The organism is Chimaeribacter californicus, assembly GCF_002858675.1.
GTDB classification, from domain to species: Bacteria; Pseudomonadota; Gammaproteobacteria; order Enterobacterales; family Enterobacteriaceae; genus Chimaeribacter; species Chimaeribacter californicus.
This window is the reverse complement of the sequence record NZ_PJZF01000001.1, coordinates 569,967-626,854: the sequence shown is the minus strand read 5'-3', so window position 1 is coordinate 626,854 and position 56,888 is coordinate 569,967. Positions and strand designations below refer to the sequence as shown.

The window sequence follows — 56,888 nt, the reverse complement described above, 5'->3', positions numbered from 1 at the left end:
GTCCCCGCTGTAGCTGAGGCCGCCGACCCAGTCGACCACCTCAAAGCCCAGCGGCGTGGTGCCGATGTCCGCGTTCCAGCGGTCATTACGCCAGCCCGCCGCAATACTCGCCCCGCTGGCGGTCTGGCTCTTGTCACTGGTACAGGCGACGCTGGAACAGGTGCCGAAATCTTCGCTGTAGCTGCCGTTGGTGGTCCCGAAGGTGCCCGCGTCGATGTGCACATAATCACTGCGTAAAAAAGCGTGGCCGCCGTAGAGCGGCATATCAGCCTGCGCCATGGTGGTGTTGGCGCTGAGGTCGGAATACCCGGGCGTGCCGCTGGAGGTGGAGTTGTCGTGGTCAACCGTGATCGTGACGTCCTGCTGGCGGTACGCATCCGCCGCATCGGCGCGGATACCGCGTTTCAGCCAGTCATCGCTGGGTTGGTTGCGTGTCAGCCGGGTGTAACTGTCATTGTCTTGCGGCACCGCCGGCGTTATCCCGCCCGCGACCATCGCCAGCCCGTAATCCTCCCGCGCCAGCGCATACTGCCCCTGCTGCTGCTCAATGCGCGCGATGTCCCGGAAGATCAGCGCCGGGGTCAGCCCCGGTTGTGCCTGGCGGGCGGCCGGTTTAAGCGTAGTCAGTATCCGGGCAGCCCGTTGCGGGTCACCCACCGCTTGCCAGGCCGTGGCCATGCGCCGCTGCTGGTTGAGGGTGAGCGTGGTCGCCGGGCGGCTCTCCAGTTGCTGTAGCTGGTTACGCGCCGTGACGTTGTCACCTTGCGCAACCGCCACATCCGTCAACCCCAGTTGCGCATCCAGATTCGCGGGGTCAGCGGTAAGCACCGCCTGATACCCCTGGCGGGCGGCCGCGTAGTCAGCATCTTCCAGTGCCCAGTCTGCCAGCGTCAGATCGATACCGGTCTGGCGCGGCTGGCTGCGTAACAGCGCCGTGGCTTCCGCCCGGTTGCCTGCGGCACGCAACGCCAGCGCACGATCCAGCGTCTGTTGCTGTTGCAGCCGCTGTTCCAGCTCCTTCATGTTCTGCGACCACTGGGGGCGCGGCAGACGGTTGAGGGTCGCCAGCGCCTGCGCATCCTGATCCTGGCCGGAGAGGTAGAGCGCATAGGCGTAGTTTTGCTGTTCGCCGGGCGGATGGGTGGCCATAAAATCACGGAACAGCCGATCCGCCTCCGCGCCCTGCCCGATCTGCCGCAGCGCCCCGGCCTGCCGGTATGCCAGCCAGGCGTCATCCGGCGCGTAACGCCGGGCTTCGCCATAGGCGTCGGCCGCCTCGCGCCACTGCTGTTGCCGGCTGAACTGGTCAGCCCTGGCGCTCAGCACATCCCCCTGCAACCGGTTGAGGGTCCCGGCCAGGGGCTTGCGCTGTGCCGCCGACAAGCCGTTGATAAACGCCAGCGCCTTCTCCGGTGACTGTTGCAGGTAAACGTTGGTCAGCCCGCGCACCGCGCCCTCGTTAGTGGGATCAATGCGCTGCGCCTGCTGGTAATAGCGTTCGGCGGCAGCCGGGTCGTTGCGGGCCAGCGCAACGTCGCCCAGCCCCAGCGTGGCATAGGGGTCATCCTTCTCCAGCGGTACCGCCTGCTGGTAGGCGCGCTCCGCCCCGGCGAACTCTTTCGCCTGCAGCGCCTTGTCGCCCTGCTCAATCAGCAGCCAGTAACGGTTGGAGGTGATCAGGCTGACCCACTTGTCGCCTTCGAACCCGTCGGTATCCACTTTTTGCGCCTGCTCAAACAGCGTGATGGCCCGTGCCCGGTCACCGGATCGCGCATAAGCCATGCCGAGTGCCCCCAATAATGCCGGATCGTTGGGTGCGGCACGCAGCGCCTGCTCCAGTGGCGCAATCGCCTCCTTGCCGCCGCCGCTCTCGATCTGTGCCAGCCCGCGCAACCGTGCCTGATAGTTGGGATCAGCCAGCATCGCCTGTTGCCGCGCCCGCTCCTGCCGCCCGGCCTCGGCAGGCGGGCCGCTGTCAAATACCGTGAGGTAGCGATCCAGCGCCGCCAGGCTCTGCGGCGTCACCGTCAGCTGTTTCACCCGCGTCAGCCACATCTCCCCGGCGGCATCGCGCCCGGCGGCATCCTGTGCCGCCTTCTGCAACATGGCATAACCTTCGGCTTCACGATCCTGGCTGAACAGCAGCTGTGCCAGTGCCAGGCGTAGCTGGCTGTTGCCGGGCACCTGTTGGTCCAGCGCCTGTAGCTCACGGATCGCCACCGGTGCCTGCTGCGGCAGCCGGGCGACCAGCCGCCAGTACTCCACCGCCAGATCCGTGCCCGGCGGCGGGCCGTTGAAGGCCGCGTCATAGGCGGCGCGCGCCTCCGCCAGCCGGCCTGCGGTCGCCAGCAACCGCGCCTGTTGCAGTTGCTGGCGCCCTGCCGGCTGCGTCAGCGCCACCAGTGTTGCGGACTGCCGGGTAATCACCGCATCCGGGGCGATCTGCTGCAATTTTGTGAGCTGCTGTTGCGCCTGCGGGACGTTGCCCTGGCGCAATGCCAGCCGCAAACGCGCCGCGAGCACCTGCGGGTTATTGGGGCTCATCAACTCCAGCCGGTGCAGGGACTGCTGCACCAGCGCGTCCTGATAGGTCGCCTCGCCCAGCCGCACCTGCTCCAGCAGCCAGGTCTCCGGGGAGACGGCCCGGGGCGCAGACGGCGCAACCGCCTGCTCTACCGCTTCTGCCAGCGGCATCAGCGTCAGGCCCAGGGCCAGCGGCAAATACGTCCGCAGAAAAGAAGTCGGCATGGTTAATCCTCAGAGATCACGCGGCGGCGGCTCAGCAGGCGCAGCGCACGCCACAACAGCAATGCCACCAGCACCACCAGCACTGCGGCCATCACTGCCAGCCAGCCCGGATGGGTCGCCAGCATGTTCCAGGCCTGTTCCCACCACGGCAGATGCCCGACGAAGTACACATCCCCCACCCGCAGGCTGTTCACCCCCGAGGCACGCACCACCGCTACCGAGCCGCTAATCGCCGCGCGTTTGCCGCTGTCCTGCAGGGCGTCATTCATCAGGCTCTGCCCGGCGGTGGAATCCGCCAGGATCGCCACAATGCTGCGCTGCTCGTGGTAAGGCGACTGCACGCCCACCAGCGCCGCCAGCGGATCGGTCGCGCTGATGGTGGTACGGCTGTCTGGCTGGGCATCAGTAGCCGGGGCGTTGCTGTCCGGCAGCGGCTGTTGCCGTTTCGGCTGCGTCACCGAGCCCTGGGTGGCGTCCATCAGCAGGTTCATCGACTTATCGCCCCGCAGGTCGGCCGGCAGCGTACCAATCATCAGAATATCGGCATCGGCCTGTTTCGCTTTCGCCCAGTCATCGCTGATGGTCACCCCCAGCGCCGGGTAGCCGGTCTGTGAGCCGATGCGCCCCAGGGTATCAAGCAGCGCCGTGAGCTGCACCGGCTGTGGTTGCGGCGTGACCAGCACCAGCGTCTGCGAGAGGTCAGCCAGCCGGCTGAACGGGAACCCGGCATTGATAAAGGCGCGCAGATCCGGCATGGCCATAAAGTGGCGGTAGCCGGAGAAATCGATGGTTGAGCTGTCGTCGATCACCACATGGTTATTGACGGTGGTAAAGGTTTCACAGCGGTCGGTACGGCTGCTGGAAATCAGCGAGGCGTATTCGAAGTCAAAGCGCATCTGGTTAAGTGCGCCGAGCTTCAGCGCCGGGACTGACAGCTTCTGCCCCTCCTCTGAGAGGCCAAGCAGCGGCAGTCGCAGCAGTTGCGTACTGTCGCGGGTGCCCGGTTGCAGGCTGAAGGCGCGCACGAACTGGTTATTGAGATTGACGCTCAGCCGGGAGGTATTCGCCAGTTCCGGCGGCGTATAGCGGTATTTCAGCTGCATGGTGATGCCGGAACTGCGGATCAGGAACAGATCCGGCGGCAAATTGAGGCTGAGCGAGATCGGGTAAGGCTGGATACCGTCAGCCTGAAGCTGTTCCGGGTAGGTTTTCAGCTCGCCAAAGGTCATGGGCCGGTCGGTACGCACCCAGAGCGGCGCGTCATAGGGTTGGCGTGGGGCGAGCTGCTCTACTTTGGTTACCGCCACCTGTTGCCCGCGGAACAGGATATTGCCCTGGGCGATGCCGGTCACTGCCTGCGCCAGATCCTGATCGTTGCGCCCCATCACCACCAGCAGTTTCACGTAGGGGTTATCGGGGTGTGACATCATCTGTACCGTCGGCCCATTGACCGGCGGCAGCGTACGCAGGAAATCGGGGCGGTGATCGTTGGTGGCGAACACCACCGCATGGCTTTCCGGCAGCTGGTTATAGAGCACCGGGAAATGCTGGCCGCGCCATTGTGCGCGGGTACCAAACCAGGAGGCGAGTTTAGCGGCCGCCTGTTGCATCCCGAGGTCGGGCTGGGCGGCAAACACCATCGGCAGGGTCAGCGGCTGGTTATCCCGCGCATCGAAGAACGGTTCCGGGAAGTGCGAGAGGTCGTTCTCCACCGGCAGTTTCTGGTAACGCAGGTCGAGCGAGCTGCCTTTGCCGATGTCCACCCACAGGGTACTGTTGGCCGGGTTCTCACAGATGCGCTGATAATGGCCGATAAACACCAGCCGCAGCCGGTTGAAGTCAGTGATATAGCGCGGGTCAATCTGTAGCTGTGCCTGGTTGGGTTTGCCGAGCTGGTCTGCGCCAATGGCGACCACGCCCATCAACTGGTCATTCAGGTAGACCTTCAGCTGGGACTCCACCGGGATAAGCGACGGCGACGGCGTAAACTGGAGGTTCAGGGTGGCCTGTGTCACCACCTCGTCACTGCGTACCCCGAACTCAATCTGCCCTTCCGGGGCGATGCCGCGCAGCACAAAGGCACCGGGCGGCGGCGCGAGTTGAGGGAAAGCCAGATGCACATCACGCACCGGGGCCGACGGGCTGCCGGTTTGCGGGGCCACCGCCTCCGGGGGCACGGGCGGCGTCACCGGGAGCTGGGCCATGGCATTCAGGCTGAACAGGGTGGCGATAAAGCAGGTCAATAGTCTCATCATGGGTGTCATCATCTTGGTGAGTTCGCTGCCCGTTGCGCCCCATGCGCCACGGGAAGAGCCGATACGCCGCGGGGAGCCAGTGACAGCGCCCCGGCGAAAAGTGAAGTAAAGAGTTGCACCACCGGGCGGATAAACGCCGGCAGGTGTTCCGCCATCCGGAAATAGCCGCGGATGCCGAGCGCCATCACCTCCCGCAGGCTGGCCAGCGGCCGGTCCTCCGGGAAGCTGTCGCCCTGGATGACCCAGGTATCAGCGCGGGCAAAGGTGCATTGCACAAAATCGATCTGCTGCTGCACGGTAAGGTTATCGGTATGCATCCCCAGCCGGTTACCGAACTGGCGGGTAATGATGCACGGGAAGATAAACTCCTGGTCGCCGCGCCGCAGCAGCAGGTGGATGCTCTCCCCCCGGCGGAAGTGCTCGGCGGCATCCTCGACTTCTACCCCGACGCCGCCGTCGGAGTAGTCACGCAGCGTACAGGCGAACATGTGGCCGTCCGGGCGCATCAGGGCGGCCGGCAGGGTAATTTCGACGCGGTGCGCCTGCCGTACCTGTTTCGCCTCAAACGCCACCGCCGTCGCGCCGCCGAGGATAATCATGTTGTAGATAACCCAGGCCACGCTCACCAGCACGGTGAAGCGCTCATCCGGCAGCCCCCAGAAGAAACGCCAGATGGCAAAGCCCAGCCCGAGCAGGTTCAGCAGCATCAGCACCCGGTAAGGCTGGGAAATTTTCCAGTCCACGTAGGACTCCTCCACCAGCCCGCCCTTGGCGGTAACGTCAAATACCCCGCCATGCGGGCGGAACAGCGCCACCGTGGTGGGCCGGGCGATATACCAGGCCAGCACCGTCTCGTAGATCTCACTCCAGAACGAGTGGCGGAACTTGCCCTGGATGCGCGAGTTGGTGAGGCTGGCATGCACCATATGCGGGAACACATAGAGCACAATCGCCAGCGCCGGGGCGTAGATGATGTAGGCGTGGAACAGCAGGAACGCCAGGGGGGCCAGCAGGAAGATAAGCCTCGGCACCCCGGCGAGGAAGTGCATCATGGCGTTGACGTAGCAGAGCCGCTGCGAGAGCTTCAGCCCCTTGCCGAACAGCGGGTTATCGAGCCGGAAGATCTGCACCATGCCGCGCGCCCAGCGGATGCGCTGACGGATATGGGACGACAGGCTCTCGGTGGCCAGCCCCGCTGCCTGCGGGATGCGGATATAGGCGGAGGTGTAGCCGTGCCGGTGCATCCGCAGCGAGGTGTGCGCATCCTCGGTAACGGTCTCTACCGCGATGCCGCCAATCTCGTTGAGCACATCACGGCGGATCACCGCACAGGAGCCGCAGAAGAAGGTGGCGTCCCAGAGGTCGTTGCCGTCCTGTACCAGCCCATAGAACAGTGCGCCCTCATTGGGTGCCTGGCGGAAGCGGCCGAGGTTGCGCTCAAACGGGTCCGGCGAGAAGAAATAGTGCGGCGTCTGGACGATGCTGAGCTTCTTGTCTTTGAAGAACCAGCCCACGGTCATCTGCAGGAAGGAGCGCGTCGGGACGTGGTCACAGTCAAAGATCGCCACCAGCTCGCCTTTCGCTATCTTCAGGGCATTGTTGATGTTCCCCGCCTTGGCGTGCTCATGGGTCGGCCGGGCGACATAGCGCACGCCGATCTCCTCGGCAAAGGCACGGAACGCCGGGCGGTTGCCGTCATCCAGCAGCCAGACCTCCAGCTTGTCTTTGGGCCAGTCCATCCCCAGCGCGGCAAACAGGGTTGCCCTCACCACGCCGATATCTTCATTGTAGGTCGGCACCATCACATCCACGTGCGGCCAGGTGCTGATGTCTTCCGGCATCGGGGCCGGTTTACGGTTCAGCGGCCAGATGGTCTGGAAGTAGCCGAGCACCAGCACCACCCAGGCGTAGGTCTCTGCCACCAGCAGCGTCAGGCCGAAGATCAGGCTCAGGGAGTCCTCCCAGTTCAGCGTCTGGGTATAGCGCCACCAGAGGTAGCGGCAGGAGATGGTCAGTGACAGCACGATCAGCATCAGGGTCGGCAGGCGGCCGGGGATGTTACGCACCAGCATCGCGATGCCCCAGAGCAGCAGCACAAAGGTGAACTGGGCAAACAGGCCGAACGGCTGGGAGATGCAGAACCACGCCAGCACCAGCGCCAGCGCACAGGTGGTGATATAAAGCACCTGCCGTACCAGGGGGGGAAGCCGCCTGACCCGCCGTTGTGCCATCCTCCCCAGCCGCCCGGCCCCGACCTGCGCCGGCAATTGGGTAAGGCGGTCAATCATGCGTTGCCGCCAGCGGGTATAGATTGGCACGAAGCGCCTTTCACGCGGGGTACGCACCTGCCGCCCCGGCAGCGTCAGCAGCAGCCAGCCCGCCTGTAACAGGTAGCGCAGGCCATCCAGCAGTTGCGGCTTGTGCGGCGCAATGTGTGGGAACCAGTGGCGCGGGTGGGCGCGTACCGGCTGCCACACCGGGGATTCCAGCCTCAGCACCAGCCAGGCCAGCGCCACCCAGAGCGTCATCAGCGCACTGGCAGTGACCCCGGCACGGTGGCGGCGGTAATCCTGGTAGCGGGCGCGTAACGCCGCCATCACCGGCGGCATCAAAAACAGCCTTAACGGGTTCATACCGCGCCCCCCTTGAAGTTAATCAGGCACCAGTTGGCCAGTACCGTCATCTCTTTGGCCGCCAGGCTGTGCGAACGGTACTCGCCCACCGGCTGTTTGGCGGCCAGCGCCTCGTTGACGGCCTCATCCCGGTGCACCACAAACGGCAGCAGCCCCGGCAGGCTCTGCTGCCAGAGCAGCAGAATGTCCTGCTGGAGCTGGCTGGTGGGCGTGAATTGGTTGACCAGCAGCGCGCTGCCTGCCGGGGCGGGTTGCTGGTGCAGGCGGGCGTGGCAATTGGCATCGGCGGTCATGACCCGCAGCAGCCGGTCAGCCTGCGCCAGCGCCGGTAATGCCAGCGGGCTTGCCTGCCCGGCGGGCAGATCCAGCAGCACCCACTGGTAATGCCCGGCGCGGCAGAGCGCCGCCACGTCCGGCAGGCTTACCGGCTGACTTCCCGGTGCGCACTGGCCGAACGGCAGCAGATCGAGCGGCGTTGCCGGGCTTTGCGGGGCGTCACGCGGCGGCATCGCCTGTTGAGGTAAATAGCGCAGGGCCGCGTTCTGCCACGGCGTGCCGCTTTGCATCGCCTGCGCCCAGCCGCGGTCATCAGCAAACGGCATGTTGAAATGCAGGCGCAACAGGTTATCCGGCGAGAGGTCAACCATCAGCACCGATTCCGCCAGTTGGTTGAGCGCCCAGGCCAGCCCGGCGGTAACGGCACTGCCGCCCGCCCCGCCCCGTACGCCCTGAAGGGCAATCACCGGCATCTCAGGCGGACTCCCCATCACCGGCGTGTGGCGCGGCTGAGGTGACACTGGCCGGTTGCGCACTCAATTCCCCCAGCAGCGGCCAGCGGGCCAATAATGCCGGGATACGTGATGCACGGGAAATATCGATATAGCGGAATGCGGGGATCTCAAACGTCTTTCGCAGCACATAAAAGTCATCACTAATAGCCGGGGCTTCCGGCTGAAACGTAAGCTGATGTTTATTATCCATACCTGTTACCTTAAACGGGACAACGCGCCTGGGGCACTAAAAAAAACGGAAAACCACCGTGGGGCGGGGCTTGCCGGGTCATTATTTTTTAAGCGTAAAGTTGGTGATTACAAATGGCAATGTTAGACTGATTTATAGGTTTTTTCCGTTTTTACTTCAGCAAACTTTTCATTAAGCAGAAAAATTCATGGCGCTATCATTTCCCTTCGGTATTAAACAGCTTTGGGATGAATTATCGGTAATGCAGGTGCGCGGCCTTTACTGGGTAAATAGTGACACACAGGAAAATGCGCGCGGCCTATGCCGCCAGGTGGCAGAAAGCCAGCCCCAAGGCACTGATGTTGCTCTGATTTGCAGTGGTGAAACCCCACGGGATCTGCTTGGCACACTGCCCAATGCTGCGGTGGCCCGCCTGCCGTTATTTACCTTGCCGGCGCAGAAAGCCGCGTTACTTCGCTTGCCCCTGGAAGCCGGGCGGTTAATCAGGAAGCCGGGGGGGTTAATTATCTATTACGCCCCTGCCACCCTGTTTCTGGAATTGAACCCGGAGGCAATGGCGCAATGGCTTCAGGCGATGCGTCGCCTCATCAATAAGCTGGGTAGCACACTTTTGATTATTTGCCACAGTGCCGGGGTGAATAAAATAAAAAGCGCGTTAATATCACAACACCGGGTTTTGTCCGGATTTTCCTCTCTTACCACCGAGGTGGAAAATAATTATTATCAGGTGGCCTGGTGGGCAGCGGATAAAGGCATTGTGACCAACCAGCGCTTTAATTTGCGTACCCTGCCGGAAGGCGGGTTTGCCTTGCAGGACGACCAGCCCACCGGCGATTTCCGCGGCAGTGATGACAGCTGGTACCTGGCCGAGCGCAGCGTGCTGGAGGGCGCACCGCCGCTCTCAAGTAACTGGCAGCTGTTTGATGACAACGCCCAGCTGGCGCAACGCGGCGAGGCGCTGCATGCCGCCACGCTGATTTTCTCCCTGCACAGCAACCAGGCGATCCCGGCGCTGGCGCGGCAGATCCACCACGTGCGGCAGGCAGGCGGCAACGGCCTGAAGATTGCGGTGCGTGAGATGACCGTGAGCCTGCGCTATACCGATGAAAAACTGCTGCAGGCCTGCGGGGCCAATCTGGTGGTGCCACATGTGGCTTCGCTCTCGACCTTCCTGACGCTGCTGGACGGCATTCAGGGCAGCCGCTACAGCCGCCCCCTGCCGGACGACGTGGAACGGCTGATTACCGGGATGCGCCCGTTGCAGGTACGCGGCGTGCTGGCGCGCCCGGCCTTCTGTGACACCGTGCGTTCGCTGCTCGACAGCAGCCTGCTGGCGGAGGACACCAAAGGCATTCTGCTGTCGATGCGGCCGGTGCCGGGGCTGCTGCCGCGCCAGGCCTTGTCGCTCTGCACCCTGCGGCGCGACGGTGACCTGGTGACGGTGGATGCGCATCACCTGCATCTCTACCTCTCCAACTGCCGCCTGCCGGATCTGGAGATCGCCCTGGAGTCGGTATTTCAGCTGCCGGTCACCGATGCGTTCACCAGCCGCCGCGAATGGCATGAGGACACCGCCATCCTGGAGCAGCTGAGCCGCATCGGCCATGATGCGCCGGACACCGACGACGCCCCGCTGCCGCTTACGGCGGCCGCCTCCGCCCAACCGGCTGCGCCCGCCGCACCGCCGCGCCGCCTGCCGCAGCCGCTGAGTCTGCCGATGGTGGCCGATCAACCGGAGGGCGCACCATGAACATGTCCGATTTGATTCAGGTCTTCCTGATCGCCGCCGTGATCTTCTTTCTTCTGGGCTGGGCAGCACGGCGCACGCTGCCCCGCCTCTGGCAGGGCCTGCAAGCCCGGATCTTCCCTACCCGTTACCTGAAATCCGCCGGCGTCTGGGTGCGTGACGGCACGACTAAAGAGAAAACTTCACATCATGAGCGATAATACTGCCGCGCGGCATGCGCCTGCCGCCCAACCCGGCCTGTGGCGACACTGGCGCGGGCTGGGTGCCTGGAACTACTATTTTCTGCTGAAGTTCGCCCTGCTGTGGAACGGCTACCTGAACTTTGATTTGGTCAGCAACCTGATCTTCGTGGCCTTCCTGCTGTTCCCGCTGCCGTCACCCCGGCTGCACCGCTGGCGGCATATCATCGCCATTCCGGTGGGGCTGGGGCTGTTCTACCATGACACCTGGCTGCCGGGTTACCGCTCGATTTTGTCAGAGGGCACGCAGGTGGCGGGCTTCAGCCCGGCCTACCTGCTGGACCTCGCCGACCGCTTTATCAACTGGCAGTGGGTGGGCGTCGCCTTCGCCATGCTGGTGGCCTACCTGTTCATTTCGCAGTGGGTGCGGGTAACAACCTTGACCGTCGGCGTGCTGGCGTGGCTGGTGGCGGTACAGGTATTGCCGGAGCGCATGACCAGTGCCGCACCGGGGGCCACCGTGGTCACCACGGCCCCGGCAGGCGCGGCTGCCCCGGCCACGGCACCGGGGGGCGTCACCGTGGCCGCCGGGGCCGGCCCGGCGCAGACCCTGCCGCCCACCAATGCCAACCTGACCGCCTACCTCAACCAGTTTTACGATCAGGAGAAAGCGCGCGCCACCGCCTTCCCGGCCCAGCTGCCGGCTGATGCCCAGCCGTTCGACATTCTGGTGATCAACATCTGCTCACTGGCCTGGGCGGATATGCAGGCGGTCGGTCAGGACAGCTCCCCGTTCTGGTCGCGTTTTGACGTGAAATTTGACAACTTCAACTCCGCCACCGCCTACAGCGGCCCGGCCTCTATCCGACTGCTGCGTGCCAGCTGCGGCCAGCCGTCACACGCTGACCTCTATAAACCGGCGGGCCAACAGTGCTACCTGTTCGACAACCTCGCCAGACTCGGCTTCAGTTCCCAGCTGATGATGGACCACTCCGGGGTCTTTGGCGGTTACATTGACGACCTGCGCAAAGAGGCCAACATGCAGTCGCCGTTGATGTCGCAACAGGGCATCGGCCATGAGATGACCTCGTTTGACGGCGAGCCCATCTATAACGATCTGGAGATCCTGAACCGCTGGCTCGGCACCAAACAGGATTCGCCGCGCAGCGCTACCTTCTTTAACCTGATTGCGCTGCATGACGGCAACCGCTTTATCGGCTCGACCAAACCGGCGGACTACAAAACCCGCGCCACCACGCTGCTCAGCCAGCTCAACACCTTCTTTGACCAGCTGGAGAAATCGGGCCGTAAGGTGATGGTGGTGTTTGTGCCGGAACACGGGGCGGCGGTCACCGGCGACAAGATGCAGATGTCTGGTTTGCGTGACATCCCCAGCCCGAGCATTACCCACATCCCGGCCGGGATCCGCTTCTTCGGGATGCAGGCGCCGCACCAGAGCACGCCGCTGACCATCACCACCCCCAGCAGCTATCTGGCGGTGTCGGAGCTGGTGGCACGCTCGGTGGACGGCAAAATCTTCACCGCGCCGAGTGTGGACTGGTCAACCCTGACGCAGAACCTGCCGCAAACCCCGGTGGTGTCGGAGAATGCCAACGCCATTGTGATGCAGTACCAGGGTAAACCCTATATCCGGCTGAACGGCGGTGACTGGGTGCCGTACCCGCAATAAGCGCCACATGGCGTGTAAAGACAAAAAAGCCGGCATCCGCCGGCTTTTTTCATAGCAATACGCAACGCCTCAGACCGTCTGTGCGGCCAGCCGGTGTACCCGGTCAATCGCGGCCTGCAACATCGGCACATCCACCGGGAACGGCATATTGGCCATATCCGTTGAGCGGACGGCACGCTGCAAAACAGGCGCGCACTCCGCCGGTGTCAGGCCGGGGGCGATCTCCTCCAGGCTGACCGGGATGCCGCTGGCGCGGGCCAGCCCGATGGCGGATTTCAGCTCATGGTCATGGCGCTGCTCCAGCGCCAGCAAACAGAGGTTGCCGAACCCCACCAGCAGGCCGTGTGCCACATGCCGGGTGCGCGGGGAGCCGGTAAACCCCTCATACAGCGCATGGGCCGCGCCGGTGTGGCCGCCGTTGCTCATCACCGAGGTCAGCCCGGCGTAGAGGAACACCGCGTCCAGCACCTGCTCCAGCGCGGCATTGGCCTGCCCGGCCCGCACGGCGGCACAGGCGTCGGCGGCGTGCGCCGCAATCAGCGTGTGGCACAACTCGCTGTGGGCACGCACCACGCCCGCCAGCGATTGGTTAGCCTGCGCTGCACTCACGGCGCGGTACTCGTACCATTTCGCCAGCGTGTCCCCCAGCCCGGCGGCAAAGCCCGGCAACGGCGTGCGCGCCAGGATGTCCGCGTCAATCACCGCCGCCGCCGGGCCTGCCGGCAATGCCTGCATATCACGGAACTGGCCATCATCATGGTAACGGAACACCAGCGGCGTCATCGCCGCACAGGTGGAGGCCACGGTAGGCAGCGTCACCACCGGCACGTGGCACTGCACGGCGGCCGCTTTGGCGGTATCCAGCGCCCGCCCGCCCCCGGCGGCGATCACCACTTCCACCCCATGGCGTTCCAGCAGATCCGACAGCCGCAGGATCTGCGTTTCGCTGCACTCGCCGCCATACCACTCACTGCCGAGGTAACTGATGCCGCTCTCTTCCAGCTGGCGTACCACCAGCGGTTCGGCAAAGGCCAGCGCCCGTTTGCCGCCAATCAATAGCGCGCGCTGTCCCAGCCGCCCGCACATCCGCCCCAGATGGGCAATCGCCCCACGTCCGCGCAGCACGCTGCCCGGAAAAATCAGCCGGTGTGTATACATAGAATCTGCCCTGGTTGTTCAGCCTGATTAAGTATGGATGAAAAATGACCGGGCTGAAAAATAACCGGGTGCGCGGGCGGCTGGGGGGTGGCTACCGCAGGCAAGCCGAATCCCAGCCCGGTTGATTAATCTGGCGGAGCATGGGGATGGCGCGTGAAAAAGCCGCTTCACGCGGCTTATTGCAGGGGGAATAACATCAGCAACACTATTTAAAAATACGGAAACGCTCTTCGTCCGCCATATACCCTTTTTCACCCGGCGGTTGCAGGATGCTGCCGAACGGCATCTGGGCGCGCAGCCGCCAGTGGGCAGGCAGGTGCCACTGCTGCTGTACCGCCTCGTCAATCAGCGGGTTGTAATGTTGCAGCGACGCGCCGATTTTCACCTGCGCCAGCGCCGTCCAGACCGAGAACTGGGCGATGCCGGTGGAGTGTTCCGACCAGACCGGGAAATTGTCGGCATACAGCGCATATTGCTTTTGCAGGTCATCAATCACACGGGTGTCTTCAAAGAACAGTACCGTGCCCGCCCCGGCGGCAAACGAGCCGATCTTGTTTTCAGTGGTGAAAAACGCATCAGGCGGCACAATCTTTTTCAGTTCCTGTTTGACGATCTCCCACAGCTGGTGGTGCTGCTCATCAAACAGGATCACCACGCGGGAACTCTGGGAATTGAACGCGGAGGGGCTGAGTTTCACCGCCTCGGTAATCAGGCTGATCACTTCATATTCGGAACAGGGCAGTTCATTGCCCAGCGAGTAGATACTGCGGCGGGCGGTAATTGATTCGAGAAACGCATTACTCATTACTGGCTCCTGGCTGATAACGGTAAGGGGGGCGCGCCGTCGTGGGCGGCGCTTACCCAAGTATGGGAGGAAACGGGGTGATTGCAAAAAATCAGCGCTGTAACCGCAGGTTAGCGCGTGTTGAGCCGGGCGGGAACACCGCCGCCGGGCGCGCCTTCCTAAGGAAATTCCGATTCATCAGGGTAATTTATCAATACAATCAATGTGCCTTCTTCCTGAGGGGCTGCCTGTCTGTTATTTCCCCGGTATCCGGTTTACCTTACGCCAGAGGAGGCTAATTTTTACACAAAAATCCTCTCCCCCGGCGCGCTGGGGCCTCTCTCCCTACCGTGAGGTAAATATTATGGCTGATTACTCGTCTCTCGATTTTATCCGGGCCGAAATCGATTACCCCGGCCCGGTTGCCCTGAATACCCGATCCGGTGCGGTGAAACGTGTGCAGGAGTGGCTGACGTTCCACGGCCACGGCCTGGTGATTGACGGCGATTTCGGGCCGGCCACCCAACGGGCGCTGTCGGGGTTCCGGCAGGCGGCCGGGTTACAGGACAACGGGGCGCTAAACCCCGATGACTGGGCGCAGCTGGCGGCCCCGATGGTGCAGGTGTTAAAGCTGCCCGCCCCGTCCACCACCCTGCCGGCAACCTTACTGAAACTTGCCCGCCAGCATCTGGATGCCCATCCTGTTGAATTAGGCGGGGAGAACCGCGGCCCGTGGGTGCGGCTGTATTGCAATGGCCGGGAGGGCGAAGCGTTTCCGTGGTGCGCCGGGTTTGTGAGCTTTGTGGTGATGCAGGCCTGCGCCGTGCAGGAGATACCGCTGCCGCTGGCGTTATCGCTGAGTTGTGATGGGCTGGCGCAGAGCGCCAAAGAACAGGGGCGGTTTATCCCCGGGGTGCATATCGACAGCGGCAACACGCCGTGGAGCGATTTGGCCCAGGTCGGGCTGTTTCTGGTGAAACAGGGGCCGGATCACTGGCGCCATACCGGCCTCGCGTTTGACGGCGTGGATCACACCTTCCAGACCGTGGAGGGAAGTGCGGATAATCAGGGAACGCATAATGGGTATGAGGTCTGCACCCGTACCCTGTCAGTACAGCACTGTGATTTTGTGGTGCTGGCCTGATGGCGCAGGTTGCCGCCTTCCCGGCGGCAACCCCCATGTGCAGGCTTATTGCCGGGCGTCCTGCACCGGCGGCTTAATCACCAGCCGTTCAAATTTCCCGGCTACCACCAGATAGCCGAACATGCCCAGCAGGCCGTGTGCGCCGACAAACCACAGCGCCGTCTCAAAGGAGCCGGTAGTCGCCACCAGGTAACCAATCACCACCGGGGTGATGATCCCGGCGATGTTGCCCAGGCAGTTGAACACCCCGCCGCTCAGGCCGATCATCTGCTCCGGCGCGGTGTCAGACATCACCGCCCAGCCGATGGCCGACAGCCCCTTGCCGAAGAACGCCACCGCCATCAGCGCAATCACCGCGCTGTCTGAAGAGACCACGTTCGCCCACACCAGCATTGATGCCATAAACATGCCGAGCACAAACGGCGTCTTGCGCGCCGGTGACGGGTGCACACCGCGGCGGATCAGGAAGTCAGAGAACATGCCGCCCAGCACCCCGCCGCTGAATCCGCAGATGGCCGGCAGCGCGGCCACCCAGCCCGCCTCCATGATCGACATACCGCGCCCTTTGATCAGGTAAATCGGGAACCAGGTGATAAAGAAGTAGCTCAGCGCGGTAATGCAGTACTGGCCGATGTAGATGCCCCACAAGGTGCGGTTGGTAAAGAGTTGCCGCACCTCCTGCCAGGTGAAGCGGCGGCGGTCACGGCGGCGGTTCTGCTCCAGATCCACCAGCGCACCGTTGGCGCGGATGTGCTCCAGCTCCGCCTTGCCAATGTAGGGGCTGGTATGCGGCTCTTTATAAAACACAAACCAGCCGACGCCGATCGCCAGCCCGAGTGCGCCCATCCAGACAAATACATGTTCCCAGCCGAGCGCGTGGGTCAGCCAGGCCATCAGCGGGGTAAATACCACCACCGCCATATATTGCGCGGAGTTAAACAGTGAGGAGGCGGTACCGCGTTCATTGGTGGGGAACCAGCAGGCCACAATGCGTGAGTTGGCCGGGAACGCGGGCGCTTCCACCAGCCCGAGCATAAAGCGCATGGCAAACAGCACCATCGCGGCATACACCCCGGTCACACCAAACCAGCCCACGGTGCCCTGCATCATGGTAAACACTGACCAGAGCAGCAAACTGCACCCATAGACGCGGCGCGCGCCGTAGCGGTCCAGCAGCCAGCCGCCGGGGATCTGCCCTAGCGCGTAGGCCCAGGCAAAGGCAGAGAACACCAGCCCGAGCATCATCGGGTCGAGGCCCAGCACGCGTGAGACTTCCGTCCCGGCTATCGACATCGTTGCCCGGTCGGCATAGTTAATCACGGTGATCAGGAAAATCATCGCCAGCACCACATAACGGAAGTGGCCGGGCTGCGCCTGCTCAACCGGGACTGCCCGTGGGGAAGGTTGTTGTGCCGGCGAAGTGGCAGAGGTAGGGGTCGTCATCGTCGTCTCCACATCATCATGGTGAGTTTCATCCTTGATCGCGGCGTTATGCCTTAGATGCCGTCGCTGGCGGGTAGATTGTTCTATCGAAATTTTAAATAAACAGTTGTATTTCTTTATTTTTTATCACTGCATGCCGGCGTCCGGCCCTCACAGGCCCTCTGCCGGTTAAAACAATTGCCTATCATTCACTTAACATAATAGAAACATCATCGATATCGGTCTAAGTTAGAAACACTATCAACCGATACAAGAATTGAATCATGGAGCTTAGCCAGTTGCGTTGTTTTGTGGCGGTGGCCGAAGAGCTGCACTTTGGCCGTGCGGCCCGGCGGCTGTTTATGACCCAGCCGCCGCTGAGCCGCCAGATCCAGCTGCTGGAACATGCCCTGGGCGTCACGCTGCTGACCCGCAGCCACCGGCAGGTGCGCCTGACGGCCTCCGGCGAAAGTTTCTTGCGGGATGCGCGGCAGATCCTGGCGTTTACCCAGCAGGCGGAGATCTCGGCGCGGCGGGTGGCGGCCGGGGTCGCCGGGCGGCTGACGCTGGGCTTTACCGCCGTATGCGCGTACAGCCAGATCCCGGCGCTGATCGCCGAAGCCAGCCGGGTGCTGCCGGACGTGGAGATGATTTTAAAAGAGATGGTGTCGGCGGCGCAGTTGCAGGCGCTGGTGGCACGCACGCTGGACGTGGCGTTTGTGCGCCAGCCGCTGCCGCTGTTCCCGCTGGAGTACCTGCGGGTACTGCGTGAACCGCTGGTACTCGCCCTGCCCGCCGCTGATCCGCTGGCGGCTGACCCCGCCCCCGCCCTGACGGCGCTGCACCGCCAGCCGTTTATCATGTACTCGCCGAATGAGGGGAAATATTTCTATGACTGCATTGTGTCGCTGTTCAGCCAGGCCAACGTGCTGCCGCGCTATGTGCAGTTCCTGAGCCAGACCCACACCATTCTGGCGCTGGTCAAAGCCGGGCTGGGCATGGCGATCGTCCCGGCCTCGGCGCAGTCCCTGCGGATGGAGGGCGTTACCTTCCGCCCGCTGCCGCAGGCGGGCGCGGTGGCGGACGTCTACATGGCGTGGCGGCAGGATTGTGACAACCCGGCGCTGGCCGCGTTCCGTGGGCTGGTGGCGGCCGGGCTGGAACAGCAGGCGTAAAAAAGGGCGCCGTAGCGCCCTTTGGGAATGGTCTGTATGCAATCAGCTCATCGCGGTTACGGCTGCCAGCCGCCGCCGAGGGCTTTGTAGAGCGTGATGGTCTGGTTGAGCTGGCCGAGGCGGGTGGTGATCTCCGCCTGTTGCGCGGCGTACAGCGAACGCTGTGCCACCAGCACATTCAGGTAGTTGTCCACACCCTGCTTGTAACGCAGCTCCGAGGTGTCGTAGTTGCGCTGGTTGGCGGCGGTGTCCAGTTCGCGCGCTTTCAGCTCATCCTGGTAGGTCGCCTGACCGGCCAGGCCGTCAGAGACCTCTTCGAACCCTTGCTGAATCGCCTTCTCATAGCGGGCCACTTCAATCTTCTTCGACACTTCTGCAATGGTCAGATTGGCGCGGTTTACGCCGCCGTCAAAGATCGGCAGGTTCAGCGTCGGCATAAACGACCAGGAGCCGGTACCGCCGGAGAACAGGTCGCCGAGTTTGGCGCTGGTGGTGCCGCCCTGCCCGGTCAGCGTAATGCTCGGGAAGAAGGCCGCGCGCGCCGCGCCGATGTTGGCATTGGCCGCTTTCAGCGCATGCTCCGCCGCGACGATGTCCGGGCGGCGGGTCAGCAGGTCAGACGGCAACCCGGCCGGGATCGCCGGGAAGTGCCATTCACGCTTGAGCGTCGCGCCGTCAATCAGCGCCTGCGGCACGGTGGTGCCGGCCAGCAGGTTCAGGGCGTTGATGTCCTGACGCACCTGGCGGCTGTAGCTCGCCACGTCCGCCTGCGCGCTGCGCACCGTGGTCTCGGCCTGCGCCAGATCCTGGGTGGTGGCCACGCCCTGATCAAAGCTGGCTTTGGTCAGGTTGTAGGAGTCGGTCTGGCTCGCTACCGTCTGTTGCGCCAGCGTCAGCAGGTCACGGTCTGCGCACAGCGACAGGTAACCGGAGACGGTCTCCGCCACCAGGCTTATCTGCGTGGCGCGCTGGGTGGCGTCGGTCTGGAGGTAGGTCTCCAGCCCTTCGTCACGCAGGCTGCGCACCCGGCCAAACAGGTCCAGCTCGTAGGAGGTCACGCCGAGGTTGGCCTGGTACTGATGGTAAGTCACCGGGCCGGTGGTGCGGGTGTTGTACAGCCCGCCCGGCAGGTGCGCACCGGTGCCGCCGGCACCGAGGGCCACGGTCGGCAGCAGCGCGGCGCGGTCTACATCAAACTGCGCCTGGGCACTCTCCACGTTCAGCGCCGCTACCCGCAGGTCACGGTTGTTGGCCAGCGTCAGGCTGACCAGCTGTTGCAGCGCCGGATCGTTGAAGAAGGTTTTCCAGCCGATGTCCGCGCCGTTGGCAGCGGTGCCCTGCGCGGGCACGTTCCAGTTGGCGGGAACCGGCATCGCCGGCTGTTCATATTTCGGTTCAAGCGTACACCCGCTCAGGGTGGCGAGGGTCACCAGCGCCATCAAAGAGAGGCGGAGTGGCTTATTCATGGTCTGTTTTCTCAATAGCGTGGCCATTGGCGGTCACAGGTTTAGTCTTGTCTGCGCGGTTACGGGTAAACAGGCGTACCACCACCACATAGAACATCGGTACAAAGAAGATCGCCAGGAAGGTGGCGGTGATCATCCCGCCCACTACCGCAGTGCCGATGGAGTGCTGGCTGCCCGCCCCCGCGCCGTGGGAAATGGTCAGCGGCACTACGCCGAGGATGAACGCCATCGAGGTCATGATGATCGGGCGGATACGCAGTTTAGCCGCTTCTACTGCCGCCTCAACAATCCCTTTGCCCTCGCGCTCATGCAGCTCTTTGGCGAACTCCACAATCAATATGGCGTTTTTCGCCGCCAGCCCCACCGTGGTCAGCAGCCCCACCTGGAAGAAGACGTCATTCTGCAGGCCGCGCATCAGCACTGCCCCGATGGTCCCCAGTACGCCGAGCGGTACCACCAGCAGCACCGAGAACGGAATGCTCCAGCTCTCATACAGGGCGGCCAGGCAGAGGAACACCACCAGCACCGAGATGCCGTAAAGCGCCGGGGCCTGCGAGCCGGAGATCTGCTCCTCATAGGAGATGCCGTGCCACTGCACGCGGAACCCTTTCGGCAGTTTGGCGGCGATCTCCATCACTGCTTTGCTGGCGTCGCCGGAGCTGTAGCCGCTGGCCGGGGAGCCCATCAGTTCCACGGAGGAGACGCCGTTGAAGCGCTCAAAACGTGGCGAGCCGTAGCCCCATTTGCCGCTGCCGAAGGCGGAGTAAGGCACCATCTGGCCGCTGCTGTTGCGGAAATACCACTTGTCGAGGTCTTCCGGCGTCACGCGCGAGGCAGCGCGGCCCTGGATGTAGACCTTCTTCACGCGGTCCTGGTACATGAACTGGTTAACGTAGCTGGAACCCCAGGCGGCGGAGAGCGTGTCATTGATGTCTTCCAGGCTCAGGCCAAGGGCGCGGGCGCGTTCGTCATCAATCATCAGCTCATACTGCGGCTCGTCATCCATGCCGTTCGGGCGCACTGCCGTCAGGCGTTTGTCTTTCGCGGCCATACCCAGGAACTGGTTACGCGCGGCAATCAGCGCCTCATGCCCGGCGTTGTTGGTATCCTGCAGGAAGAAGTCAAAGCCGGTGGCGTTACCCAGCTCCATCACTGCCGGCGGGACCAGCGCGTAAATTTTGGCATCTTTCTGTTGCGAGAAGTGCGCCATGGAACGGCCGGCCAGCGCCTGCACCGTCTGGTCTGTGCCGCGCTCACTCCAGTCTTTCAGCAATACGAAGGCGATACCAACGTTGGTGCCGCGGCCGGAGAAGCTGAAGCCGTTGGCGGTGAACACCGATTTCACCGACGCGCCCTCTTTGTCCAGCAGGTAGCTGCGCATGGTGTCCAGCACTGCCTGGGTACGCTCTGAGGAGGCGTTCGGCGGCAGGGTCACCTGCACCAGCATTACGCCCTGGTCTTCATCCGGCAGGAAGGAGGTCGGCACGCGGGTGAACAGGAAACCGGTCACCAGCACGATGCCGAGGTAAATCACCAGGAACAGGTTACGGCGCGAGATCACGCCCTGCACGCTGCGGGTGTAATGCAGTGTGCCCGCGTCAAACATGCGGTTGAACCAGCCGGCAAAGCCGGTATGCGCTTTCTCCTCGTCATACTGCTTGAGGATGGTGGCACACAGCGCCGGAGTGAAGATCAGCGCCATCAGCACCGAGAGCGCCATCGCGGAGACGATGGTGATCGAGAACTGGCGGTAGATGATGCCGGTCGAGCCGCCGAAGAACGCCATCGGGATCAGTACCGCTGAGAGCACCAGCGCGATGCCGAACAGCGCGCCCTGGATCTGCTCCATCGATTTGATGGTGGCGGCTTTCGGGTCGAGTTTCTCCTCGTGCATCACACGTTCGACGTTCTCCACCACCACGATGGCGTCATCCACCAGCAGGCCGATCGCCAGCACCATCCCGAACATCGTCAGGGTGTTGATCGAGTAACCGAAGGCAGCAAGGATACCGAAAGTACCGAGCAGCACCACCGGCACCACCAGCGTGGTCACCAGGGTGGCGCGCAGGTTTTGCAGGAACAGCAGCATCACGCAGAACACCAGCACGATCGCTTCCAGCAGGGTTTTCACCACTTCCTCAATCGAGGCGCTGACCACCGGCGAGGTGTCATACGGGAACTTGATTTGCACGCCTTCCGGCAGCGAGGACTTCAGGCCATCCAGCGTTGCGCGTACCGCTTTGGCGGTGTCGAGGATGTTTGCCCCGCTCGCCAGACGCAGCGCAATACCGGTTGACGGCTTGCCGTTCAGGGTCGAGGCGATGCTGTAGTTCTCCGGCCCCAGATCGATGTTGGCCACATCGCTCAGGCGCACCTGTGAACCGTCCGGGTTAACCTTCAGCAACACATCCTTGAACTGCTGGGTGGTGGTGAAGCGGGTTTTGCCGATGATGGTGGCGCTGAGTTTGGTCTGTTTCACCGTCGGCAGGCCGCCGAGCTTACCGGACGACACCTGCACGTTCTGCTGGTTGATCGCCGCGGTCACATCACTTGGGATCAGCTGGTATTTGTAGAGTTTGGCCGGGTCGAGCCAGATGCGCATCGCGTATTCGGAGCCCATCATCAGGAAGTCGCCCACGCCTTTGGTACGGGTGATCGGGTCTTCCAGCTTGGTGACCAGCAGGTTGCTGAGGTCGGAGTTGGTCATCGAGCCGCTGTCGGCGATCAAACTGACCACCATCATAAAGTTCGACTGGTACTTCGCGACGCGCATCCCCTGGTTCACCACCTCGGTCGGCAGCTGGGATTCAGCCAGCGACACCTTGTTCTGCACCTGAACCTGGGCGATGTCCGGGTCGGTGCCCTGATCAAAGGTGGCGATGATGGTGGCGCTGCCGTCACTGTTACTTTGTGACTCGATGTAGCGCAGGTTATCCAGCCCGTTGAGCTGCTGTTCAATCACCTGTACCACGGTGTTCTGCACCGTCTGGGCAGAGGCACCCGGATAGGTGACGGTGACCGAGATCGCCGGCGGGGCGATGTTCGGGTACTGGTTAATCGGCAGGTGCATAATGGAGAGCGCACCGGCCAGCATCACGATAATTGCCACAACCCAGGCAAAGATCGGACGCTCGACGAAAAATTTAGACATGCGTTAACCTTACTGTGCGGACGGATCGGTCAGGGAAAGGTTCTTGGTGGAATCAGCGTCAGCCTGTTTCGCCTGCTCGGTCGCCGTTACCTTGACGCCGTTGCGCACGCTTTGCAGGCCGTTGGTGATCACCCGGTCGCCCTCTTTCAGGCCGCTGTTAACCAGCCAGTTGCCGCTGATCATTTCGCCGGTCTCGATGGAACGCTGCTCCACGGTGCTGTCTGCTTTCACCACGTAGACATACGGCTTGCCTTTCACGTCATGGCCAATCGCTTCCTGCGGCACCAGAATGCCCTGCTGCTGCACGCCCTGTTGCAGGGTGGCATGCACGAACATCCCCGGCAGCAGTTCGCCGTGCGGGTTCGGGAAGGAGGCGCGCATGGTCACGGAGCCGGTACCCTGGTCAACCGTCACTTCTGAGAACTCCAGGCGGCCCGGCAGGGAGTAGGCCGAGCCGTCTTCCAGCGTCAGCGTGGCTTTGGCCGCATTGGCCCCGGCCGATGCCAGCTGGCCGGAGGCCAGGGCGCGGCGCTGGCGCAGCAGATCCTGCGAGGATTCACTGACGTCAACATAGATCGGGTCAAGCTGCTGGATGGTGGTCAGGTAGTTGGTCTGGCCGTTGGTAACCAGTGCGCCTTCGGTGTAGAGGGTACGGCCGATGTGGCCGCTGATAGGCGCAGTGATGCGGGTGTAGTTCAGGTTAACGCGGGCGGACTCCACATCTGCCTCGGCTTCTTTCTGCGCCGCCACGGCATCTTCATACTGCTGGCTGCTTACGGCGTGCGCCTCAGCCAGCGGCTTGTAACGCTTCGCCAGCGCGGCCGCATTGCGCAGGGTCGCCTGGGCTTTGTCATAGGCGGCCTGATAGGTCGCCGGGTCGATCTGGTAAAGCGGCTGGCCGGCTTTGACCTCACTGCCCTGGGTGAAGTAACGTTTCTGGATGATGCCGCTGACCTGCGGGCGCACTTCGGCGGTACGCACGGCGCTGGTGCGCCCCGGCAGGTCGCTGGTCAGGCTTACAGGCTGGGCATGCAGCGTGACGACATCAACGGCCGGAGCCTGTGCCTGCGCAGACGCGCCGGCAGAGGAGGAAGCCGATTGGTCGCACGCAGAAAGAAGCATCACAATGCTCATGGAGAGAAGTTTGCGGCGCATAGTATTCACTCTGGTTGAAAAGCGAGAACAGTCGTTCTCAAATAAGAGGGACACTATACGAGAAGCGTTTTCTTAACTCATGTGAGAGTATTGTAAGGAAAAATAGCAAAATAATTCAAAGGGCTGCCCACAGACACACCCACCACGCGGAAACCCTCCGCATTTCTCGAATAAATCCATATTGATCTGTGTCACATTTCGAATAACTCAGAAGAGTATTTTAATCTTATTCTTATTTTCAGAGAAATATTCTTTACCATGGGTGATTATCACCCATGGTAACTCTGTCACATTTTGGCGTATCCATTTTGTGCTCTCACATCTCTTCACAATTACTTTTCATTTGCGGTTACCCACCGTTGAGGTGAACCGGGTATGCTTATCCGCGAGGAAGAGCAGTTCCTCCTTTGTTGCCGGTTGCAACCAAACCCACTGTCCGATGTGGGTTTTTTTTCGTCTGGAGATCGCCAGACTTCAGCGATGTTTAAGTTTAATGGGATTGAGGTTTGTTGCGCGTGTTGGCATCTGTGCAATGCCTTTTCTGGGATCGAGGTTTGTTGCGTTGGCATACGTCCGCACACCTTATGTGGCCCCGCTGCCGCCACCGCGCAAGGGGCGCGTAAGCGCCCGCCCCTTGCATCCCCGCGCTTTGGGTGATCTGGCTGAATCATTGCCCGCTCTCGCGGGTGGCCCTCACTCCGCCTCCGGGCTAATCGGGCCGCCGCAGACACGCTCCCAGCGTGGCTGCGACTCTCGCACACATCCGTGTGTGCTCGCCCGGCCCTGCGTCTCCATTCGGCAATGATTTTTACGCCCCCACCACCTCTGCAAATCTTTGGGTATGTAAGGAAATGGTAGGGGAGCTTCTTTGTGCGGGCTGTGCGGCTATCTTTTTAAATATTGCTGTACGCCCTCACACGGCAGGAATAAGATGGCGTGTACGGCAAAGTGCCGTACAAACTCAGTATCTCTTTATGACCGGAGAAGAAAATGTCATCCGTGGCTAAAAATGAGCGCCTTGAACTCCGGGTAAGCTCGGATATGAAGGCCGAAATCGAAACCGCAGCCCAGATAAGCCGCGTCAGCGTTTCACAATTCATTGCTGACTCTGCGCTGGCAAGGGCTGAAACTGTCATCAGCGAGCATAGCCGTATCAAACTGACAGAGGCTTCATGGAATGCTGTTATGGACGCGTTAGAGAATCCGCCGGCACCTAATGAACGCCTTCGCCGTGCGGCCGCCCGCAGTCGCGAGGAATCTACCTGGGAATGGAATCGGTAAAACTGAAAATTGTGAAGTTTTCGGCAGGTATGAATATCAACGTCGAAAACTTCTGCTGTGGCCGCCCTGAATTGGACGAGTTTCTGAAAAAGCATTTGGCTAAACAGCATGTCGGCAATGTTCTTAAAGCGTATTTGCTCATCACTGATGAACCGGCTCCCGAGGTAATGGGCTTTTATACGCTGTCCGGCGGAAGTTACGCCAAAGCCAGTATGACCAGCCAATATAAGAAGCATGTTCCCTATCGCGAAATCTCGTGTATCACGCTTGGGCGTCTCGCCGTTGATAAGCGCGTTGCCGGTAAAGGCTTTGGTACGCAACTGGTCCTTGATGCACTGCGCATTGCTTACTACGCCGCTGATGCCATCGGTATCTATTCCGTTATGGTGGAAGCGAAGGATGAACGCGCCGCTGAGTTTTATCGCAAGATGGGCTTTATACCGCTAAAAACCGATAAGGATGACTATAAGTTCTTTTTCCCGGTCGCCAGTATTGAATCTCTGCTTTAAGGTTGCCAATTTTCGGTATCGGTATCTACCAATCAAGAGATGATCAAGCAGCCCTTGCCATGGGGTTAAGGGCCGCTGCATTATCAGCCTTTAAACATGGTCGAGAGTTTATTTACCGCATAGGGTGAAAAGAGCGTCATGCCCATCACAAAGAATTGGTTGATATCATCGATGTTTTTTACCTCTTCCGGTAAATAGAATATAGCGAACAGCATGTAATAACCGGTGCCGAGGTACATCGCCGCCAGAATTATACCGCCGATCAGGGCGATTAAGCGGCTGGAGCTGGCGACCATCACCGGTTTAACCGGTGCCGCTGTGATGACCGCCGTAGCCTCCCCCGTGGGTTCGCCGGGGGCAATGGGTGCTACGGGCGAGCCCTCGGGTTCACTGATTGCTTCGCTCATCTTCCAGTTACTGTCTGCCAGGCTCCGGCGGATAATTTTCAGCGTCACTACCAGAAACAGTGTAACGAAGCCAATAATCAGCCAGAAAACCACATCTTTGATCACCAGAAAATCGGTAACGTGTTTGTCCATAGTGCCTCCCCGCCGTCTTCCCCGCCCCCGGCAGGAGAAACAGCCCTGACCCCAACGCCCGGCACACCGCCGGAAGCTCACCGTCCCGCTTCTCACCCGCGATTAAGCAAAAATTAGCAGCGACAAAATGGGTTACAAGCCTAAAACCCCTCATTTTTTTAGCCGCGCTAATATAAAAATCCTCAAAGAGACAGGTGAGAAAAAACGGGAAAAAATGAGCCGGCACTGATTAACGCTCCCCACCTACCATTTCCTTACATACCCAAAGATTTGCAGTCTGGTGGGGGCGTAAAAATCATTGACCAATAGAGCCGCTAGGCCGAGCGAGTATGCAGAAATCCCAAGGTGCCGCCCCTACGCTTTCCTTACATACCCAAAGATTTGCAATCTGGTGGGGGCGTAAAAATCATTGCCGAGTGGAGACGCAGGCAAAGAGTACATGCGCGCTCAGCAAAAAGAATCTCCCTCTACTCTTTCCTTACATACCCAAAGATATGCAGTCTGGTGGGGGCGTAAAAATCATTGCCGAGTGGAGCCGCAGGGCCGGGCGAACGGGCATGGATGCCCGTGAGAGTCGCAGCCACGCTGGGAGCGTGGCTGCGGCGGCCCGATCAGCCCGGAGGCGAAATGAGGGTCACCCGCGAGAGCGGGCAATGATTCAGCCGGGGCACCGAAAGCGCGCGGGTGCAGGGCCGGCGCGCCGGCAGGCCCTGCTCGGTTGAGGCATGGTGGCTCAGGAAGATTGCAATGCGGAACAACCGAAACGTTCCACTACACACTAACACCCGAAACATTCCCGCCCATCAGGCATCATTGCCTCTCCCATCCACCCCCCATCCCATGCCACAAATCAATCTGCGCCAGCAGCAGATTGGTCTTAAGCTGAATCACCGTCAGCTGGGTACTGTAGAGCGCCCGTTGGGCATCCAGCTCCTCCAGATAGGAGGCGTACCCGTTGGTATAACGGTTGTGCGCAATCCGCAGGGCATCGCCCAGCGCCTGCTGCTGCTGCTCGGCCTCGGTGAGCTGCTGCCCCAGCCGGGTGATGGCGTCGATGCTGTCATTCACCTGCACAAAAGCGTTACGCACCACGTACTCATACTGGTACAGCGCCTGGTTGCGCGCAGCCATCGAAATATCCACCTGCGCATTCAGCGCCTCGCGGTTGATAAGCGGGGCCAGCACGCTGCCGCCCAGCGACCAGAGCCGGAACGGGTTGGAGAGCACCTCTTCCAGCGTGCTCTCCTGCAAGGTGCCGCCGGCGGTAAGGTTGAGTGACGGCAACAGGTTGGCGCGTGAGGTGGCCAGTGTGGCATCCGCCGCCACCAGTAACCGCTCAGCCTGCACAATGTCCGGGCGGCGGTTAAGCAGCGTTGACGGCAAGCGCGACGGCAACGGCGGCGCGATAAGCTGGTCCAGCGCCGGGCCGCGTGCCACCGGGCCGGCATTTGCGCCAAGCAGCAGGTTCAGCGCGTTCTCCTGCTGGGTAATCTGGTGCTGCAACTGCGGGATCTGCGCCCGCGTCGCCCGGTACTCGGACTCCGCCTGCACCCACTCCAGCCGCGAGCTGTAGCCGGTCTCATACTGCCGCTTCGCCAGATTCAGCGAGTTCTCGCGCGAGGTGAGCGTCGCCTGCGTCAGCGCCAGTTGCGCATCCAGCCCGCGCAGGGTCAGGTAGCCGGACGCCACCGAGGAAGCCACCTGCAACATCGCCGCATCCGCCGCCGCCCGCTGGGCCTCCAGACCGGCCCGCGCCGCCTCGGTGGCACTGCGCTGCCCACCCCACAGGTCAACGTCATAATTGAGTTGCAGCGTACCCTGATACACCGTGCTGCGCGTCTGCTGGCCGGTCACGGAGGAGAGCGTGCGCTGGCGCACCGCGTTCGCCCCGATATCCAGCGTCGGCAACTGGTCACCAATGGCCGCCCGCACCCGGGCCTGATACTCATCCACGCGGGAACGTGCCTGCAAAATATCGGTGTTGTAGCGCAGCGCCTGATCCACCAGCCGGTTCAGCTGCGGATCGCCAAACCCCTGCCACCAGTCATGGCCGCTGACCGAAGAAGGGGCCAACGGCGCCCGCCACTGCGGCGGGATCACAAGCGTATGCGGTGCTGGGTCAACCCGGCTGCCGCCACAGGCTGCCAGCACCAGCACCAGCGGCAACAACGTCAGGTTTTTGCCTCTCATTGCGCACGCTCCACCGGCGGCAACGGCTCTGCCGGCCGGTCGGTATGGATGTTCACCACCACCGACATCCCCGGCCGCAGCCGTGCGCGGGCTGCCGCATCCGCATTAATGCGGATACGCACCGGCAACCGCTGGGCAATCTTCACAAAGTTACCGGTGGCGTTATCCGCCACAATGGTGCTGAACTCAGAACCGGTGGCCGGGGAAATCTTCTCCACCACCCCGCTGTAAACCGCCCCATCCAGCGCATCCACGCTAAAGGTTACCGGCAGGCCGACGCGCACCTGCGCCATCTGCGTCTCTTTCATGTTCGCAACCACCCACAGCTGTTGCGGCACCAGCGCCGTCAGGTGTGTCCCGGCGGCGACATACGCGCCCTGCCGCACGCTCACCTGCCCGAGCTGGCCGTCACGCGGGGCCAGAATGCGGGTATTGGCAAGATCGATCTCCGCCAGTTCCACCGCCGCGGCGGCGTTCGCCACGTCCGCTTCCAGCGAGGCTCGGTTCACCACCACGGTCTGCACGTCCTGCTTTGCCATCACCAGCGCGGCTTTGGCCTGTGCCACATCCGCCTGCGCCTGTGCGGCGGCGGCCCGGCTCGCGTCACGTTCGCGTACCGAAAGCGATCCGTCAGAGACCAGATCCTCCACCCGTTTCAGGTCAAGCCGGGCTTTCTGCGCCTGCGCCCCGGCATTCTGCACCGCCGCCTCACTGCGGATGATGGCCGCCTCGGCACTGGCACGTTGCTGGCGGTTATTCGCCAGCGCCGCCTGTTTCATCGCGTACTGCGCCTGTGCCTGATGCAGCCGCTGTTTATAGATGCGGTCATCAATGGTCATCAGCAGGTCGCCCTTGTGTACCTGATCGTAATCATTTACCCGCACCGACGTGATATAGCCGTTCACCTGCGGGCTGATTACCGTGACCTGGCCGCGAACGTAGGCGTTCTCCGTGGACTGCCGGGTGGGTGAAAACGGCGGCAACTGCCAGGCATACAGCACCACCAATACCCCGATCACTGCAATCAGCAGTGGTACCGCCACCGTGGCTATCCGCTTGGCCCGGTTTTTTTTCGCTGACGGGGCAATAACTTCCTGACTCATGAACCCTCCGTTGAACCGGCAGACGTCGCCGCCGGTGTAGATGCAGACAATGTTGCTTCAGACAGGGCAGCCTGCCGCCGTGCCTGACGGGCGCGCCACTGTTTGCGGGCAAAACGGCTTAACAGCCAGATCAAAGTGCCCGCCGCAATGGATGCGGTGAGCAGGTAAACGTCGTTATAGGCCAGGACATTGGCTTCACGGGTGGCGGCGCTCTGCAACAGCACCACCCCCTGTGCGCCGCGCAGGGTGGCATCCCCCAGGGTGGCACTCAGCCCGGCGCTGTAGCTGTTGAGGCGCTCCATCACCAGCGGGTCAAGGTTGCTGAGGTTATCGGCGATGACACTGGAGTGATATTTTTCGCGCCAGATCTGGAAGGTGCCGAGCAGCGCCGAGCCGATCAGCCCGCCGAGGTTCTGGCTCATGCCGAACACCGCCACAAAGCTCACCAGGTTGCGCGGCTCCGCCACCACACTGCCGATGATCGACAGCATCGCCGGGGCAACGAACAGCGCCCCGGCAAAGCCCATCATGAACTGGCTGACCACCATCTGCGGCGCGCGCGTCAGGTTATTGGACTGGGAATCAAGCAGCGCCGAGGCGATCATCAGCACCAGCGCGATCACCACCGGCCACTCCAGCTGCGTGGGTTTGATGGTCAACGCGCTGGTGGCTATCCCGGCGATTACGCCCAGCAGCACCGCCAGCGACAGCGCCGTCATCTGGTCGTTCTGCAAACCGAGGTATTGCAGGAAACCGATCGGCCCGACGTTCTGTTCCGCCATGACGATGCGCATCAGTACCATGGTCAGCCCCAGGCGCAGCACGCTGCCGCTGCCGAGCCAGCGCACATTCAGCAACGGGTTTTTACGCCGGTGCTCTACCAGCACCGCGGCGACGATCAGCACGATGGCCCCTGCCAGCGCCCAGCCCAGCCAGGGGGTGCTGGTCCACCAGTCGTAGCGGCCGAGCGAGATCACCGCGCACAGCAGCCCCATCCCCGGCGCCATCAGGAAAAAGGTGACGAAATCCATCTTTTCAAAGGTGTTATAGCGATCGCCCGGCGGCAGTTTCAGCATCAGCACGCAGCCAAGGCAGATCAGCGCCAGCCCCAGCTCAAACAGATAGAGGCCGCGCCACTCGTTCAGCTCCAGCAGCCCGGCGGAGAAGAGCCGCGCCAGCGGGATCGCCAGCTGTGACGCACTGATGCCGATCGCCAGCGCTTTCAGCCGGTGCTTGGCCGGGAACGCCTGAATCATGTAGTAGATGCCGAGTGAACTCAGTGCCGCCGCCACCGCACCGTGTGCCGCCCGCACCGCGATGGCGGAACCCAGATCGTTGACGAACAGGTGGAAAAAGGTCACCAGCGCGTAAAGCAGCAAAAACGCCTCGGTAAACAGCCGCAGGCCAAATTGCATACGGAACTTTACCAGCAGCAGGTTGATGGAGATGTTGGTCATTACGTAGACCGCCGGCAACCAGGCGACCTCGTTGCTGAACGCGCCGAGCACCCCCTGGAGGTTGGTGAGGTTGGCGGTGACCAGCGCGTTACCGAGGCTGCCGGTGATCGCCACCAGAATCCCGACAAACCCGAACGCCAGCCGTTTTGGCCAGGGGTGCAGCGGGGTGGACGGCGAACCCGGCATCATCGGGCGCTCATGCGGCGCCCACTCACGCACAATGTAAGGTTTCATCGGCTCTGTTCAGCCGCCTGCCGCAATGTCTCCAACACCCGCATGGTGACGGCAAGATCCTCCCCCGCCAGCGAGGCCAGCAGGTTTTCGCGCAGCGCATCCGCCTCGCCTTTGACCTGCCGGTACATCGCCTGCCCGGCGTCGGTGACCACCAGCAGCCGCTTGCGGCGGTCTTCCGGCGTCATCACCCGCTCCACCAGCCCCTGGCGCACCAGTTTGTCGATCATACTCACCACCGTGGCCCCTTCCAGCCCCAGGGCGGCGGCCAGTTCACTTTGCGTCAACGGGGCATCCGCCCCGGCGATAGTAGAAACCGTGACCCAACTGGCCTGGTTCAGCCCCTGCGCCTTCAGCCGGCGATCGACAGCCAGCCGCCAGGCACGGGCGGTAAAGTGCAGCAAACGGGAAAACTGGGTGGGGTCAGGCAGGAAAGTCAACGCATCAGGCATAAAGATAGAAGTCACATAGTTAGATATCTAACTAAAAATATCATGAGAAATTCATAACGCCAAGACGGATAGATTAATTTTTATATTGAATGGATGAATGGATGAATGGATGGATAAGGCAAGGAATGAAATAAGGGGAATGCGGGCGCCCCAGACAGGGCGCCCGCAGCCATTTACTCGTCAAGCGCCGGTTTAAAAGCGTGGCTCACCTGATGGTTGCGGCTGTAATTGGCCAGCCGGCGGGTATCCTCATGGCTGTAGTCCGGATCGATATAGATATGCATCCGGCTAATCAGATCGCCGTCAAACTCAAACACGGTACAGAACAGGCTGAACTCCTCTTCCCCCACCGGGAAACGGTCGCCGTTCTGCATCACACCTTTGACGCCGCCTTCAATCACCATGACATCGCCCTGACAGATATAGCGGAAGTGTTCGATGTCATGTTTAAAGCGCTCGACCTGCCTGACCAGACGTTTGCCCAGATTACCCAGCTCGGTTTTGCCGCGGCTGCTGCCATACTTCGGAAAGAACAACGCGACATCATCGCTGAACAGATCCAGTAATGTGGCGTCCTGCGCATCAAGTTTCGAGTAGTAGGTCTTAATTACTTCGAACCGCGCATGTTGGCGTTCAGTTTCTGTCATAAATCCCCCTCTGCTGAACAGTGTCACCACCCGTCCGGCGCTGAATCGTTATGGTATAGACCGCTAAGTGTTACCGGCCGCGGCCCAAGCTCATTAAGATTACTCTTAAATACAAAAAACGGCCTGTGATCGCACGCCTTTTAACCACAGAGGCCGGGCGCGGGACAGGCGCATTTACGGCCCTGAAAATATAGACCCTGAGACCCTAAAATGATTCAGCTTATCTATTGATTTAAATCAAATTATAAATATTGAAAATAACTGCCGGGGCGTTATGCTGACAATATGCTGCTTTTTCAAGCAACCCGGCGTGCCCCCGGAATGCCGCCACCGCCACGCACACTGTCGTGCTGAACCCAAAATGGAGGTATGGAATGAACAGAACCTGCCCGGCGTTACAACAAACCCTTGAAAAGCTCTACCACGGCAATAACCCTGATGCGGAATTGCCGCTGCTGGTGATGTCCTCTGAGGAGGGCGGCAAACTCTATTTTGCCGAAGGCACCAGTAAAATGGAGAAACTGCACTCGATTGATCAGGCGATCAGCAACATGCTGACCTACCGTGAAGCGCTGGAAAAATGTGACTGATACGACCCCGGCTGCGGAGAACTCCCGCAGCCGGGCAACGGTCAGGCCAGAATGGCGGCCGGCAGCGGCGTTTCCCCGCCGCGCACTTCCCACTGCTTGCCTATGGTCGCCGGTTCAGCCAGCACTGCCGTCACCAGGGCGGCCACGTCCGCCCGTGGGATCGCCCCGCGCCCGGCCTTCTCGCCCAGCGTGACCCGGCCGGTGGCCGGATCGTCCGTGAGCGGGCCGGGCCGCAGGATCGTCCACTGTAACCCACTCGCCCGCAGCGCGCGGTCAGCGTCACGCTTTGCTTCCACATACGCGCGCCAGACGGCGTCCGTTTCCGGCGGCAAGGGGTCATCCGCGCCCACCGCTGACACCATCACATAGCGGCTGACCCCGGCCAGCCTGGCGGCGGCGATCAATTTCACTGCGCCGCCGTAATCCACGGTGCGCTTACGTTCAGCGGTGGAACCGCCCCCGGCTCCGGCGCTGAACACCACGGCGTCCACGCCTTCCAGCGCGGTCGCCAGCTGTTCCGGCGTCGCCTGCTCCACATCCAGCAATACCGGTTCCGCGCCCAGCCCGCGCAACACCGGCACCTGCTCCGTCTTGCGCACAATGCCTACCGCCCGGCGGCCCTGCGCCACTAGGTTCTGCACAATCAATTGGCCAATTTTGCCGTGTGCGCCCACGATTGCCACACTGTTCATTTGCGCTCCTTGTTTTTGCATGTGCCACTAACCTTAGCATATAGCAGGCAAGCCGCAGGATAGCGACGGCAGATGACAGCGATGTGACATAGGGGGAATGGGATAGCGCCCGGCATATGCCGGGCGTGAGTCAGAAATCCATCAGCGCCTGGCGCAGGGTGAGGCCGGGGGCGGCGGAGTCGCTGAGATCCAATTGGCTCTCCAGCACGTTGAGGTGTTCCAGCATCAGGCTGACGGCGGCGGCGGCGTCGCCCTGCGCCAGCGCGTCCAGGATCGCCTGATGCTCCCCGGAGGAACAGGCAGGCACATCATTGCGCTGGTAGAGCGCCACAATCAGCGAGCTGCGTACCATCAGGTTGGCGAGGATCTCCCGCAGCACCATGTTGCCGCCCACCTCCGCCAGTACCTGGTGGAAGCTGCTCAGCGCGCCCACAATGGCCCGGCGATCGCCGCTCTCTATCGCGGCGCGCTCGCTTTGCATCTGCGCGTGCAGGCGCGGCTGGTGCAGCGCCATCTTCTCCGGGGTGATCGCCTCCACAATCGCCCGCTCAATGGCGCGCCGGGCAATGAAAATTTCCCGCGCTTCTTCGGCCGAAGGCTGAGATACCATGGCACCGCGGTTGGGCGCGATGGTCACAATACGCTGGAGCGCCAGGCGCTGGAGAGCTGCCTGAACATGGTTGCGGTTGGCGTTTAACGCCTCCACGATGTGTGCCTCAACCAACCGGGTGCCGGGGCGGAGGCGGTGCTGTGCAATGGCTTGCGCCAGAATATCCACAATGCGCGTTACTTCGCGTTGTTTGGCGGTGGCAGTTCTGTTCATCTTTTTTTGTCCTGTCGAAGTCTGCCCGTCTGCAAATAGGCCTGCAGAATCCCGGGCATTATCCTTGCCGCCCCCGGCTGGGTCAAACGCCGCAGTGCATAGCTCCCCGCCCACCATCAAGGTGTTGCGCAACCCCTCTTAATTATTTAACGTTCATTAAATTAATAATTGACAGCGTCCGGCAGAATCAATAAATTGGCAGCCGACACCGATCGTTGGTTAATGAACCCTCGCGGATCCTGTACCAATAATGAAGAGTATCCTCCCCTTATGACGGAATATAATAAAGATCGCGCCTTGATTGACGAGCTGATCCACTGGATTGAAGAGCACCTCGACACTGCGCCCCGTATCGAGACGGTGTCCCAGAAGTCCGGTTACTCAAAATGGCACCTGCAACGTAAATTCACCGCGCTGACCGGCATGAATATCGCCACCTATATGCGTAACCGCCGCCTCTCCAAAGCGGCGATTGCCCTGAAAACCAGTGACGATTCGATCATCGACATCGCCACCCATTACAGTTTCGACTCGCAACAGACCTTTACGCGCACCTTCAAAAAGCGCTTCGGCATTACGCCGCACCAGTACCGCATTTCGGATGACTGGCACGTGGAACTGCTGACGCCGCATTTCCGCTTTGAGGAGCCGTTTAAGCTCAATATTGAGTGCATCAATGTGCCCTCGTTGCAACTCAAGCGCCTGCGTGATGACGTGACGCTGTTTGACCGCAGCAGCGCCCCGGAGAGCAAATCCCATTTTCTGGCAATGCGTGACCAGCTGATGTGTGACGCCTTCCGCCACGCCCCGGTGCGCAGCAGCCCGATCTTCAGCATCATGAGCGGTAAGAACGAGGCGCAGGAGGGCAAGTCTGTGCGCTATACCCTGGCGGAGAGCGCCAGCGGCAGCACCCATGACACCCAGCGGGTGATTGTCGACGGCGGCTGTTTTATGTCGATCAAGTTCTCCGGCACCATGATGGAAACCCACCAGCTCACCAGCTTCCTGTTCGACAATGTGTTACCGGAGTTGCGCAAAAAGGTGGGGGCCAGCCATGAGATTGAACAGATCCAAATGGAGCCGGCAGCGAACAGCGGCAAGTGGAGGCAATCCCAGGTGGATTACCACTATATGCTGTCACTGAACTGACGATGCCGTCGTTGAGCTGATGATGTTGTCACTGGATTGATCAGCCCCGGCCCGCCTCCTGCGGGCCGGGGCCACCGGCAGCCTCACGCTGCCCCGCGCAACTCCGCGCACAACGTTTCCATATAGCCCTGTAAAAACCGCGTTCGTTTCTCGGCAATCGCCCTGCCCGCCTGCGTCTGCATGGTGGCCGGCAACCGCAGCAGCTTTTGCTGGAAGTGGTCGAGGGTGAAACGGCGGTCATCCAGTTCGCGGCGCTCCGCCAGCGGATCGTCCGGGTCTACCAGGTCGCGCCCCAGCGCGCCGGAGACGTAAAACACCCGCGCCAGCCCTATCGCCCCCAGCGTATCCAGCCGGTCGGCATCCTGCACAATTTTTGCTTCCAGCGTTTGCGGCGGGATGTTGGCGCTGAAACTATGGGTGCGTACCGCATGGGCCACGGCGTCATACAGCTCATGGGGAAAATCGGGGAAGTCGTTTTGCAGCAGGCTTAATGTCTCTTGCGCCGCCATGGTTGAGGCGAGGTGGCGCTGCGGGTGGTTCTTTGGCAAGTTAACAAAATCGTGGAAATAGCAGGCGGCCAGAACCACCAGCCGGTTGGCTTCCTGCCCCTGCATCAGCAACTGCGCGTTCTGCCATACGCGATGTAAGTGATTGATGTCGTGTGCTTTATCTGCCTCTGGTCGGGAGGCCATATAGTTCTGGAACCGGATTTCCCATTCACTTATCACCATCGTTTACTCCTTGCGGCCCGGAAAGCGGCCAATGTTGCAGAATAATTCATTGTGAAATCAAGGGTTAGCGGAGGCCTTATTTGCTGGCATCATACCCTGTACTGCGTTACAACAGTTTTACACGTTGTGTAGAAAGAGTGTTTTTTATCACACCTCTTGTTTACATAAAGATTTCATATTCATCGGGCAGATCACAGCAAAACGGATTTTGCCCGTATTCAACAGTGTAGCTGCAAAATACCAGGGAGTGAGAAGATGCAACTTGCCACCGTGAGTTGGCCGCTGGGCGTCAACAATGTAGATACGATGATGGCGCAGGCCGCCGCCCTCCGGCTGCCGGGCGTACAGTATTGCGGCGACCCGCGCCAGTGCCCGGCAGAGCGGGTAAAACGGGCGGCGGCAGCGCATAACATTCGGATAATTGCCATCGATCCGCTGGACTGCGCCCCGCCGCGCGCCGGGCAGGCCACAGACGATCAGGCTATCGCCTTCTACCGTACGCTGGTGGACTATGCGCGTGACACCGGCTGCGGCGTGCTGACGTTGCAGGGCCTGTCACAGTGGACCAAGCAGGCGGCCACAAAACAGGATGCCTATGCGCAACTGGTGTCATGCGTGCGGGAAGTGGCGGCCTATGCGCGTGAACAAGAGGTGGGCCTGCTGTATGAAGTGTGCAACCACTATGAGGTGCCGCTGATCCACACGGCGCGGGAGTGCCTGGATATGTTGGACGAGGTGGGATGTGACGCGATTCGCCTGATCCTCGACAGCTTCCATATGAACATTAATGAGCCGTCACCGGTACAGGCCATTCTGGCAGCCGGTGACCGGCTGGGCATCTACCATATTTCTGACTCTAACCGGGCCGGGATCGGCAGCGGCAACATCGATTTCCTGGCGCAGTACCGGGCGCTGAAGCAGATCGGTTTTTCAGGTGATGTGGCGATTGAGCTGGTGCTGCCGCACCTGACGCCGATGACCCCGCCGCAGACCGAGGCTGACCGGCGGCGGCTGGATGCAGAGATCCGCCGCAGCGCCGCCGTGTGGCAGGCGCTGGCTATTGAGGGTTAGCAGACGCCGAAATCGCCGTCCTCATGGTAAGGGGAGAGCTCCTGTGCACTGAAGGCGCGGGATTTCTCCTCGCCTACTGTGCCCCAGGTGCACTCCACGCTGTCACCGTCCACGCTTCTGACCGTCATTTTCTGTCCGCCGCTTTTCGGTTGGACGATGTCCCCGGTTTTAAATTCCATGCTGTTCTCCTCGTGTCGCTTGGTTGTGGGGTATCACGCCGCCCTGCCGGGCGCGTGGCGTTTCAACAGTATAGCCAACCGGAAAATATCCGGCTGCTCCGTAGCTTATGCTAGAATCTGGCGCTCAGCGCCTCGCGCCATAAGCGTTGCGGCACGTAGCTCTGCAACAGGTCAATGGCGCACGCCAACAGATCGGCATCCAGCTCATGGCCCGCCTCCCAGGCGATGTCCAGCGTGGCGTCGGCATCGATCTCTTTCAGCCGCGCAAACGCGGCCTGGGCATGGCGCACCTCAATCACCGGATCGGCCCCGCCATGCAGCAGGTGCAGGGTGGTGGCCGGGGCGGCGTGTTGCGGCAAGGTGGCAAACCGGCCGGAGAACGCCACCACTCGCCCGGCAAGGGCGTGGTCACGGGCGCTGGCCTCGAGCGCCATAATCGCCCCCTGATCCAGGCCGATCAGTGCAGTCTGTGCGCCGGTGACCCCCAGCCGCTGCTGGGTCTGGCGGATCTCCGCCACCAACGGCGGCAAGGCATCGGCGACCCGCGCCGCCAGATCCTGCTCACGCATAGCACGGCCGGAAAACCACTGGCGGCTCTCCGGGTCGGCGTCATCGGCATCAAAAGGCTGCGGCGCTTCCGGCACCACAATCGCCGCCGCCGGCCAGTACTGACGCAGCGTAATCACCAGCGGGCCCAAATCGTCCGGGTGGCCGCCTGCCCCGTGCAACAGCACCATCAGTTGTTGCGGCGTGCCGGTTGCCTCGTCCGGCAGGAATTCCTGTAGATGCATAACCGCTCCTCTGTGTGGCCCCGCCTGCCGCCGGAACGCGACAGGCGGGCTCTTCCCAAAGGATAGACCATCACACCGGGTTAAACGGCCGGAGCCCCCGCCGGCATAATGCGATAAGCGCAGCGGCGCGCGCCGGCCAGGATGTGTTCACTGCGTTCGACCCCCGCCTGTAACACCTCGCGGAACACCGTCAGCTCGCTGCGGCAGAAGCCCTGACAACTGGCCGCAGCGGCACAGATGGGGCAGTGATTTTCTACCAACAGGTAGCTGCCGTCCTCCTGCGGGAGGTATTCAGCCATATAGCCTTCACGGCAGCGCAGCGCCACCAGCCGGGCCAGCCGGGCTTCCAGCGTCTCTGCCCCGGCCATCGCCTGCTGGTAGCTTTCGCGGGTTTCCGCCTCACGCACCGTCATCAGCGTCTCCAGGGCCGCGTCACCCAGTGAACCGCGCACCATCCGCAACAGATGCACCGTCAGTTCGGCGTGGGTATCAGGGAAACGCGCATGACCGGCCGCCGTGAGCTGCCAGCGCTGGACAGGCCGCCCCACTCCGCTGGCGGTGGCTTGTGCGGCCAGCAAGCCCTCTTTTGCCAGTTTGACGCACTGCTGGCGCGCTGCCTCACCGCTGGTACCCAACAGGTGACCCAGATCGGCGGCCTGCAACGGCCCCCGGGTTTTCAGCAGCATCATCAACCGCTCCGCCACCGGCTGGCGCGGCATGGCATCGGCTGGCTGGCTATTTTCCACGTTTTCGCTTGACTTATTCCCCACCGCCGCTCACCTTTATTCCAAGAAATTTCTTGTTTAATTTAGCGCAGTGCCGGCCGCGCTTCAATCTGTTGTTCTCTGACAGGCAAAAAACAACGCAGGAGTCATCGATGGAACGTAACGGACATTCCGGCTGGGGCGCGCTGTTCGCCCCCGGCCAGCGCGGCAGTGCACTGGTGCTTTCAGGGGGCGTGGCGCTGCATGCCACCAATAATTTGCTGACCACCACGATTCTGCCCTCCGTGGTGCAGGAGATTGGCGGGCTGGCGCTGTATGCCTGGAGCACCACGCTGTTTGTGGTGACGGCGCTGCTGGGTGCGGCACTCTCTACCCGGCTGCTGCGCTGGGCAGGCCCGCGCCCGGCCTATGCGGTGGCGGCGCTGTTTTTCAGCCTCGGCTGCCTGATCTGTGCGCTGGCACCGACCATGCCGCTGCTGCTGGTTGGGCGCACGGTGCAGGGGCTGGGCGGCGGGTTTCTGTTTGCGCTCTCCTACGCCATGGTGCATTTGATGTTTCCCCCGGCTCTCTGGACGCGGGCGATGGCCCTGATCTCGGCCATGTGGGGCATTGCCACGCTGGTTGGCCCGGCGATCGGCGGGGTGTTCGCCAGCTGGCACGCCTGGCGCTGGGCGTTCGGCCTGATGTTGCCGCTGACGCTACTGTTTATCCTCGGCGCGCAGTGGGTGCTGCCGCGCGGCAATGCGCACCGCCAGCCGCCGGAACCGCTGGCATGGCGGCAACTTGCACTGCTGGTACTCTCGGTGCTGGTGGTAGCGGTCACCGGCCTCTCCTCCGATGTGCGCGCCCATCTTGCCGGGATTGTGCTGGTGGTGGTGATGTTGCTGGTACTGGGCCGGATTGAGTCACGCTCGGCGGTGCGGTTGCTGCCGGTGGGCACGCTGCGGCTCTCCTCCCCGCTGGGCGGGCTTTACCTGGCGGTGGCGCTGCTGATGGTCGGCATGGGGTTTGATATCTATCTGCCCTACCTGTTGCAGGTGCTGCATGGGCAGTCGCCGCTGATGGCCGGTTACCTGTTTGCGGTGATGTCCGTGGGCTGGACGCTGGGCGAACTGTGCAGCGCCGGGCTGGGTGCCCGTGGGGCGCGGCGGGCGATGCTGGCCGGGCCGTTGCTGATGGCAGCGGGGACAGCGTTGCTGCTGGTCTGGTTGCCGTCACCCTCAGCCGGGGGCGTGGTGGTGCTGCTGTGGCTGTCAGCCGGGCTGCTGGCGATGGGCTACGGTGTGGGCGTCGGTTGGCCGCACCTGCTGGCGGGCATGTTGCTGCATGCCCAGGCCGGGGACAAAGACCGCGCCGGCTCATCCATTACGCTGGTGCAGTCATTTACCGGCGCTATGGGCGCGGCGCTGGCCGGGATGGTGGCCAATGCCGCCGGAATTAATGCGCCGGGCGGCGAAACCGGGGCCACGCAGGCCGCATTCTGGCTCTGCCTGATGTTTATCCCGGTGCCGCTGGTGGCACTGATTGGGGTAAGGCAGGCCACTTCCGTAAAAGCTGCGGAGCCGGTGGTACGGGATGCGGCCTGAGCCCTCCGCCCTACATTAAACCACGGCGTCAACTCACGTCTTTAAATCACGCCCTTAAATCAGGCCCTTAAATCAGGCCCTTAAATCAAGCCCTTAAACCACGGCCCCGCCTCCTGCGGGGCCGTAGTCGCTCGCCTTATTTACTGATCGGTTTCGCCGCCGGTGCCGGGGCGGCCGGGGCGGGCGCGTCCTCTTCCGGGGTCAGGCCGCGCTCTTTGAGCATCGGGCCGATCTCCGGGTCTTTGCCGCGCCAGTCGCGGTAGAGCTGCTCCAGATCTTCACTGTTGCCGCGTGACAGGATCTGGTCGCGGAAACGCTGGCCGTTTTTCGCCGTCAGCCCGCCCTGCTCTTTGATGCCTTCGAAGGCGTCATCCGCCAGCATCTGCGTCCAGAGGTAGGCGTAATAGCCGGCGGCATAGCCGTTCCCCCAGATGTGCTGGAAGTAGCTGGAGCGGTAGCGCGGCGGCACGTAGCTGATGTTCAGCCCATCCTGTTTCAGCGCGGCGGCCTCGAAGGCGTCAGCATCCTGCACCGGCTGGTCGGCGGTCAGCGCGTGCCAGTGCATGTCCAGCAATGCCGCAGCCAGCAGCTCGGTCATCTCATAGCCTTTGTTGAACTTCGAGGCTTTTTCGATCTTGTCGCGCAGTTCCTGCGGCATCGGCTTTTTGGTCTGGTAGTGGCGGGCGAAATGGGCAAAGACTTTTGGGTCATCCGCCCAGTGCTCATTGAACTGGGAAGGGAACTCCACGAAGTCACGCGCGGTATTGGTGCCGGAGAGCGACGGGTACTGCTGGTCAGCAAACATGCCGTGCAGCGCATGGCCGAACTCATGGAACATCGTGATCACATCATCCCAGGAGAGCAGCGCCGGTTGCCCCTCGGCCGGTTTGGCAAAGTTGGCGACGTTGTAAATCACCGGCCGGGTGCCGAGCAGTTTCGACTGGTCAACGAAGTTGCTCATCCACGCGCCGCCGCTTTTGTTGTCCCGCTTGAAGTAGTCGGTGTAGAACAGCGCCAGCGATTTGCCTTTTTTATCAAACACCTCATACACCTTCACATCCGGCTGGTAAACCGGCAGATCCGGGCGCGCTTTGAAGGTCAGGCCGTAGAGCAGCTGGGCGGCGTAGAACACGCCGTTCTCCAGCACGTTGTTCAGCTCAAAGTAGGGTTTGATCTGGGCGTCATCCAGATCATAACGGGCTTTGCGCACCTGTTCAGCGTAGTGCTGCCAGTCCCAGGCTTCCAGCTGGAATTTGCCGTTCTGGCTGTCGATCAGCGCCTGGATATCCTGCGCCTCACGTTTTACGCGCGCGGTGGCGGCCGGCACGATGTCATGCATAAACTTCAGCGCCGCCTCCGGGGTTTTCGCCATCTGATCCTGGAGTTTCCAGGCGGCGTAGGTCGGGAAGCCCAGCAATTTGGCCTGCTGGCTGCGCACCTGTGCCAGCCGGGCAATCATCAGCCGGGTGTCGTTGGCGTCGCCCTTTTCCGCCCGGTTCCAGGAGGCCTCAAACAGCGCCTGCCGGGTGGCCCGGTCTTCCAGGCTCTGCAAGGCGGGCTGCTGGGTGGTGTTCTGCAACACAATCACCCACTGGTTTTCCAGGTTGCGCTCTTTGGCCGCCGCAGCGGCCGCCGCGATCTCCGCCTCGCTCAGCCCCGCCAGCTGTGCCTGATCTTTTACCGTCAGCGCCCCGGCTTTGGTGGCCGCCAGCAACCGTTGGGTAAAGCGGGTGCTGAGGGTGGCCGCTTCCTGGTTAAGCTGCTTCAGCGCGGTTTTGTCGGCGTCAGAGAGCCTGGCCCCGGCCAGCACGAAATCCTGCCAGGTCACCTCCAGCAGGCGGCGATCCTCCGGGTTCAGTTGCAGCGTGTCGCGCTGCTGGTAAAGGGTGTCGATACGTTTAAACAGCGCGCTGTTAAGCCGGATGGCATCATCCAGCGCCGCCAGCTTCGGGGAGATCTCTTCATCAAGCTTTTGCAGGTTATCGCTGGTGTTGGCGGAGGTCATGGCACCAAATACATTATTGACCCGCGTCAGCAGGCTGCCGGTGCGCTCCAGCGCCACCAGCGTGTTCTCAAAGGTTGGCGCATCCGGGTTGGCGGCGATCTTCTCCACTTCTTCCTGTTTCTGGCGGATGCCCTCCAGCAGCGCCGGGCGGTAATCGCTCTCTTTGATTTTATCAAAGGCCGGTGCCTGCATACTCAGCGTGCTGGCAGAGAAAAAGGGGTTCTCCAGGCGTTGCAGTACCGCCGTGGGTGACGATGGGCTTTGCTGTTCACTCGGCATGGCCGTCTCCTGTGCTGTGGTGGGGGCCGCCCCGGCCGGCAGGACACCGCCTCCCCAGGCCACGGTCAGCGCCAGTAACAGCGGCGACAGGCGTAAGGCGGGAAATGTGGAGCGGCTGGAATAGAAAGATAGCGTGTGACGGCATACGCCGTGGCGTGCAATAGAAGTGACCATAAGCGGAAAGACGCCTCCCTGTGAGCCGGTTGCGCCCTCGCCGCCGGCTAAGCTGCTGATAAATGACCTCATGAGCATAGGTGGCATTGACCGCTTCAGCAAAATGCTGTCATGCTTTTTTGCGAAATGTTACGCAAGATTTTTCCGGTCAGCCTGATAGCAGGCGATTATTTCACCGGCAATCGCCACCGCGATCTCCGCCGGCAACTTGCCGGTCACGTCCGGCAGCCCGATCGGGCAGCGCATCCGTTGCAAACTGGCCTCGCTTATCCCTTTGCCGCTGAGGCGGTAATCAAAGCGTTTACGTTTGGTGGCCGAGCCAATCAGCCCAAAGTAGCGGAAATCGCCCCGGCGCAGGATCCGTTCGCTGAGCGCCAGGTCGAGCGGATGATCGTGGGTCAGCACCACGAAATAGCTGCCCGGCGGCAAACCGGCGACCACCTCTTCCGGCTCCTCCGCCACCTGCTGCACCACGCCCGGCGGCAGCGTGGCCGGGAACTCCGCAGCCCGGCTGTCTACCCAGTGGATGCGGCACGGCAGGGTCGCCAGCAGGTTCACCAGCGCCCGGCCAACATGCCCGGCACCGAACACCGCAATCAGCGGCTGCCGCTGCACCAGCGGTTCAAACAGCAGCGTGGCGCTGCCGCCGCAACACTGCCCGAGACGCGCCGCCAGCGGGAAGCGCTCCAGCCGGGTGGTGGGGGCGGCGCTGTGCAACAGCGTCCGGGCCTGCGCCAGCGCCTGAAACTCCAGGTTGCCGCCGCCGATGGTGTGGTAACAGCGGTCGGCCGTCACCACCATTTTGCTGCCGCTGTCACGCGGGGTGGAGCCGTGGTGCTCCACCACCGTCACCAGCACGCAGGATTCGCCGCGCTGTTGCAGGTCATTCAGGGTCATCAGCCACTCATCGTGTTGCATAGGCCTGCTCCTGCCCGGTTTCCGCTGCCGATTGTGTGACAACGTCACGGTCGGCCTGCCGCTGCATCGCCATGGTGGCCATCAGCACCCGCTCCGGCGTGGCCGGGGCGTCAAGCGGCGGCTGGTGCCGGTAGTGGCCCAGCGCGGCGACCGCATCCTTCAGCGCGCACCACACGGCGATGCCCAGCATAAACGGCGGCTCGCCGACCGCTTTCGAGTGGAACACGGTCTCCTCCGGGTTTTTGCGGTTCTCCAGCAATTTAACGCGCAGATCCGGCGGCACGTCGCCTATCGCCGGGATTTTATAGCTGGCCGCGCTGTTGGTCAGCAGCCGCCCGCGCGCATCCCAGACCAGTTCCTCACAGGTGAGCCAGCCCATGCCCTGCACAAACCCGCCTTCGATCTGGCCGATGTCGATCGCCGGGTTCAGCGAGGCGCCGACGTCATGCAGAATGTCAGTGCGCAACAGCCGGTACTCGCCGGTCAGGGTGTCGATGATCACCTCTGCGCAGGCCGCGCCGTAGCTGTAGTAATAGAACGGGTGGCCGGCGGCTTTGTCGCGGTCGTAGAAGATTTTCGGCGTGCGGTAATAGCCGGTGGCAGACAGCGACACCTGGTTAAAGTGCGCCTGCCGCGCCACCTCGGCAAAGCTGTAGTAGCGCTCTTTCACCCGCACCACACCGTTGCGGAAAACAATCTCGCCCGCCTGCGCCTGATGGGTCGCCATCAGCATGGCAACCAGCCGCTGTTTGATGGTCTCTGCGGCATTCTGCGCCGCCTTGCCGTTGAGATCGGTGCCGGACGAGGCGGCAGTCGGTGAGGTGTTCGGTACTTTGCCGGTGTCGGTGGCGGTGATCTGGATGGTGTCGATGTCCACCTGGAACACCTCGGCCACCACCTGCGCCACTTTGGTATTCAGCCCCTGGCCCATCTCGGTGCCGCCGTGGTTCAGCTGGATGCTGCCGTCGGTGTAGACCAGTACCAGCGCCCCGCCCTGGTTGAGGAAGCTGGCGGTAAAGGAGATGCCGAATTTGACCGGCGTCAGCGCCAGCCCGCGTTTCAGTACCGGGCTGGCGGCATTGAACGCGGCGATCTCTGCCCGGCGGGCGGCGTAATCCGCGCTTTGCGCCAGTTCGTCGGTGATTTCGTGCAGCAGGTTCTGCTCCACGGTCTGGTAATAGGGGGTGACGTCGCGCCCCGGCCCGCCGTAATAGTTGGCGCGGCGCACCGTCAGCGGGTCCTGGCCGGTTTCACGCGCGATATGGTCGAGGATGTTTTCAATCGCCATCATGCCCTGCGGGCCGCCAAAGCCGCGATAAGCGGTGTTGGAGGCGAGGTGGGTTTTGCAGCGGTGGCCGGTGATGGTGACGTCGCCGAGGTAGTAGGCGTTGTCGGCGTGGAACATCGCCCGGTCAACAATCGAGCCGGAGAGATCCAGGGAGTAGCCGCAGTTGGCCGCCAGTTCAATCTCGATGCCGTGGATCACGCCGCGATCGTCAAACCCGACGTCATAACGCACGTAGAACGGGTGGCGCTTGCCGGTCATCATCATGTCGTCCTGCCGGGAGAGGCGCATTTTGGCCGGGCGGCCGGTGAGCCGGGCCGCCAGGGCCGCGTGGCAGGCGGCGGCGGCGGCCTGCGTCTCTTTGCCGCCAAAGCCGCCGCCCATCCGGCGCATGTCGATCACCACTTTGTGCATCGGCACCCCGAGCACCGATCCTACCAGCTTCTGCACTTCCGTCGGGTTCTGGGTAGAGCTGTAGACCAGCATACTGCCGTCTTCACCCGGCATCACCGAGGCGATCTGCGTCTCCAGGTAAAAGTGCTCCTGCCCGCCGATATGCAGCTCGCCCTGAATGCGGTGCGGCGCGACGGCCAGCGCGGCGGCAGAATCCCCGCGCCGGTGGTGGTGGCTCGCCTCAACCAGGTGCCCGGCCTGCAACGCCGTTTTCACATCAAAAATTGCCGGCAGTTCGCGGTACTCAATAATTGCTGCCTCAGCGGCACGGCGCGCAGTAAGCGGATCATCCGCTGCTACCACCAGCACCACCTGCCCGAGGTACTCCACTTTGCCGTCTGCATAGAGCGGGTCACCCACCGTCAGCGGCGCGATGTCATTGTCGCCCGGCACATCCTGCGCGGTGAATACCCGCACCACGCCGGGAAAGGCGTAACACGGCTCAACGTCAATGCGCACGATCTCTGCGTGCGCCACCTCGCTCAGGCGCGGCACCAGATGGAGCTGGTTGGGAAACTCTAACCGGTCATCAATATAGACCGCCTCGCCGGTGACATGCTTTTCAGCACTCTCATGTTTCCGGCTGCGGCCCACGCCGCCTGCCAGCCCGGCACGGAACCGGGCTTCCATCTCTTGCTGGCTCATCACCGGGATCGCTTTAGACATAGTCAGTCACCTTGATGGGTTGGTGCGGGGTGGCGAGTTCAAAATAGGCGCGGCGCAGCAGGTTTTGCGCCACCTGAAGACGGTAGGCGCTGCCGGCGCGGAAATCGCTGATGGGGGTGAAGTCGTCGGCCAGCGCCCGGCAGGCCAGTTCCAGCGTGGCGAGCTGCCAGGGTTGCCCCACCAGCGCCTGCTCCGTATGCCGCGCCCGTGCCGGGACAGCCGCCATGCCGCCATAGGCCAGCCGGGCGGCCTGCACCACCCCGTGCCGGATGTCGAGGCTGAAGGCAGCACAGACTGCCGAGATGTCATCCTCCTGGCGCTTCGACACCTTGTAGATTTTCAGTGACGTTGTCACGCGTGGAATCAGGATGCGCGAGATAAATTCACCCGGTTGCAGCGCCGTCTGGCGGTAACCCAGGAAGAACTCATCCAGCGGCAGCGTGCGCGTTTCTGCGCCGCATTGCAGTTCCAGCGAGGCATTCAGCGCCAGCAGCGCCGGGGCGGCGTCACCTATCGGCGAGGCGTTCCCCAGGCTGCCGCCGAGCGTGCCCTGGTTACGGATTTGCTGTGAGGCAAAGCGCGTCAGCAGATCGGCGAACGCCGGGATCTGCTCCCGCAATACCGGCAGGCAATCTGTGAGCGGCGTGGCGGCCCCAATGGATAACTGGTGCGGATGCTGTTCAATGGTGCGCAGTTCCGGCACCTGATTCAGCGAAATCAATAATGGGAAATGCCGGCTGCGCTGGGTGATCGCCAGCGCCAGATCGGTGCCGCCCGCCACCAGTTGCGCATGCGGCTCCGCGCTGTAGGCCCCGGCCAGCGCCGCCAGGGAGTCCGGCATCAGGCAACGCGGGCCGTTATCGCTGAGTTGCCGCAGCCCGGCCGGGGCCAGCGCCTTCAGGCGGGCCAGCGTTTGTGCTTCGGCCTGATCAAACTGATCCTCTTCCGGGGCCTGAGCGGCCAGCTGGTCAGCGGCTGCCACAATCGGCCGGTAGCCGGTGCAGCGGCAGAGGTTCCCGGCCAGCGCCTGTTCAGTGTTGTGCTGCCCCTCCTGCTTTTGCAGCGCAAACAGCGACATCACAAAGCCCGGCGTGCAGAACCCGCATTGCGAAGCGTGGCACTCCACCATCGCCTGCTGCACCGGGTGCAGCTGGTCACGCTGTTTGAGATCTTCCACGGTGATCAGCTGTTTGCCGTCAAGGGCGCTGACCAGCGTGATACAGGCGTTTACCGTGCGGTAGCGCAGCCGGTCACCGGCCGGTTCAGCCAGCACCACGGTGCAGGCCCCGCAGTCGCCGGAGGCGCAGCCCTCTTTGGTGCCGCAGCGCTGCTGGGTGCGGCGCAGCCAGTTCAGCACGGTGGTGTTCGGGTCAAGCCCGCTTTCACGGTGCAGACGTTGGTTGAGCAGAAACTGGATCATAACGTTACCCTGTGGCGCTGAGGGTGCCGCCTGCGCGGCACCGGCTTAATCAGATGACCTGTCTGTACAGGTGACATTCCTGAACAAGTGACATTCCTGTACAGACGATTTGTACAACCGGTCAGATATTGTCAGTTAATTAAGCAATTTCAGTGCCAGGTTAACGTTTTGTTAATTTATGGCGGGGAGAACGGCAGGCAGCCGCGCAGCACCAGCTCGGTGACTTCACGGATAATGTGCTCCTGGGTGGCGGGGGAATCCTGCGTGTCGCGGTACATATTTTTCACCTGTACCGCAAAGTCAGCGTAATACTGGGTGATCGCCCAGATGTGCATGATAAACAGGCGCGCATCCAGCGGGCGGAGCATACCCTGCTCAATCCATTGGTTTATCACTGTTTCTTTCTGGCGGATGTTTTCAGTTGCCTGCGGCCAGTACTTCTCCAGATAGTGGCCGCCGCTCAGCACCTCACTGGTGAAGATGCGTGACAGCGCCGGCTGGGTGAACGAGAAGTGCAGCTTGTTGCGGATATACTGGCTGAGCACCGCGGACGGCCCCGTCAGCGCCGGGTCAAACCGCATGATGTCGTTCCACAGCGTCAATACCTGCTGCAATAGCTCCTCATACAGCTCCTCTTTGCCGGCAATATAGTAATGTAACTGGGTTTTTTTCATCCCGGCACGCAGGGCGATCGCTTGCGTGGTCGCGCCGGAAAACCCTTTCTCGCTGAATTCGCTGATCGCCGCACTGCGGATCACATCAAGCATCCGTTCGCGGGCAATGCGCCCGCGCCCATTGGTTTCACTGTTCATGATGGTGCGTGGTTCCTGCTGGTTGCCTCATTATGGGGCGTGCGCCACGGGGCGTGCCCGGCGTAGAGGCAGTGTAGCGGGGAATGCGGCGTGGCGCACCCCCACTACCGGGCACGGTTTACCCGGCGCTATATACCGGCTCGCCATTGACCCAGGTGGCGTGGATGTTGCGGTCGTCCCCCAGCGTCATCAGCACAAAGAGCTTCTCTGCCAGGGTGGTGCTGTTGGCGGCGCGCAGCTGCTGCAGCGCGGTGGCATTGCCGTCGAGCACCACGAAATCCGCCTCTTTGCCGGGGTCGAAATTCCCGATTTTGTCGTCGAGGTGCAGGGCGCGCGCGCCGCCTAACGTGGCGTGGTAGAACGCCTCAAACGCGGACAGGCGGTACTGCTGCAATTGCCCCACTTTGTACGCCTCGCCCAGCGTGGAAAGGATGCTGAAGGTCGTCCCGGCCCCGATGTCGCTGCCGATGCCGACCCGTACCTGCTGCTCCCACGCCTTTTGCAGGCGGAACAACCCGCTGCCGAGGAACAGGTTTGACGTCGGGCAGAAGGCGATGGCGGAATCGCTGGCGGCCATGCATTCCCACTCGTCATCACACAGGTGCAGGCAGTGGGCGAAGACGCTCTTTTTGCCGGTCAGGCCGTAATCATGGTAAACGCCGAGATAGTGGGCGTGCTCCGGGTAGAGCGCCCTGACCCACGCCACTTCGTCGCTGTTTTCGCTGAGGTGGGTATGCACCCAGGTATCCGGGAACTCCTCCCGCAGGCGGCGCACCGCATTGAGCAACGCCGGTGAGGAGGTCGGCGCAAAGCGCGGCGTCAGCGCGTAACCGAGGCGGCCGCGGTTGTGCCAACGGCGGATCAGGTCGCGCGTCTGCGCGTAGCTGGTCTCCGCCTCCTCCAGCAACGCCTCCGGCGCGTTGCAGTCCATCATCACTTTCCCGGCAATCAGCCGCATGTTCAGGGCCTCCGCCTCGGTAAACAGCGCCTCGACAGACTGCGGGTGGACGGTGCCGAACACCAGCGCGGTGGTGGTGCCGTTGGCCAGCAACTGCCGGATAAAGAACTGCGACATCTCCGCCGCATGCCCGGCGCACTCATATTGCGCCTCCGTCGGGAAGGTGTAATTTTTCAGCCAGGTCAGCAGTTGCTCGCCATAGGCCCCGACCATCTCCGTTTGCGGGTAGTGGATATGGGTATCAATAAAACCGGGCACGATCAGTTTGCCGCGGTAATCCTCAACCGGCGTGCTTTCCGGCAACTGCGCCTGTGCGGCCTTCCAGTCGCCGTGCCAGACAATATGGCCGCCGTTGAGCAGCAGGGCGCCATCCTCCACATACCGTACCCGGCCGGCAATCTCCTCCGGGTGGCTGACGCTGCCGGTGAGGTCAAAAAAATTACCGCGAATGGCGCGGGTCACAGTCTGGTTCATGGTTCTGCCCTTATCAGAAGACGCATCTTAATCATCAGTATGGTTCATCAGCGCTCAGCAAGGGGTGTGCCATGGCGAAAATTTTTCTGTTAACTGTTTGTATCGCCAGCTTTTATTTTTACGCCTGCCCCGGGCAAGCGCACGGCCTGCCGTTTTTCTGCGACAGTCTCTCCGGGCGGCAGAAGGCAAACGGTTGCCCGCCGGAGCGCAACCGTTTGCTGTCCGGTAGCGCTTTAACACCCTGCGCGGGAGTTGCACCCTCTCTGTGCAGGAGCGGCAGAAAAAGAGCCGCAGGGCAGATTTTTTCAGCACAAGATAAGTCGCCTGTTTTTGCTGCATCTGTGCCGTGCAGGGGCATCTCTTGCTGGCCCGGTTTCCTCTGGGAAAATAAAGCTCTGTCCAGGGCGGACGGGAAGGCGCAAGGCCGCCGGTACACCGGTTGACGGTCAAGCCGGATCGGTTATGCTCAAGATTCTTCTGCCCTTCCCCTCACTAAAAAGGCGGTGCCATGTCCGGTTCAGGTCAAAGGCGTTTCTCTGTTTGCAGCAAAATGGACAACCTCAGGAGGCCGCAATGAGGCGTGGCACCATGGAGGGGTCAGCCTTGCCGCTGCTGGTGGCCGGGGCCTTTTTTATGGAAAACCTCGACGCCACGGTAATTGTCACCGCCTTACCGGAGATGGCACGCGCCTTTGGCGTTAAGGCGGTTGACCTGAATATCGGCGTTTCCGCTTACATCCTGACGTTGACGGTGTTTATCCCGGCCAGCGGCTGGATCGCCAACCGCTTCGGCGCACGCCGCGTGTTCACCGCCGCGCTGCTGCTGTTTACCCTCTCCTCCCTGTTCTGCGCCCTGAGCGTCAACCTGATGACCTTCACCGCCGCCCGGATGTTGCAGGGCGTTGCCGGGGCGCTGATGGTGCCGGTCGGCCGGTTGGTGGTGCTGCATAACACGCCGAAATCGGGGCTGATTAAGGCGATCGCCACCATTACCTGGCCGGGGCTGGTGGCCCCGATCCTCGGCCCGGCGGTGGGCGGGTTTGTGACGACCTATGCCTCCTGGCACTGGATTTTCCTGCTGAATTTGCCATTAGGGCTTATCGCTGTCTGGTTCAGTCTGCGGCTGATCCCCGCCCAGCCGGGCGACAAGACAGTGCCGTTTGATATCACCGGCTTTATGCTCACCGGGCTGGCCTGCTTTGGCCTGATGTTCGGCCTCGATCTGTTTAACGGCGTGGCGGAACGCCCCTGGCTGCCGCCGCTCTGCATCGTGACCAGCTTGCTGCTGAGCGCGCTGGCGATCTGGCATGCGCGGCGCACCCCTTACCCGTTGCTGGAGCTCTGGGCACTGCGGCTGAAAAGTTACGCTGTCACGATTTTTGGCGGCAGCCTGTTTCGCATCGCCATCGGCGCGGTGCCGTTTTTGCTGCCTTTGCTGTTCCAGCTTGGTTTCGGCATGAGCGCCTTCCATGCCGGGCTGCTGGTGCTGGCAGTGTTTGCCGGCAACCTGGTGATGAAACCCTTCACCTCGGCGATTCTTTACCGGTTTCCGTTCCGCACTACGCTGTGGGTGAACGGCGTGCTGAACGCGCTGACCATTTTCGCCTGCGCGCTGATCACCCCGCATACGCCGGTCGCGCTGATTGCCGCGCTGCTGTTCGTCAGCGGCCTGACGCGATCGATGCAGTTTACCGCGCTCAACACCCTGGCCTTTTCCGAGGTGCCGCAGCCGCGCATGGGCGGGGCCAACACGCTGTTTAATATGTCGCAACAGCTGGGCGGCGGGCTGGGCATCGCGCTCGGTGCGCTGGCCCTGCGCGCCGGGGAGTGGCTGACGCCGGGCGGTGAGGCCGCGCCGCCGCTGGCCGCCTTCCAGTTCGCCTTCATCATGATGGGGCTGCTGGCGCTGTTGGCCGTGGCGGACACCTTTACGCTCGGCAATACCGCCGGGGACAGCATAAGGCAGAAAACCCTGGAGGAGGCAGCCGGGGAGCGGCGCAAAACCCCGGCGGACTCCGCCAAATAAACGGTGCGGGCTGCTGCGTGTGATTTTCTGCCGCTATGCGGCAAAGTATGGTAGTAGTAGGAACCACAGAAGACCATTAACCCATTAAGGAACAATGACATGATTATTTTGGTTACCGGTGCGACTGCCGGATTTGGCGAAGCCATTACCCGCCGTTTCATCAATGAGGGGCACAAGGTGATCGCCACCGGCCGCCGCCAGGCGCGGCTGGACGCGCTGAAAGAAGCGCTGGGGGATCAGGTCTATGTGGCCCGGCTGGATGTACGCAACCGGGCGGAGATTGAGGAAATGCTGGCCGCGCTGCCCGCCGGATGGCGCGACATCGATGTGCTGGTCAACAACGCCGGGCTGGCGCTGGGGCTGGAACCGGCGCACAAAGCCAGCAGTGACGACTGGGAAACCATGATCGACACCAACACCAAAGGGCTGGTGTTTATGACCCGCGCGGTGCTGCCGGGCATGGTGGAGCGCAACCGCGGGCATGTGGTCAACATGGGGTCGATTGCCGGCAGTTGGCCCTATCAGGGCGGCAACGTCTACGGGGCTACCAAGGCGTTTGTGAAACAGTTCAGCCTGAACCTGCGCGCCGATCTGGCCGGGACACAGGTGCGCGTCACGGACATCGAACCGGGGCTGGTGGGCGGCACCGAGTTCTCCAATGTCCGCTTCAAGGGCGATGATGACAAAGCGAACCAGACCTACGATAACGCCAACCCGCTGATGCCGGATGACATTGCCGAGTCGGTGTTCTGGGCCTGTAATTTGCCGCCGCACGTCAACATTAACCGGCTGGAAATCATGCCGGTGAGCCAGTCCTTTGCCGGGCTGAAGGTACACCGCGACGCCTAAGGCCGCCTGCGGGGCGCTGCTGCCCCGCGTTTCCCCGCCTGCTTTCCGTGTTACCCGTTGCGCCAGCCGGAGACAATAATCAGCATTCCGGCCAGCGCCACCAGCGCGCCCAGCCAGTCAGTGCTGCTAAGGCGCACGCCGTCCACCACCCGCAGCCACACCAGCGCCGTCAGCACATATACCCCGCCATATGCCGCATAGACGCGGCCGCTGGCCGCCGGGTGCAGCGTCAGCAACCATACAAACAGCATCAGGCTCAGCGCGGCCGGCAGCAGCAACCAGCCGCTGGCCCCTTTCTTCAGCCACAACCAGGGCAGAAAGCAGCCGGTAATCTCCGCCAGTGCGGTAGCGAAAAACAGCAGGGTCGTTTTTATCATGGTGCTCCTTCAATGGTGCGTAAACCGGGTGAGTGCCTGGCTGGTGGCTGCGCCCTGAGGTGTTATAATTAGGGATCACTGCGGCCTGAATATAGGGTGCCGTGGTGAGCCAGCGCAGGCGGTGGCCTGCGGCGGATAACCTATAAGGATGAGACGATGAATACAATGTTTATGCCCCGGCTGCTGCGCAGGATTGCGCCTGTTGCCCTGGTCGCGCTCTGTGCGGCCTGGCAAGTTCCGGCACTGGCCGCGACCAATTGCGCCAGCGGCACCTGTATCTTCAACGGCAACGGTGATAACGCCCTCTCCAATGAAGAGGCACGTCAGAATAAAGAGCAGTGGGATGATACCCGTATGCTGCGCAAAAAGGTCAACAGCCGCGCCGAGAAAGAGTTTGATAAGTTTGACAACGCGATTGACCTGAAGGAAGAGTGCGAAAAAAGCATGAACCTGAACGCCTATTGGGAAGCCAATACTGAGCGCTGCCTGGATCGCCGTACCGGCCGTCAGATTAATCCTTAAAAACATTGACTTAAGTTAAATTTTTCACGGAAGGGAAATTTGGCTGCTATCTTTATTGCCTGATGACTTTATTTGATTAAGGACTGAATGATGAAGAAATCTTTACTGCTTGCAGCCGCGGTACTGGCGGTCGCCCCGCTGGCGGCCCAGGCCTCCTGTGAAAGCGTGAAAGCGGATATCAGCCAGAAAATCATTAACAACGGCGTACCCGAATCCGGTTTTACCCTGGATATTGTCCCGAATGATCAGGCTGACCAGTCCGGCGGCCAGGTTGTGGGCCATTGTGAAAACGACACACAGAAGATTGTGTACAGCAAAACCGCCGACGGCAGCAGCGATGCGGACGCGACCGCCAGCCCTCAGACCGGCACCAGCCAGGACGCAGCCCCGGCGCACTGATCCGTTTAGCGACGCACTGATCCGTTTAGAGAAGAATGCTGCGCCTGCCGCACCTGACATCAGGGCACCCTTTGGGTGCCCTGTTTTTTTGCCTGATGTTTGCATCTGCCCGCGAGAGTCAGGAGCGGCTGCCTTCGGCTTCCGGCTCGGCGGGCCGCTGGCTGGGCGGCATCAGCCAGACGGCCGCCAGCGTCAGTACCGCCATCACGGCGGCGGCCACAAATACCCAATGCAGCGAGACTGCCACCTGCTCAGTCAGCCACTGAAGGCGCTCGCTGCCGAGCGCCTGACGTTGCGGGCCATCCATCAACTGTTGCACCGGGTCATTGACGCCCGGCAAACGCTGTTGCAGGTTGAGGTTCAGCGTGCCGCCCAGAATGGCGGTGCCGAAGGCGGAACCAATCAAGCGGGAGAACATGGTGCAGGCGGTGGCAATGCCGCGGATGTGGGTCTCCGCCGCATTCTGCACGGACACCAGATAGGTGGTATTGCTCAGCCCCATGCCGGCCCCCACGGTGAAGGCGGCGAGCCGCGCCCACCAGAGCGTCTGGCCCGGCTGCACCAGCAGCAGGATCAGGCTGCCGGCGATCAGCAGCAGCGCGCCGCACAGCGCGGTAAAGCGGTATGAGGTCACCAGCATCAGGCGGCCGCTCAGGGTGCTGGCCAGCGGCCAGCCAATCGACACCAGCGCCAGCGTGGTGCCTGCTTCCAGCGGTGTACCGCCCATCACGCCCTGGACAAAGGTCGGCAAAAAGGCGCTGATACCCATCAGCACCGCCCCCATCACCAGCCCGCCGACGTTACCCGCCACGATCACCCGGCTCTGCCACAGCGCCAGCGGAAACAGCGGCTCCGGCGTGCGCCGCTCCTGCCGCACCAGCATGACCGCGCTGCCCACCGCCACCGCCAGCAGCGGCACGATGGCCATGCCGAGCGCATCAGCCTGCAACAGCGCCAGCAGCAAGGCGGACACCGAGAGCATCAGCCAGCCGGTACCGGCCAGATCGAGCTGGTGCCGTTGCCCCTTCTCCGCCTCCGGCAGGTAGCGCGCCAGCATCACCATCGCCACGATGCCAATCGGTACGTTGATCCAGAACACCAGCGCCCAGCTGAAATGCCCGACGATAAACGCCCCCAGCAACGGGCCGATCACCGCAGAGACGCCCCAGACGCTGGACAGGTAACCCTGCACTTTTGAGCGCTCCACCGGCGAGTAGATATGGGCGATGATGGTGGAAGCGATCGGCATAATCGCCCCGCCACCCAGCCCCTGCAACGCGCGGAACAGGATCAGCCACAGCATTGAGGGTGCCATGCCGCACAGCACCGACCCGAGCAGGAAAATCATCGTGCCGATAAAGAACATCCGCCGGCAGCCGTAGAGATCCGCCAGGCGCCCATAGATCGGCACACTGATCGCCTGCGTCAGCAGGTAAACGGCAAATACCCAGCCCAGCAAGGAAAAACCACCCAGTTCGCCGATAATGGTCGGCATGGCGGTGGCCACAATGGTGACTTCAATCGCCGCCATAAACATTGCCAGCATACAGGCGGCCAATATCCGCCCACGGTAAGGGATCGGTTTTCGGGCGTTTTCGTGTTGTTTCATTCAACCTTCGCAATTTGCTGATTTTATTTTCACAATGAGTATATCAGCCCGCCGCGATACCGGGCGGGCCACAGGGGATTTTTGCGAGAGGGGCCAAAAAGCGGCAGGAAAGGCGGGGGTCAGCGCGCCAGCAGGCTGAGATCCAGAAAATGGCCCAGCTCACGGGTTTCCGCCCGCGGCAGGTAGGGGATTTCACCCAGCAACGGTGCAGGGATCTTATGGCTGAGCAGGTCGATGGTCTGTGCGTAGTGCGCCAGGCAGGGGTTAATGCGGTTTGCCACCCAACCCAGCAGCGGCAGCCCGTCATTGATGACCGCCTGCGCCGTCAGCAGCGCATGGTTCATGCCGCCCTGCTTGATGCCGACCACCAGAATCACCGGCAGCTGCTGCGCAACCACCCAGTCGGCGTAGCTGTGTTGCGCATCCAGCAGTGTCCACCAGCCGCCGCAGCCCTCCACCACCACGCACCCGGCGCGGGCTTTCAGCGTTGCCAGCCCGTCCGACATGCGGCGGAGCAGCGTGCCGTCAGCCGGGGCGGCGTAGGGTTCATCCTCCGCCAGCGAGCGCACATTCAGGGCCGCATAGGGCAAGTCAATGGTGGAGGCGGCCTGCAACGTCTGCACATCTTTGCTGTGCCAACCCTCTGCGGTTTCTGTGCATTCTGTGGCCACCGGTTTATACCCCACGGCCTGGGTTCCCTGCGCGGCCAGCGCCTGCAACAGGGCGCGTGAAACAATGGTTTTGCCGACATCCGTATCGGTGCCGGTGACAAATACCTGTGTCAACATGGTGGATCTGCTCCGAAAATCGTGTTGAATCAAAAAATTACCGCAGGCAATACTGCGGCGCTCACGTTATCGGGCCAGTCTAGGGGATGAGGGGCAGGCGCTATCTTGAGATAGCGCAAGGTTTTGTTTGGTGAACATCCATAACTACGGCGAATATGATCTGACCCCGGATTAGCCCTGCAACAGCTTTACCAGCAAGGAGCCGTTATAGAGCGCATCCTTGATCAGCGCCGCGCCCGGCATCGTGCCGTGGTTATGGAAATGGGTTGCTTCCAGTTGCAGCGCCTCGCTGTAGGCGGGTAACGATTGCTGGCGCAGGCAGGCCATCATCGCCGGGTGGAGGATCGAGGCCGCGCGGTTCAGCGGGGAGCCAATCAGGATTTTGTCGGGGTTGAACAGGTTCACCATGATGGCCACGATACGGCCGACGTTGTTGCCGAC

The 56,888-nt window shown here is 62.0% G+C and carries 48 protein-coding genes (2 of these 48 cut by a window edge); 15 read left to right on the top strand and 33 right to left on the bottom strand.

Features of this window, described 5'->3' with window-relative positions:
• The 5 genes in view from bcsC to bcsR are tightly spaced (at most 8 nt apart) and all read right to left on the bottom strand, a layout consistent with a single transcriptional unit that may run on beyond the window.
• Window positions 1-2,748, bottom strand: the 5' portion of a protein-coding gene (gene bcsC, locus CYR55_RS02880) for a cellulose synthase complex outer membrane protein BcsC (RefSeq protein WP_101814632.1). It extends 756 nt beyond the left edge of the window; 2,748 of the gene's 3,504 nt are visible here — the first part of the coding sequence; its start codon is at window positions 2,746-2,748; its stop codon lies off the left edge, out of view.
• 2 nt (window positions 2,749-2,750) lie between these two features.
• Window positions 2,751-5,003, bottom strand: a complete 2,253-nt coding sequence (gene bcsB, locus CYR55_RS02875; RefSeq protein WP_101814631.1) for a cellulose biosynthesis cyclic di-GMP-binding regulatory protein BcsB — start codon at window positions 5,001-5,003, stop codon at window positions 2,751-2,753.
• 8 nt (window positions 5,004-5,011) lie between these two features.
• Window positions 5,012-7,636, bottom strand: coding sequence for a UDP-forming cellulose synthase catalytic subunit (gene bcsA, locus CYR55_RS02870; protein ID WP_101814630.1), 2,625 nt, complete (start codon window positions 7,634-7,636; stop codon window positions 5,012-5,014).
• Window positions 7,633-8,385 carry a cellulose biosynthesis protein BcsQ gene (gene bcsQ, locus CYR55_RS02865; protein WP_101814629.1) on the bottom strand — a complete coding sequence of 251 codons (753 nt, stop codon included), beginning with the start codon at window positions 8,383-8,385 and terminating at the stop codon, window positions 7,633-7,635. The genes bcsA and bcsQ overlap by 4 nt, the downstream gene beginning before the upstream one ends.
• 1 nt (window position 8,386) lies before the next feature.
• Window positions 8,387-8,617, bottom strand: coding sequence for a cellulose biosynthesis protein BcsR (gene bcsR / locus CYR55_RS02860; protein ID WP_101814628.1), 231 nt, complete (start codon window positions 8,615-8,617; stop codon window positions 8,387-8,389).
• A gap of 187 nt (window positions 8,618-8,804) precedes the next feature.
• Between bcsR and bcsE the strand changes: the two genes are divergently transcribed.
• From bcsE to bcsG, 3 genes are read left to right on the top strand one after another with little or no spacing between them, the layout of a single operon-like run.
• A complete protein-coding gene (gene bcsE, locus CYR55_RS02855; RefSeq protein ID WP_101814627.1) occupies window positions 8,805-10,367 on the top strand; it encodes a cellulose biosynthesis protein BcsE in 1,563 nt (520 codons plus the stop codon).
• Window positions 10,364-10,564, top strand: a complete 201-nt coding sequence (gene bcsF, locus CYR55_RS02850; RefSeq protein WP_101814626.1) for a cellulose biosynthesis protein BcsF — start codon at window positions 10,364-10,366, stop codon at window positions 10,562-10,564. The genes bcsE and bcsF overlap by 4 nt, the downstream gene beginning before the upstream one ends.
• Window positions 10,554-12,233, top strand: coding sequence for a cellulose biosynthesis protein BcsG (gene bcsG / locus CYR55_RS02845; RefSeq protein WP_101814625.1), 1,680 nt, complete (start codon window positions 10,554-10,556; stop codon window positions 12,231-12,233). The genes bcsF and bcsG overlap by 11 nt, the downstream gene beginning before the upstream one ends.
• A 69-nt stretch (window positions 12,234-12,302) precedes the next feature.
• On the opposite strand, the gene CYR55_RS02840 is transcribed toward bcsG, so the two are convergent.
• On the bottom strand, window positions 12,303-13,391 hold the full coding sequence (locus CYR55_RS02840; protein ID WP_101814624.1) for an iron-containing alcohol dehydrogenase family protein: 1,089 nt from the start codon (window positions 13,389-13,391) through the stop codon (window positions 12,303-12,305).
• Between the two features lie 205 nt (window positions 13,392-13,596).
• On the bottom strand, window positions 13,597-14,196 hold the full coding sequence (locus CYR55_RS02835; RefSeq protein WP_101814623.1) for a nitroreductase family protein: 600 nt from the start codon (window positions 14,194-14,196) through the stop codon (window positions 13,597-13,599).
• Between the two features lie 343 nt (window positions 14,197-14,539).
• Here CYR55_RS02835 and CYR55_RS02830 point away from each other — a divergent pair, with 343 nt between their 5' ends.
• Window positions 14,540-15,319 (top strand): peptidoglycan-binding domain-containing protein, encoded by a 780-nt coding sequence (locus CYR55_RS02830; protein ID WP_165699509.1) that lies wholly within the window; start codon window positions 14,540-14,542, stop codon window positions 15,317-15,319.
• Window positions 15,320-15,364: 45 nt separating this feature from the next.
• On the opposite strand, the gene CYR55_RS02825 is transcribed toward CYR55_RS02830, so the two are convergent.
• Window positions 15,365-16,762, bottom strand: a complete 1,398-nt coding sequence (locus CYR55_RS02825) for an MFS transporter (RefSeq protein WP_101814621.1) — start codon at window positions 16,760-16,762, stop codon at window positions 15,365-15,367.
• Window positions 16,763-17,025: 263 nt separating this feature from the next.
• Between CYR55_RS02825 and CYR55_RS02820 the strand changes: the two genes are divergently transcribed.
• Entirely contained in the window at window positions 17,026-17,916 is an 891-nt protein-coding gene (locus tag CYR55_RS02820) for a LysR family transcriptional regulator (RefSeq protein WP_206604026.1), read from the top strand.
• Between the two features lie 56 nt (window positions 17,917-17,972).
• Here the strand turns inward: CYR55_RS02820 and CYR55_RS02815 are convergent, their stop codons facing one another.
• Genes CYR55_RS02815 through CYR55_RS02805 form a run of 3 tightly spaced genes read right to left on the bottom strand, consistent with a single transcriptional unit; the run spans window position 17,973 to window position 23,688 of the window.
• Entirely contained in the window at window positions 17,973-19,382 is a 1,410-nt protein-coding gene (locus tag CYR55_RS02815) for an efflux transporter outer membrane subunit (protein WP_101814619.1), read from the bottom strand.
• Window positions 19,375-22,533, bottom strand: coding sequence for an efflux RND transporter permease subunit (locus tag CYR55_RS02810; protein ID WP_101814618.1), 3,159 nt, complete (start codon window positions 22,531-22,533; stop codon window positions 19,375-19,377). The genes CYR55_RS02815 and CYR55_RS02810 overlap by 8 nt, the downstream gene beginning before the upstream one ends.
• A gap of 9 nt (window positions 22,534-22,542) precedes the next feature.
• A complete protein-coding gene (locus CYR55_RS02805) occupies window positions 22,543-23,688 on the bottom strand; it encodes an efflux RND transporter periplasmic adaptor subunit (protein ID WP_101814617.1) in 1,146 nt (381 codons plus the stop codon).
• Window positions 23,689-24,678: 990 nt separating this feature from the next.
• On the opposite strand from CYR55_RS02805, the gene CYR55_RS02800 reads away from it, so the two are divergent.
• On the top strand, window positions 24,679-24,969 hold the full coding sequence (locus CYR55_RS02800) for a type II toxin-antitoxin system TacA family antitoxin (RefSeq protein ID WP_101814616.1): 291 nt from the start codon (window positions 24,679-24,681) through the stop codon (window positions 24,967-24,969).
• Window positions 24,957-25,478 carry a GNAT family N-acetyltransferase gene (locus CYR55_RS02795; RefSeq protein ID WP_101814615.1) on the top strand — a complete coding sequence of 174 codons (522 nt, stop codon included), beginning with the start codon at window positions 24,957-24,959 and terminating at the stop codon, window positions 25,476-25,478. Before CYR55_RS02800 ends, CYR55_RS02795 begins: the two co-directional genes overlap by 13 nt.
• Window positions 25,479-25,561: 83 nt before the next feature.
• Here CYR55_RS02795 and CYR55_RS02790 read toward each other — a convergent pair whose 3' ends face one another.
• From CYR55_RS02790 to CYR55_RS02765, 6 genes are all read right to left on the bottom strand, one after another.
• Window positions 25,562-26,017 carry a hypothetical protein gene (locus CYR55_RS02790; protein WP_101814614.1) on the bottom strand — a complete coding sequence of 152 codons (456 nt, stop codon included), beginning with the start codon at window positions 26,015-26,017 and terminating at the stop codon, window positions 25,562-25,564.
• Window positions 26,018-26,827: 810 nt separating this feature from the next.
• Entirely contained in the window at window positions 26,828-28,207 is a 1,380-nt protein-coding gene (locus tag CYR55_RS02785) for an efflux transporter outer membrane subunit (RefSeq protein WP_101814613.1), read from the bottom strand.
• Window positions 28,204-29,310 carry an HlyD family secretion protein gene (locus CYR55_RS02780; RefSeq protein ID WP_101814612.1) on the bottom strand — a complete coding sequence of 369 codons (1,107 nt, stop codon included), beginning with the start codon at window positions 29,308-29,310 and terminating at the stop codon, window positions 28,204-28,206. The genes CYR55_RS02785 and CYR55_RS02780 overlap by 4 nt, the downstream gene beginning before the upstream one ends.
• The gene (locus tag CYR55_RS02775) at window positions 29,307-31,001 is read right to left on the bottom strand and encodes an MFS transporter (RefSeq protein ID WP_175580780.1); all 1,695 of its coding nucleotides are present in this window, start codon (window positions 30,999-31,001) and stop codon (window positions 29,307-29,309) included. Before CYR55_RS02775 ends, CYR55_RS02780 begins: the two co-directional genes overlap by 4 nt.
• Window positions 30,998-31,450 carry a MarR family winged helix-turn-helix transcriptional regulator gene (locus CYR55_RS02770; protein ID WP_101814689.1) on the bottom strand — a complete coding sequence of 151 codons (453 nt, stop codon included), beginning with the start codon at window positions 31,448-31,450 and terminating at the stop codon, window positions 30,998-31,000. Before CYR55_RS02770 ends, CYR55_RS02775 begins: the two co-directional genes overlap by 4 nt.
• 173 nt (window positions 31,451-31,623) lie before the next feature.
• Window positions 31,624-32,097 carry a nuclear transport factor 2 family protein gene (locus tag CYR55_RS02765; RefSeq protein ID WP_101814611.1) on the bottom strand — a complete coding sequence of 158 codons (474 nt, stop codon included), beginning with the start codon at window positions 32,095-32,097 and terminating at the stop codon, window positions 31,624-31,626.
• Window positions 32,098-32,471: 374 nt separating this feature from the next.
• Between CYR55_RS02765 and CYR55_RS02760 the strand changes: the two genes are divergently transcribed.
• Window positions 32,472-32,687, top strand: a complete 216-nt coding sequence (locus CYR55_RS02760) for a hypothetical protein (RefSeq protein WP_101814610.1) — start codon at window positions 32,472-32,474, stop codon at window positions 32,685-32,687.
• Between the two features lie 41 nt (window positions 32,688-32,728).
• Here the strand turns inward: CYR55_RS02760 and CYR55_RS02755 are convergent, their stop codons facing one another.
• Both CYR55_RS02755 and CYR55_RS02750 read right to left on the bottom strand, forming a co-directional pair.
• Window positions 32,729-33,379 carry an SDR family oxidoreductase gene (locus CYR55_RS02755; protein WP_101814609.1) on the bottom strand — a complete coding sequence of 217 codons (651 nt, stop codon included), beginning with the start codon at window positions 33,377-33,379 and terminating at the stop codon, window positions 32,729-32,731.
• A gap of 130 nt (window positions 33,380-33,509) precedes the next feature.
• The gene (locus CYR55_RS02750; RefSeq protein WP_101814608.1) at window positions 33,510-34,202 is read right to left on the bottom strand and encodes a GntR family transcriptional regulator; all 693 of its coding nucleotides are present in this window, start codon (window positions 34,200-34,202) and stop codon (window positions 33,510-33,512) included.
• Between the two features lie 270 nt (window positions 34,203-34,472).
• Here CYR55_RS02750 and CYR55_RS02745 point away from each other — a divergent pair, with 270 nt between their 5' ends.
• A complete protein-coding gene (locus CYR55_RS02745; protein ID WP_165699508.1) occupies window positions 34,473-35,351 on the top strand; it encodes a helix-turn-helix domain-containing protein in 879 nt (292 codons plus the stop codon).
• An 83-nt stretch (window positions 35,352-35,434) separates the two neighbouring features.
• Here CYR55_RS02745 and CYR55_RS02740 read toward each other — a convergent pair whose 3' ends face one another.
• Window positions 35,435-36,082 carry a phosphohydrolase gene (locus CYR55_RS02740; RefSeq protein ID WP_101814606.1) on the bottom strand — a complete coding sequence of 216 codons (648 nt, stop codon included), beginning with the start codon at window positions 36,080-36,082 and terminating at the stop codon, window positions 35,435-35,437.
• Window positions 36,083-36,337: 255 nt separating this feature from the next.
• On the opposite strand from CYR55_RS02740, the gene CYR55_RS02735 reads away from it, so the two are divergent.
• Complete coding sequence (locus CYR55_RS02735; RefSeq protein WP_101814605.1) at window positions 36,338-37,153, top strand: sugar phosphate isomerase/epimerase family protein; 816 nt, start codon at window positions 36,338-36,340, stop codon at window positions 37,151-37,153.
• On the opposite strand, the gene CYR55_RS02730 is transcribed toward CYR55_RS02735, so the two are convergent.
• From CYR55_RS02730 to CYR55_RS02720, 3 genes are all read right to left on the bottom strand, one after another.
• The gene (locus CYR55_RS02730) at window positions 37,150-37,332 is read right to left on the bottom strand and encodes a YodC family protein (protein ID WP_101814604.1); all 183 of its coding nucleotides are present in this window, start codon (window positions 37,330-37,332) and stop codon (window positions 37,150-37,152) included. The genes CYR55_RS02735 and CYR55_RS02730 overlap by 4 nt on opposite strands.
• A 110-nt stretch (window positions 37,333-37,442) precedes the next feature.
• Entirely contained in the window at window positions 37,443-38,123 is a 681-nt protein-coding gene (ypfH, locus tag CYR55_RS02725) for an esterase (protein WP_101814603.1), read from the bottom strand.
• An 80-nt stretch (window positions 38,124-38,203) separates the two neighbouring features.
• Window positions 38,204-38,842: a helix-turn-helix transcriptional regulator gene (locus CYR55_RS02720; protein WP_101814688.1), complete on the bottom strand. Its 639-nt coding sequence runs from the start codon at window positions 38,840-38,842 to the stop codon at window positions 38,204-38,206.
• 158 nt (window positions 38,843-39,000) lie between these two features.
• Between CYR55_RS02720 and CYR55_RS02715 the strand changes: the two genes are divergently transcribed.
• Entirely contained in the window at window positions 39,001-40,434 is a 1,434-nt protein-coding gene (locus CYR55_RS02715; RefSeq protein ID WP_101814602.1) for an MFS transporter, read from the top strand.
• 136 nt (window positions 40,435-40,570) lie between these two features.
• On the opposite strand, the gene dcp is transcribed toward CYR55_RS02715, so the two are convergent.
• The 6 genes from dcp to guaD form a co-directional block, all read right to left on the bottom strand.
• Entirely contained in the window at window positions 40,571-42,892 is a 2,322-nt protein-coding gene (gene dcp / locus CYR55_RS02710) for a peptidyl-dipeptidase Dcp (RefSeq protein ID WP_101814601.1), read from the bottom strand.
• 129 nt (window positions 42,893-43,021) lie between these two features.
• Window positions 43,022-43,810 carry a xanthine dehydrogenase accessory protein XdhC gene (xdhC, locus tag CYR55_RS02705; RefSeq protein ID WP_101814600.1) on the bottom strand — a complete coding sequence of 263 codons (789 nt, stop codon included), beginning with the start codon at window positions 43,808-43,810 and terminating at the stop codon, window positions 43,022-43,024.
• Window positions 43,797-46,214, bottom strand: a complete 2,418-nt coding sequence (gene xdhB / locus CYR55_RS02700; RefSeq protein ID WP_175580779.1) for a xanthine dehydrogenase molybdopterin binding subunit — start codon at window positions 46,212-46,214, stop codon at window positions 43,797-43,799. Before xdhB ends, xdhC begins: the two co-directional genes overlap by 14 nt.
• On the bottom strand, window positions 46,207-47,634 hold the full coding sequence (gene xdhA, locus CYR55_RS02695) for a xanthine dehydrogenase small subunit (RefSeq protein ID WP_101814598.1): 1,428 nt from the start codon (window positions 47,632-47,634) through the stop codon (window positions 46,207-46,209). The genes xdhB and xdhA overlap by 8 nt, the downstream gene beginning before the upstream one ends.
• Window positions 47,635-47,810: 176 nt before the next feature.
• Entirely contained in the window at window positions 47,811-48,446 is a 636-nt protein-coding gene (locus CYR55_RS02690) for a TetR family transcriptional regulator C-terminal domain-containing protein (RefSeq protein ID WP_241522061.1), read from the bottom strand.
• A 118-nt stretch (window positions 48,447-48,564) separates the two neighbouring features.
• The gene (gene guaD / locus CYR55_RS02685) at window positions 48,565-49,878 is read right to left on the bottom strand and encodes a guanine deaminase (protein WP_101814596.1); all 1,314 of its coding nucleotides are present in this window, start codon (window positions 49,876-49,878) and stop codon (window positions 48,565-48,567) included.
• A gap of 573 nt (window positions 49,879-50,451) precedes the next feature.
• On the opposite strand from guaD, the gene CYR55_RS02680 reads away from it, so the two are divergent.
• Both CYR55_RS02680 and ydfG read left to right on the top strand, forming a co-directional pair.
• Window positions 50,452-51,903, top strand: a complete 1,452-nt coding sequence (locus CYR55_RS02680; protein WP_165699507.1) for an MFS transporter — start codon at window positions 50,452-50,454, stop codon at window positions 51,901-51,903.
• A 99-nt stretch (window positions 51,904-52,002) separates the two neighbouring features.
• On the top strand, window positions 52,003-52,752 hold the full coding sequence (gene ydfG, locus CYR55_RS02675) for a bifunctional NADP-dependent 3-hydroxy acid dehydrogenase/3-hydroxypropionate dehydrogenase YdfG (RefSeq protein WP_101814595.1): 750 nt from the start codon (window positions 52,003-52,005) through the stop codon (window positions 52,750-52,752).
• Between the two features lie 50 nt (window positions 52,753-52,802).
• Here ydfG and CYR55_RS02670 read toward each other — a convergent pair whose 3' ends face one another.
• Window positions 52,803-53,129, bottom strand: coding sequence for a YnfA family protein (locus tag CYR55_RS02670; protein ID WP_101814594.1), 327 nt, complete (start codon window positions 53,127-53,129; stop codon window positions 52,803-52,805).
• 156 nt (window positions 53,130-53,285) lie between these two features.
• Between CYR55_RS02670 and CYR55_RS02665 the strand changes: the two genes are divergently transcribed.
• Together CYR55_RS02665 and CYR55_RS02660 are read left to right on the top strand one after the other, a co-directional pair.
• Window positions 53,286-53,651: a DUF1283 family protein gene (locus tag CYR55_RS02665; RefSeq protein WP_101814593.1), complete on the top strand. Its 366-nt coding sequence runs from the start codon at window positions 53,286-53,288 to the stop codon at window positions 53,649-53,651.
• A 90-nt stretch (window positions 53,652-53,741) separates the two neighbouring features.
• Entirely contained in the window at window positions 53,742-54,050 is a 309-nt protein-coding gene (locus tag CYR55_RS02660) for a DUF1161 domain-containing protein (protein WP_101814592.1), read from the top strand.
• Between the two features lie 118 nt (window positions 54,051-54,168).
• Here the strand turns inward: CYR55_RS02660 and CYR55_RS02655 are convergent, their stop codons facing one another.
• The 3 genes from CYR55_RS02655 to mlc all read right to left on the bottom strand — a co-directional run.
• A complete protein-coding gene (locus CYR55_RS02655; protein ID WP_241522060.1) occupies window positions 54,169-55,659 on the bottom strand; it encodes an MDR family MFS transporter in 1,491 nt (496 codons plus the stop codon).
• Between the two features lie 119 nt (window positions 55,660-55,778).
• Window positions 55,779-56,447 carry a dethiobiotin synthase gene (gene bioD / locus CYR55_RS02650; protein ID WP_101814590.1) on the bottom strand — a complete coding sequence of 223 codons (669 nt, stop codon included), beginning with the start codon at window positions 56,445-56,447 and terminating at the stop codon, window positions 55,779-55,781.
• A gap of 171 nt (window positions 56,448-56,618) precedes the next feature.
• Window positions 56,619-56,888: the 3' end of a sugar metabolism global transcriptional regulator Mlc gene (gene mlc / locus CYR55_RS02645; RefSeq protein WP_101814589.1), read on the bottom strand. The gene runs 948 nt beyond the window's last position; only the last 270 of its 1,218 coding nucleotides appear in the window; the start codon falls outside the window, past its right edge — the gene reads right to left on this strand; its stop codon occupies window positions 56,619-56,621.

Excerpts from the sequence above, each read along its gene's own strand:
- CYR55_RS02835 (WP_101814623.1), bottom strand. The coding sequence starts at position 14,196 with ATGAGTAATGCGTTTCTCGAATCAATTACCGCCCGCCGCAGTATCTAC.
- xdhB (WP_175580779.1), bottom strand. The coding sequence starts at position 46,214 with ATGTCTAAAGCGATCCCGGTGATGAGCCAGCAAGAGATGGAAGCCCGG.
- CYR55_RS02840 (WP_101814624.1), bottom strand. The coding sequence starts at position 13,391 with ATGTATACACACCGGCTGATTTTTCCGGGCAGCGTGCTGCGCGGACGT.
- bcsE (WP_101814627.1), top strand. The coding sequence starts at position 8,805 with ATGGCGCTATCATTTCCCTTCGGTATTAAACAGCTTTGGGATGAATTA.
- CYR55_RS02820 (WP_206604026.1), top strand. The coding sequence starts at position 17,026 with ATGGAGCTTAGCCAGTTGCGTTGTTTTGTGGCGGTGGCCGAAGAGCTG.
- CYR55_RS02780 (WP_101814612.1), bottom strand. The coding sequence starts at position 29,310 with ATGAGTCAGGAAGTTATTGCCCCGTCAGCGAAAAAAAACCGGGCCAAG.
- CYR55_RS02660 (WP_101814592.1), top strand. The coding sequence starts at position 53,742 with ATGAAGAAATCTTTACTGCTTGCAGCCGCGGTACTGGCGGTCGCCCCG.
- CYR55_RS02740 (WP_101814606.1), bottom strand. The coding sequence starts at position 36,082 with ATGGTGATAAGTGAATGGGAAATCCGGTTCCAGAACTATATGGCCTCC.
- CYR55_RS02785 (WP_101814613.1), bottom strand. The coding sequence starts at position 28,207 with ATGAGAGGCAAAAACCTGACGTTGTTGCCGCTGGTGCTGGTGCTGGCA.
- dcp (WP_101814601.1), bottom strand. The coding sequence starts at position 42,892 with ATGGTCACTTCTATTGCACGCCACGGCGTATGCCGTCACACGCTATCT.
- CYR55_RS02750 (WP_101814608.1), bottom strand. The coding sequence starts at position 34,202 with ATGAACAGAACTGCCACCGCCAAACAACGCGAAGTAACGCGCATTGTG.
- CYR55_RS02670 (WP_101814594.1), bottom strand. The coding sequence starts at position 53,129 with ATGATAAAAACGACCCTGCTGTTTTTCGCTACCGCACTGGCGGAGATT.
- CYR55_RS02755 (WP_101814609.1), bottom strand. The coding sequence starts at position 33,379 with ATGAACAGTGTGGCAATCGTGGGCGCACACGGCAAAATTGGCCAATTG.
- CYR55_RS02680 (WP_165699507.1), top strand. The coding sequence starts at position 50,452 with ATGAGGCGTGGCACCATGGAGGGGTCAGCCTTGCCGCTGCTGGTGGCC.
- CYR55_RS02815 (WP_101814619.1), bottom strand. The coding sequence starts at position 19,382 with ATGAATAAGCCACTCCGCCTCTCTTTGATGGCGCTGGTGACCCTCGCC.
- bioD (WP_101814590.1), bottom strand. The coding sequence starts at position 56,447 with ATGTTGACACAGGTATTTGTCACCGGCACCGATACGGATGTCGGCAAA.
- CYR55_RS02775 (WP_175580780.1), bottom strand. The coding sequence starts at position 31,001 with ATGAAACCTTACATTGTGCGTGAGTGGGCGCCGCATGAGCGCCCGATG.
- CYR55_RS02800 (WP_101814616.1), top strand. The coding sequence starts at position 24,679 with ATGTCATCCGTGGCTAAAAATGAGCGCCTTGAACTCCGGGTAAGCTCG.
- bcsB (WP_101814631.1), bottom strand. The coding sequence starts at position 5,003 with ATGATGAGACTATTGACCTGCTTTATCGCCACCCTGTTCAGCCTGAAT.
- CYR55_RS02730 (WP_101814604.1), bottom strand. The coding sequence starts at position 37,332 with ATGGAATTTAAAACCGGGGACATCGTCCAACCGAAAAGCGGCGGACAG.
- bcsA (WP_101814630.1), bottom strand. The coding sequence starts at position 7,636 with ATGAACCCGTTAAGGCTGTTTTTGATGCCGCCGGTGATGGCGGCGTTA.
- CYR55_RS02720 (WP_101814688.1), bottom strand. The coding sequence starts at position 38,842 with ATGCCGCGCCAGCCGGTGGCGGAGCGGTTGATGATGCTGCTGAAAACC.
- CYR55_RS02795 (WP_101814615.1), top strand. The coding sequence starts at position 24,957 with ATGGAATCGGTAAAACTGAAAATTGTGAAGTTTTCGGCAGGTATGAAT.
- bcsG (WP_101814625.1), top strand. The coding sequence starts at position 10,554 with ATGAGCGATAATACTGCCGCGCGGCATGCGCCTGCCGCCCAACCCGGC.
- bcsF (WP_101814626.1), top strand. The coding sequence starts at position 10,364 with ATGAACATGTCCGATTTGATTCAGGTCTTCCTGATCGCCGCCGTGATC.
- ypfH (WP_101814603.1), bottom strand. The coding sequence starts at position 38,123 with ATGCATCTACAGGAATTCCTGCCGGACGAGGCAACCGGCACGCCGCAA.
- CYR55_RS02765 (WP_101814611.1), bottom strand. The coding sequence starts at position 32,097 with ATGACAGAAACTGAACGCCAACATGCGCGGTTCGAAGTAATTAAGACC.
- CYR55_RS02655 (WP_241522060.1), bottom strand. The coding sequence starts at position 55,659 with ATGAAACAACACGAAAACGCCCGAAAACCGATCCCTTACCGTGGGCGG.
- CYR55_RS02760 (WP_101814610.1), top strand. The coding sequence starts at position 32,472 with ATGAACAGAACCTGCCCGGCGTTACAACAAACCCTTGAAAAGCTCTAC.
- xdhC (WP_101814600.1), bottom strand. The coding sequence starts at position 43,810 with ATGCAACACGATGAGTGGCTGATGACCCTGAATGACCTGCAACAGCGC.
- CYR55_RS02805 (WP_101814617.1), bottom strand. The coding sequence starts at position 23,688 with ATGCGCCGCAAACTTCTCTCCATGAGCATTGTGATGCTTCTTTCTGCG.
- CYR55_RS02790 (WP_101814614.1), bottom strand. The coding sequence starts at position 26,017 with ATGGACAAACACGTTACCGATTTTCTGGTGATCAAAGATGTGGTTTTC.
- bcsQ (WP_101814629.1), bottom strand. The coding sequence starts at position 8,385 with ATGCCGGTGATTGCCCTTCAGGGCGTACGGGGCGGGGCGGGCGGCAGT.
- bcsR (WP_101814628.1), bottom strand. The coding sequence starts at position 8,617 with ATGGATAATAAACATCAGCTTACGTTTCAGCCGGAAGCCCCGGCTATT.
- CYR55_RS02745 (WP_165699508.1), top strand. The coding sequence starts at position 34,473 with ATGACGGAATATAATAAAGATCGCGCCTTGATTGACGAGCTGATCCAC.
- CYR55_RS02665 (WP_101814593.1), top strand. The coding sequence starts at position 53,286 with ATGAATACAATGTTTATGCCCCGGCTGCTGCGCAGGATTGCGCCTGTT.
- ydfG (WP_101814595.1), top strand. The coding sequence starts at position 52,003 with ATGATTATTTTGGTTACCGGTGCGACTGCCGGATTTGGCGAAGCCATT.
- CYR55_RS02690 (WP_241522061.1), bottom strand. The coding sequence starts at position 48,446 with ATGAACAGTGAAACCAATGGGCGCGGGCGCATTGCCCGCGAACGGATG.
- CYR55_RS02770 (WP_101814689.1), bottom strand. The coding sequence starts at position 31,450 with ATGCCTGATGCGTTGACTTTCCTGCCTGACCCCACCCAGTTTTCCCGT.
- xdhA (WP_101814598.1), bottom strand. The coding sequence starts at position 47,634 with ATGATCCAGTTTCTGCTCAACCAACGTCTGCACCGTGAAAGCGGGCTT.
- guaD (WP_101814596.1), bottom strand. The coding sequence starts at position 49,878 with ATGAACCAGACTGTGACCCGCGCCATTCGCGGTAATTTTTTTGACCTC.
- CYR55_RS02825 (WP_101814621.1), bottom strand. The coding sequence starts at position 16,762 with ATGACGACCCCTACCTCTGCCACTTCGCCGGCACAACAACCTTCCCCA.
- CYR55_RS02715 (WP_101814602.1), top strand. The coding sequence starts at position 39,001 with ATGGAACGTAACGGACATTCCGGCTGGGGCGCGCTGTTCGCCCCCGGC.
- CYR55_RS02830 (WP_165699509.1), top strand. The coding sequence starts at position 14,540 with ATGGCTGATTACTCGTCTCTCGATTTTATCCGGGCCGAAATCGATTAC.
- CYR55_RS02735 (WP_101814605.1), top strand. The coding sequence starts at position 36,338 with ATGCAACTTGCCACCGTGAGTTGGCCGCTGGGCGTCAACAATGTAGAT.
- CYR55_RS02810 (WP_101814618.1), bottom strand. The coding sequence starts at position 22,533 with ATGTCTAAATTTTTCGTCGAGCGTCCGATCTTTGCCTGGGTTGTGGCA.